Annotated in this window: 47 protein-coding genes, 1 tRNA gene and 1 pseudogene (1 of these 49 running past the window's edge); 17 read left to right on the forward strand and 32 right to left on the reverse strand. The window is 65.7% G+C overall.

Features of this window, described 5'->3' with window-relative positions:
* The 3 genes from ACNQQL_RS20135 to ACNQQL_RS20145 form a co-directional block, all read right to left on the reverse strand.
* Positions 1–135: the 5' portion of a hypothetical protein gene (locus ACNQQL_RS20135; protein WP_347065225.1), read on the reverse strand. Its footprint begins 192 nt before the window's first position; 135 of the gene's 327 nt are visible here — the first part of the coding sequence; the start codon lies at positions 133–135; its stop codon lies beyond the left edge, outside the window.
* Between the two features lie 862 nt (positions 136–997).
* Entirely contained in the window at positions 998–1,306 is a 309-nt protein-coding gene (locus tag ACNQQL_RS20140; protein ID WP_347065226.1) for an autotransporter outer membrane beta-barrel domain-containing protein, read from the reverse strand.
* 12 nt (positions 1,307–1,318) lie between these two features.
* On the reverse strand, positions 1,319–3,094 hold the full coding sequence (locus tag ACNQQL_RS20145; RefSeq protein ID WP_347065227.1) for an alpha/beta hydrolase family protein: 1,776 nt from the start codon (positions 3,092–3,094) through the stop codon (positions 1,319–1,321).
* 432 nt (positions 3,095–3,526) lie between these two features.
* Between ACNQQL_RS20145 and ACNQQL_RS20150 the strand changes: the two genes are divergently transcribed.
* Genes ACNQQL_RS20150 through ACNQQL_RS20190 form a run of 9 tightly spaced genes read left to right on the forward strand, consistent with a single transcriptional unit; the run spans position 3,527 to position 10,953 of the window.
* Positions 3,527–3,934: a hypothetical protein gene (locus ACNQQL_RS20150; RefSeq protein WP_347065228.1), complete on the forward strand. Its 408-nt coding sequence runs from the start codon at positions 3,527–3,529 to the stop codon at positions 3,932–3,934.
* Between the two features lie 48 nt (positions 3,935–3,982).
* Positions 3,983–4,573 carry a 2OG-Fe(II) oxygenase gene (locus tag ACNQQL_RS20155; protein WP_347065229.1) on the forward strand — a complete coding sequence of 197 codons (591 nt, stop codon included), beginning with the start codon at positions 3,983–3,985 and terminating at the stop codon, positions 4,571–4,573.
* On the forward strand, positions 4,570–5,079 hold the full coding sequence (locus ACNQQL_RS20160; protein ID WP_347065230.1) for a DUF6817 domain-containing protein: 510 nt from the start codon (positions 4,570–4,572) through the stop codon (positions 5,077–5,079). Before ACNQQL_RS20155 ends, ACNQQL_RS20160 begins: the two co-directional genes overlap by 4 nt.
* A 9-nt stretch (positions 5,080–5,088) precedes the next feature.
* Positions 5,089–5,589 carry a hypothetical protein gene (locus ACNQQL_RS20165; protein WP_347065231.1) on the forward strand — a complete coding sequence of 167 codons (501 nt, stop codon included), beginning with the start codon at positions 5,089–5,091 and terminating at the stop codon, positions 5,587–5,589.
* Between the two features lie 22 nt (positions 5,590–5,611).
* A complete protein-coding gene (locus ACNQQL_RS20170; protein WP_347065232.1) occupies positions 5,612–5,956 on the forward strand; it encodes an SdpI family protein in 345 nt (114 codons plus the stop codon).
* A 50-nt stretch (positions 5,957–6,006) separates the two neighbouring features.
* Positions 6,007–6,702 carry a hypothetical protein gene (locus ACNQQL_RS20175; protein WP_347065233.1) on the forward strand — a complete coding sequence of 232 codons (696 nt, stop codon included), beginning with the start codon at positions 6,007–6,009 and terminating at the stop codon, positions 6,700–6,702.
* Positions 6,703–6,721: 19 nt separating this feature from the next.
* Positions 6,722–7,741: a radical SAM protein gene (locus ACNQQL_RS20180; protein WP_347065234.1), complete on the forward strand. Its 1,020-nt coding sequence runs from the start codon at positions 6,722–6,724 to the stop codon at positions 7,739–7,741.
* 4 nt (positions 7,742–7,745) lie between these two features.
* A complete protein-coding gene (locus tag ACNQQL_RS20185) occupies positions 7,746–8,852 on the forward strand; it encodes a methyltransferase (protein WP_347065235.1) in 1,107 nt (368 codons plus the stop codon).
* A gap of 22 nt (positions 8,853–8,874) precedes the next feature.
* The gene (locus tag ACNQQL_RS20190; RefSeq protein ID WP_347065236.1) at positions 8,875–10,953 is read left to right on the forward strand and encodes a peptidase domain-containing ABC transporter; all 2,079 of its coding nucleotides are present in this window, start codon (positions 8,875–8,877) and stop codon (positions 10,951–10,953) included.
* On the opposite strand, the gene ACNQQL_RS20195 is transcribed toward ACNQQL_RS20190, so the two are convergent.
* The 10 genes and pseudogenes from ACNQQL_RS20195 to fdnG form a co-directional block, all read right to left on the reverse strand.
* Positions 10,950–11,564, reverse strand: a complete 615-nt coding sequence (locus tag ACNQQL_RS20195) for a GNAT family N-acetyltransferase (RefSeq protein ID WP_347065237.1) — start codon at positions 11,562–11,564, stop codon at positions 10,950–10,952. The two genes, ACNQQL_RS20190 and ACNQQL_RS20195, sit on opposite strands and share 4 nt — an antisense overlap.
* 382 nt (positions 11,565–11,946) lie before the next feature.
* Positions 11,947–12,126: pseudogene (locus ACNQQL_RS20200) on the reverse strand (type IV secretion system protein VirB9); the annotation flags it as partial.
* On the reverse strand, positions 12,105–12,467 hold the full coding sequence (locus ACNQQL_RS20205; RefSeq protein WP_347065238.1) for an Arm DNA-binding domain-containing protein: 363 nt from the start codon (positions 12,465–12,467) through the stop codon (positions 12,105–12,107). The gene ACNQQL_RS20205 and the pseudogene ACNQQL_RS20200, both read right to left, overlap by 22 nt.
* A gap of 170 nt (positions 12,468–12,637) precedes the next feature.
* Positions 12,638–12,733, reverse strand: a tRNA-Sec gene (locus ACNQQL_RS20210).
* A 32-nt stretch (positions 12,734–12,765) separates the two neighbouring features.
* The gene (selB, locus tag ACNQQL_RS20215; RefSeq protein ID WP_347065239.1) at positions 12,766–14,691 is read right to left on the reverse strand and encodes a selenocysteine-specific translation elongation factor; all 1,926 of its coding nucleotides are present in this window, start codon (positions 14,689–14,691) and stop codon (positions 12,766–12,768) included.
* On the reverse strand, positions 14,688–16,127 hold the full coding sequence (selA, locus tag ACNQQL_RS20220; protein ID WP_347065240.1) for an L-seryl-tRNA(Sec) selenium transferase: 1,440 nt from the start codon (positions 16,125–16,127) through the stop codon (positions 14,688–14,690). Before selA ends, selB begins: the two co-directional genes overlap by 4 nt.
* 74 nt (positions 16,128–16,201) lie before the next feature.
* Positions 16,202–17,137, reverse strand: a complete 936-nt coding sequence (gene fdhE / locus ACNQQL_RS20225) for a formate dehydrogenase accessory protein FdhE (protein WP_175958748.1) — start codon at positions 17,135–17,137, stop codon at positions 16,202–16,204.
* 106 nt (positions 17,138–17,243) lie between these two features.
* Positions 17,244–17,870 (reverse strand): formate dehydrogenase subunit gamma, encoded by a 627-nt coding sequence (locus ACNQQL_RS20230; protein ID WP_059599523.1) that lies wholly within the window; start codon positions 17,868–17,870, stop codon positions 17,244–17,246.
* Complete coding sequence (gene fdxH, locus ACNQQL_RS20235; protein ID WP_034179967.1) at positions 17,867–18,781, reverse strand: formate dehydrogenase subunit beta; 915 nt, start codon at positions 18,779–18,781, stop codon at positions 17,867–17,869. The genes ACNQQL_RS20230 and fdxH overlap by 4 nt, the downstream gene beginning before the upstream one ends.
* A gap of 10 nt (positions 18,782–18,791) precedes the next feature.
* Positions 18,792–21,863 carry a formate dehydrogenase-N subunit alpha gene (gene fdnG / locus ACNQQL_RS20240; protein WP_347065241.1) on the reverse strand — a complete coding sequence of 1,024 codons (3,072 nt, stop codon included), beginning with the start codon at positions 21,861–21,863 and terminating at the stop codon, positions 18,792–18,794.
* A 141-nt stretch (positions 21,864–22,004) separates the two neighbouring features.
* On the opposite strand from fdnG, the gene ACNQQL_RS20245 reads away from it, so the two are divergent.
* From ACNQQL_RS20245 to ACNQQL_RS20255, 3 genes are all read left to right on the forward strand, one after another.
* A complete protein-coding gene (locus ACNQQL_RS20245) occupies positions 22,005–22,928 on the forward strand; it encodes a YihY/virulence factor BrkB family protein (protein ID WP_072444072.1) in 924 nt (307 codons plus the stop codon).
* A 435-nt stretch (positions 22,929–23,363) separates the two neighbouring features.
* Positions 23,364–24,521 carry a porin gene (locus ACNQQL_RS20250; RefSeq protein WP_072444074.1) on the forward strand — a complete coding sequence of 386 codons (1,158 nt, stop codon included), beginning with the start codon at positions 23,364–23,366 and terminating at the stop codon, positions 24,519–24,521.
* 383 nt (positions 24,522–24,904) lie between these two features.
* Positions 24,905–25,378 carry a VOC family protein gene (locus ACNQQL_RS20255; RefSeq protein WP_347065242.1) on the forward strand — a complete coding sequence of 158 codons (474 nt, stop codon included), beginning with the start codon at positions 24,905–24,907 and terminating at the stop codon, positions 25,376–25,378.
* 180 nt (positions 25,379–25,558) lie between these two features.
* Here the strand turns inward: ACNQQL_RS20255 and ACNQQL_RS20260 are convergent, their stop codons facing one another.
* Together ACNQQL_RS20260 and ACNQQL_RS20265 are read right to left on the reverse strand one after the other, a co-directional pair.
* Complete coding sequence (locus ACNQQL_RS20260; RefSeq protein ID WP_347065243.1) at positions 25,559–26,350, reverse strand: AadA family aminoglycoside 3''-O-nucleotidyltransferase; 792 nt, start codon at positions 26,348–26,350, stop codon at positions 25,559–25,561.
* A 326-nt stretch (positions 26,351–26,676) separates the two neighbouring features.
* The gene (locus ACNQQL_RS20265) at positions 26,677–27,126 is read right to left on the reverse strand and encodes an HU family DNA-binding protein (RefSeq protein ID WP_069747789.1); all 450 of its coding nucleotides are present in this window, start codon (positions 27,124–27,126) and stop codon (positions 26,677–26,679) included.
* A 257-nt stretch (positions 27,127–27,383) separates the two neighbouring features.
* Between ACNQQL_RS20265 and ACNQQL_RS20270 the strand changes: the two genes are divergently transcribed.
* Positions 27,384–28,502 (forward strand): acyltransferase, encoded by a 1,119-nt coding sequence (locus tag ACNQQL_RS20270; RefSeq protein WP_347065244.1) that lies wholly within the window; start codon positions 27,384–27,386, stop codon positions 28,500–28,502.
* A gap of 394 nt (positions 28,503–28,896) precedes the next feature.
* Here ACNQQL_RS20270 and galU read toward each other — a convergent pair whose 3' ends face one another.
* A complete protein-coding gene (gene galU, locus ACNQQL_RS20275; protein ID WP_034179975.1) occupies positions 28,897–29,784 on the reverse strand; it encodes a UTP--glucose-1-phosphate uridylyltransferase GalU in 888 nt (295 codons plus the stop codon).
* A 230-nt stretch (positions 29,785–30,014) separates the two neighbouring features.
* Positions 30,015–30,158 carry a hypothetical protein gene (locus tag ACNQQL_RS20280; protein WP_006479318.1) on the reverse strand — a complete coding sequence of 48 codons (144 nt, stop codon included), beginning with the start codon at positions 30,156–30,158 and terminating at the stop codon, positions 30,015–30,017.
* Positions 30,159–30,386: 228 nt separating this feature from the next.
* On the opposite strand from ACNQQL_RS20280, the gene ACNQQL_RS20285 reads away from it, so the two are divergent.
* Positions 30,387–31,562: an acyltransferase gene (locus ACNQQL_RS20285; protein ID WP_347065245.1), complete on the forward strand. Its 1,176-nt coding sequence runs from the start codon at positions 30,387–30,389 to the stop codon at positions 31,560–31,562.
* A 365-nt stretch (positions 31,563–31,927) separates the two neighbouring features.
* On the opposite strand, the gene ACNQQL_RS20290 is transcribed toward ACNQQL_RS20285, so the two are convergent.
* From ACNQQL_RS20290 to ACNQQL_RS20300, 3 genes are read right to left on the reverse strand one after another with little or no spacing between them, the layout of a single operon-like run.
* Positions 31,928–34,396, reverse strand: a complete 2,469-nt coding sequence (locus ACNQQL_RS20290; protein ID WP_347065246.1) for a glycosyltransferase family 4 protein — start codon at positions 34,394–34,396, stop codon at positions 31,928–31,930.
* A complete protein-coding gene (locus ACNQQL_RS20295; RefSeq protein WP_072444086.1) occupies positions 34,393–35,859 on the reverse strand; it encodes a flippase in 1,467 nt (488 codons plus the stop codon). Before ACNQQL_RS20295 ends, ACNQQL_RS20290 begins: the two co-directional genes overlap by 4 nt.
* Before the next feature lie 55 nt (positions 35,860–35,914).
* On the reverse strand, positions 35,915–38,107 hold the full coding sequence (locus ACNQQL_RS20300; protein WP_347065256.1) for a hypothetical protein: 2,193 nt from the start codon (positions 38,105–38,107) through the stop codon (positions 35,915–35,917).
* 492 nt (positions 38,108–38,599) lie between these two features.
* On the opposite strand from ACNQQL_RS20300, the gene ACNQQL_RS20305 reads away from it, so the two are divergent.
* Genes ACNQQL_RS20305 through ACNQQL_RS20315 form a run of 3 tightly spaced genes read left to right on the forward strand, consistent with a single transcriptional unit; the run spans position 38,600 to position 41,691 of the window.
* Positions 38,600–39,664: an acyltransferase gene (locus ACNQQL_RS20305; RefSeq protein WP_347065247.1), complete on the forward strand. Its 1,065-nt coding sequence runs from the start codon at positions 38,600–38,602 to the stop codon at positions 39,662–39,664.
* A gap of 31 nt (positions 39,665–39,695) precedes the next feature.
* Positions 39,696–40,742, forward strand: a complete 1,047-nt coding sequence (gmd, locus tag ACNQQL_RS20310) for a GDP-mannose 4,6-dehydratase (RefSeq protein ID WP_347065248.1) — start codon at positions 39,696–39,698, stop codon at positions 40,740–40,742.
* Positions 40,729–41,691, forward strand: a complete 963-nt coding sequence (locus tag ACNQQL_RS20315) for an NAD-dependent epimerase/dehydratase family protein (protein ID WP_347065249.1) — start codon at positions 40,729–40,731, stop codon at positions 41,689–41,691. The genes gmd and ACNQQL_RS20315 overlap by 14 nt, the downstream gene beginning before the upstream one ends.
* Before the next feature lie 128 nt (positions 41,692–41,819).
* On the opposite strand, the gene ACNQQL_RS20320 is transcribed toward ACNQQL_RS20315, so the two are convergent.
* From ACNQQL_RS20320 to ACNQQL_RS20375, 12 genes are all read right to left on the reverse strand, one after another.
* Entirely contained in the window at positions 41,820–43,010 is a 1,191-nt protein-coding gene (locus ACNQQL_RS20320; RefSeq protein WP_175958736.1) for an O-succinylhomoserine sulfhydrylase, read from the reverse strand.
* Positions 43,011–43,254: 244 nt separating this feature from the next.
* Positions 43,255–44,787, reverse strand: a complete 1,533-nt coding sequence (gene purF, locus ACNQQL_RS20325) for an amidophosphoribosyltransferase (protein ID WP_072444097.1) — start codon at positions 44,785–44,787, stop codon at positions 43,255–43,257.
* A 51-nt stretch (positions 44,788–44,838) separates the two neighbouring features.
* Entirely contained in the window at positions 44,839–45,333 is a 495-nt protein-coding gene (locus tag ACNQQL_RS20330; RefSeq protein WP_006491262.1) for a CvpA family protein, read from the reverse strand.
* A 6-nt stretch (positions 45,334–45,339) separates the two neighbouring features.
* The gene (locus tag ACNQQL_RS20335; RefSeq protein ID WP_347065250.1) at positions 45,340–46,176 is read right to left on the reverse strand and encodes an SPOR domain-containing protein; all 837 of its coding nucleotides are present in this window, start codon (positions 46,174–46,176) and stop codon (positions 45,340–45,342) included.
* 29 nt (positions 46,177–46,205) lie between these two features.
* A complete protein-coding gene (folC, locus tag ACNQQL_RS20340; RefSeq protein ID WP_347065251.1) occupies positions 46,206–47,516 on the reverse strand; it encodes a bifunctional tetrahydrofolate synthase/dihydrofolate synthase in 1,311 nt (436 codons plus the stop codon).
* A gap of 100 nt (positions 47,517–47,616) precedes the next feature.
* On the reverse strand, positions 47,617–48,489 hold the full coding sequence (gene accD / locus ACNQQL_RS20345) for an acetyl-CoA carboxylase, carboxyltransferase subunit beta (RefSeq protein WP_009691548.1): 873 nt from the start codon (positions 48,487–48,489) through the stop codon (positions 47,617–47,619).
* A gap of 62 nt (positions 48,490–48,551) precedes the next feature.
* Positions 48,552–49,367, reverse strand: coding sequence for a tryptophan synthase subunit alpha (gene trpA, locus ACNQQL_RS20350; protein ID WP_347065252.1), 816 nt, complete (start codon positions 49,365–49,367; stop codon positions 48,552–48,554).
* A gap of 42 nt (positions 49,368–49,409) precedes the next feature.
* A complete protein-coding gene (locus ACNQQL_RS20355; RefSeq protein WP_072444105.1) occupies positions 49,410–50,261 on the reverse strand; it encodes a DNA-methyltransferase in 852 nt (283 codons plus the stop codon).
* Between the two features lie 9 nt (positions 50,262–50,270).
* On the reverse strand, positions 50,271–51,464 hold the full coding sequence (gene trpB / locus ACNQQL_RS20360) for a tryptophan synthase subunit beta (RefSeq protein WP_347065253.1): 1,194 nt from the start codon (positions 51,462–51,464) through the stop codon (positions 50,271–50,273).
* Between the two features lie 54 nt (positions 51,465–51,518).
* The gene (locus ACNQQL_RS20365; RefSeq protein WP_347065257.1) at positions 51,519–52,220 is read right to left on the reverse strand and encodes a phosphoribosylanthranilate isomerase; all 702 of its coding nucleotides are present in this window, start codon (positions 52,218–52,220) and stop codon (positions 51,519–51,521) included.
* The gene (gene truA, locus ACNQQL_RS20370) at positions 52,217–53,029 is read right to left on the reverse strand and encodes a tRNA pseudouridine(38-40) synthase TruA (RefSeq protein WP_174420555.1); all 813 of its coding nucleotides are present in this window, start codon (positions 53,027–53,029) and stop codon (positions 52,217–52,219) included. The genes ACNQQL_RS20365 and truA overlap by 4 nt, the downstream gene beginning before the upstream one ends.
* Positions 53,029–54,324, reverse strand: a 1,296-nt coding sequence (locus tag ACNQQL_RS20375) for a FimV/HubP family polar landmark protein (protein WP_347065254.1), incomplete at its 5' end; no start/stop codon positions are given. The genes ACNQQL_RS20375 and truA, both read right to left, overlap by 1 nt.

Consider the following 54,324-nt stretch of genomic DNA (forward strand, 5'->3'; position numbering starts at 1 on the left):
AAGTCGTCCATCGCCGAACCTGGTTTTGAGCGTGCTCAGTAACCTATCGCGCTGCCACTCGCTCGCGACTGTCACTGCAAGATGAGGGATGCCCGAGGCATCGGCCACCACGGAAGGCGTCGTCGAGTCGCTCATGTCGGCTAGCCTCTGCATCGACGATGTCGGTCTTGTTTGACTTAACAAACGGTCCGACGAACTGCGCGGGAACGTTGCGAACCTCATGTCCCTGACCAATCGCTTTGCGAGCGAGCCAGTTTCCAGCCATTTCAACAGGAATACGAAGTAAATATGAAACTTCCCTGCATACGGCGTTTCGGAATCGAATGGACGGACGGCAGCGACTCGCACGAACCGTGCGTACGCGAACGGAGACCGCGACCGCACGGATACGGTCACATCTTCTTTTTCAAACGGGAGAAGCGCCGAACCGTGTCGCGTGATGACACATGGCGATTTCGAGGTGGATTCCCTGTTCCGCTATGCTGCGGATCATGATCGGCATCGCAAAATATTGCGAAGACGGCTCCAGTATAGAGAGTCTTCACAGCGGAATGCAACAAAAAAGTGCCTGAAACAGACCTTGCATTACACGAAACCGCTTCCCCAAACGTCAGCCCCTGCAACATAGACGACGTGATCGGACAGTGCGTCCAAGCCGATACAAATGCCGCGCAGCACGCCATTGCCGCGACACGCCAGGCGTTCGCCTCGTGATGTCGAGCATTCCCCATGCTGATTTTGCTGGCGCACGATAGTCTGGTTTAGATTGATGGACAGGGTCAGCTATGCCGAACGCAGCGCGCCCGCGCGCATCGATCGAGATATCTATCGCCGCCTTAACAATCCGCGCCTTGGAAAGTGCATCGGCACGCCGTGCAGTCCGGAGGGTTCGTTTAGCACGTATCTACTATGACGCACCATGGAACATGATTCCAATCGACGCGATATGGAATAATGTTCGAATCGCTCCGAGGCGCCGTTATGACCACTTCCGTTACTATCGTTGGTGCAGGTTTGGGCGGCCTGACCCTCGCCCGCGTGCTCCACGTCCACGGCTGATCGCTTCGGGGAAGCCCTTCAGCCCGTCGACCACGGCGAGCGCATGCTGCCGGCCCACCGAACCGCGCAGCGTCAGCCGCATCCTTGCCCCCAGATCCAGCTGCGTCGTCCCTCGCAACCCCAGCGTCAAGAACATCGCATCGTTGTTGCCGCCCTCGACCTGCAGCGCTGCCGCTCCTCCGCTTTCCGTCATCCTGTGGTTGTTCAGATGCACGAACGCCAGCCGCGCGAACCGCGGAATCGACACGCCGTCGGCTCATCACCCCAGGTGCGCCGCCAAGAACCGCTCGACGCGCCGGCAGAACGCGATCATGTTGCGCGGCTGCACGAACCCGTGTCCTTCGTCGTCGCAAATCATCAGCTCGACAGTGACGCCGTGGCGCTCGAGTGCGTCGACCATCCGGTTCGCCTCCGCCAGCGAGAGCCTTGGGTCGTTCGCGCCGTGGGCCATGAACACGGGCGCACGAATGGCACTGGCATGCGCAATCGGAGACGCATCGACGAGTCGCGCGCGGCCCGCAGCGTCGCCGGGATCGCCGATCCACTGATGCAGCAATTCGCGCATCGGCGCCCAACTGACTGGAAACGACTCAACGAACGAGACGAGATCGGTGGTCCCGCAGTGATTCACGGCCGCACGATACCGTTCGGGACGGCGGCTCGCCTGCATCAACGCACAGTAGCCACCGAAGCTGATGCCGAAAATGCCGATGCGCTTCGGGTCCGCCCACCCCTCATCGCATACGTGGTCGACGGCGGCGTCGATGTCGCGCTGGATGCCGTCACCCCACTGCCCGAATCCCGCTTGCCAGAATTGCTTGCCGTAACCCGTCGACCCACGGTAGTTCACTTGCAGCACCGCATACCCGAGGCTCGCGAGCCATTGGACGATACGGTTGAATCCCCACGTGTCGCGCGTCCACGGTCCGCCGTGCGGAAACACGATCAGCGGCAGCGGCGCCCCCGACGTGCGGGCCGTCCAATAGCAGTGAATCGCGAGGCCGTCCGGGGAACGGCATTGAAACGCCCGCGTATGCGCCATGTCGGCCGCTTGCAGATGGGGCAGCGCGCTGCCGAGCGGGATCAGCCGGCCGTCATCGACGCAGAACAGATAATGATGTTCGACTCGCGCATCGCTGGCGGCACCGACGATGAAATAGCGTTCGTCGTCCGACGCGCTCTTGAACACGATCTGTTCGTTCGGCAGCGCCCGTTCGAGAACCTCGAATATTTCTCGGCGGCCTTCGTCGACGAAGTGATAGAAGAGCCGCCAGGTGGTATAGCTCACGCCGACGAGCGCGTCGCGGGCGCGCGACCACAACACGCCCGCCACGTCGACATCGTCCCTTGCGTACAGACACCGCCCTTCGCATCCGCGCACGACATCGAACTCGTAGAGCGCGAGCGTGTCGCGCCCCCGGTTCGACAGCACCCAGAGTGCGTCGGATTCCGACGACAAGACGAGCGGCTGCAACGTTTCGCCGGGCCCCCCCGACGCGATCTCGCGAAACGGCTCGTCATTCTGGCCGCGATAGCGCAGCCGCGTCAGTGTATCCGCGGCCAGCGCGATCCGCACGCGACCGTCGCCGTCCGCGCCCCACTGCACCACGTCACCCGGGTTCTCGGCCACCATCGTCGCGTCGCCCGTGGCGATATCGACGCGGTATACGTCGAACATCGTCGGTTCGCGCCGGTTGTCCGTAATCAACACCGCCGACGCGTCACCGCGCAGCACGTTCAGCACGCGTGCTTGCACGCCTGCGAACGGCGTCAGGTCGCGCACGACCTGCGCGACGCCGTGAGTCACGGTGATGCAGTAGACGTGATAGCACTCGTCGCCATCCGAGTCACCGGTGACGAGGAGGTGCGCATCGTCCTTCCATTCGAACGAGAAGCACGCGCAGGTCGATGCATCGACGAGCAATCCGGCCGCATCGAACTTGCCCAGCTCGACGTCCGCGCGCCGGCCCGCATAGAGTGCCGGCTGCTCGCCCGCACCGGCAAGCCATGCGAGCCACGCCCCATCTGGCGACACCGCAAAGCTACAGGCACGCGGTGCCGCGAAAAAGTCCTCGGGTCTGACACGAGTCAATCCTGCAGACATGTTTCTCGTTCTCCTTGACGGATATGCCATTGTCGTCGAGCATGCGGCTCCGACATATTACAGAACCCAGAATATATTCTTTCCAATTTAAAACAAAAATTACGGCATCCATTAAACCAACCGCAATCATTACGACAATTACGTAATACGAAAGTTGTTGACATGCGATGCAACCATGATATTGTTCCTCCGGTGCGCCGGATCAATTTTCTATTCGAATCGCGCACGTTCTTTCCTGACTCTGCTTCGGCTTCTGATTTTGCATGGTCAATACGCCATGCTTACTCCAGACTTACGCAATAGAAACAAAAAGTCGCCCGACGAATTCCACTTTCATGCAATTCGGTCAAACAGGAGATACAGATGCGAACTGTCGCAATTTATTCAGCATTGCTTCTTATAGCCCCGCTGACGGCCACCGCACAGGACCAGACTCTCCCGGCCAATATCGTCACGCTGCGGGCCCAGATCGTGGCGGACGCGGCCAATCTGAGAACGGTTGCAAAACAGATTACCGATACGCAGAACGCTTCGTCCGAAAAAACGTATGTGGACGCGCGACTGAAATACGACGCCGATCTCAATCAGTTGCACGCCGCCGCTCAACCGCTGCTCGCGGCTCGCGAGGCCAATCTGCGGCTGTTGCTGGCCCAGACGGAGGCCGCCACGATTGCCGGTGACACGCAGCAGGCCGCGAGCTTCAAAACACAGTATCGTCAGCAAAAATCGAGCTACAAAAGTTACCGGCAATCCCTGGTCGGCAATTTCTAGTATGCGAGCCGGTGCCCGGCCTGTTTTCGCGACACGATATTTTCTTATATGACAGACAGCCCAATTGTGCGGCAGCCGCGCAACCTTGTCCCTGCACGTCTTCAGGAACGCATCATCCGATTTACCCAGGGCCCGATTTGGCAATATGGAAAACGTTCGAGCCGGGCCAACGATCGATATGCGTTCTGGTGTGCGCATTTTGCGGGCGGTGGGTCGTCCAGCGGTATCAGCTGTGAAAAGGAACTCGCGGACAACGCTTCCGCCGTCCCAATATTTGAATTATGGCAGGTTTTGAAAGCCGGGCCGCTGCAAGGGCACGAACCGCTTCGCGTTTATGCGAATGCGCATACCTACGGCGTCGAGGGCTACGTGCATACCGACAGTGACGATGCCGAAAACTACTTTTCGACCGTTTACTACGCACATCCCATTTGGCATCGAAACTGGGGAGGCGAAACCGTGTTTTATTCGAAAGGCGATCTCGGTGCGATTGTCGACGCCGTCTATCCGGAGCCGGGTACCGCCATCACGTTTTCGGGTGCGATCCCGCATTGTGCGAAAGGGCCGACGCGCGACTGCATCGATCTTCGCGTCACGATCGTCATCAAGTCGCAGAAAGTGGACGAGGCCGGGTCATGAAAGAGGTCTGGAAATCGCTGCTGCTGCAGGCCGGCGCCGGCGAGATCCGGCACAGCGGACGCACGCTGTTCGACCACCTCGTCGGCACGGCGCGCTGCCTCGCGCAATGGGGTTGCGAGGAAGACGTCTGCGCCGCAGGGCTTTTTCATAGCGTGTACGGCACATCGTCGTTCCGGCACGGCCTGCTCGCCATGTCGGACCGCCCGGCGCTGCGCCTGCGCATCGGCCAGACCGCCGAACAGCTCGTGTTCCTGTTCTGCCGCGCGGCACGGGCGCACGGGTTCCTCGAGGCGCTCGATGCCGGCATGGTCAGGGATCGAGGCGGCATGACGACGTACGAAGTCTCGCGACGAACCGCACAGCAGTTACTGCTGGTCGAACTGGCGAACCTGTACGAACAGCGCGCAGCGCTTGACGGAAGTGCGCTCGACACCGAGACGGCACACCGTTTCGCGGCCCGGCTCGACGATCCGCTGCGTTCGGTCGTGCTCGGACTCGTGCGGTGAAAACGCGCGATGGACGTTCCGCCGATCATCATCGCTCGCCCGCCGCGGCATGTGACGATCGCGCTACTCGTGACTGCCGGTACGGCGATCGTCCTGTCGATCGCGGTATTACTGTGGCGTTTTGGTCCTGTCATGACCGAATGGGGCAATGTGGTCGAACCGCACGAGTTGGTTCGATACGGAATCGATCCTGTTCCGGGACGGCAAGCCGCGATCGTCCCGCTGCCCGCCCGCCTTGCCGAGACTGCGGGGAGTCCGACGGGACGGGCCGACATCGCCGTTGAAGTGCCTACAGATGACGGTGGGGTACGCCGCGTACCCGGCACGTTAATCAAGGTGTTGACCGCCGCGCCGCGCGAGCGCGCGATCGACGCGCCTGACGGGCGGCAACGTCTCGTACTGATCGCGTTCGCCGCGCCATCCGCGCTGTCGACCGATACACGGGTGACCGTGCGCCTGCGGATCGCTACGAAGGCACCGCGCGCGCTCGGCTGGCTGTCGCTGTTGTGAATCCTGCTTTTTTGGAGTAGCGGTGAAAGCACTTCCGGACTGCTTACTGTATCTGATCGCGAGCGTCGTCCTGCTGACCCTCGCCGTGCCGCTCGCGCTGAACCAGGTCAAGCCGAACCGCCTGTACGGCGTTCGCACGAAGGCGACCTTGAGTTCTCCGGCGATCTGGTACCGGAGCAACCGCAGGTTCGGCATCGCACTCGTTGCTGCAAGCCTGACGTACATCGTTGCAATCGGGTATCCCTGCGCGAAGGGTATCGAGGTATCACGCGTGCTCCTGCTTGTGGGGTTCCTGCTGGAGGTCGGCGTACCGGCCTTCGTCGCGCTGGTATCGCTGGCTAACCATGACCGAGGACGGACAAAGTGAACGAGCAACTGGAATTCTTCAACCGACTCAACCACGTACGCGCAAAGATCGTGCTGTCGCAGGACGTCTCTCGACTCTTCCGGCTGGAACCCGTCGAGACGCTGCGCCAGTACGGGCTCGATTTCGTGATGCCGGGCGGTACCGGCGAGATGCTGTTCTCCGACTATCTCGAACGGATCTCGCCGGCCGCCCGCGCGGTGATTCTCGGCACGATTTACCGCAACCGGCGCCGCGACCTGATCCGCGTGGACGGAGGCGACGGCGGAGACGGGGGTGATGGCGGCGACGGGGATGGTGACAGTGACAGTGACGACGATGAAGACGACGATACGGTCGCATCGATGGCCGTCGCCGTCGCGAATGTGGGGGTCGTCGCAAATGCGATCGCCAACGCCAATGCCATCGCCAACGCCAACGCGAATGCGAACGCCATTGCCAATGCGAACACGGTCGCGGCCGGCGCATACGACGGCGGCGATCTGTCCGGCGGCCAGCCGATCCACGTATCGAAGTTGTCGATCGAGCCACGGCTCTTCGAACGTCTCGAAGCGCATGGCCTGAACGTCTACCGGCAGCTCGCGCTGATACGCCATGCGGCGCGACGCTCGATCAGTACGTCGGGCGCGCATGATGCGTCGGGCCACATGGCGTTTTCGTATCGCGACATCGTGATCGACATGGAAGTCGCCGTCGACGGGGACACGACGAGTGTGGTGCGGGCCGACATCGGCCGGACCATTCAGTAACCGGGCCGAAGGAGCCTTCGTGCGCCACGTAAGCCAGCTGACCGTCCTGACGGCAAACCAGTGCACCGCCGCGTGCGGCCACTGCTCGATGAATTCATCTCCGCAAAGAAGGGAGCGGCTGAGCTATCCCGCGATCCGCAAGGTGGTCGACGACCTGCTCGACGCCCGCGGACTCGGCATGGTCATCTTCGCCGGCGGCGAACCCACGCTGCTGAAGCAGCATTTGCTCGACGCGATCGCGTTTTGCAGCGCCGCCGGCGTTAAAACGCGCCTCGTGACGAACGCGTCGTGGGCCATCACACGAGGTGCGGCCGAGCGGACGATCGACTCGTTGCGCGAGGCCGGGCTCGATGAAATCAATTACAGCGCCGACGATTATCATTTGCCGTTCATTCCGTTCCGCCATGTCGTCAACGCGTGGCATGCAAGCAAGGGGAAGGGCTTTGACAGCGTCGTCATTGCGAACTGCTATGGCCCGAACTCGACCTTGACGTCCGATTCGATACAGGAACAGCTCGGAGAAACGCTGGCGGTCTATTGGGACGAAGACGGAACGCACGCGCCGCTGCCCGAGCCGGGCACGGATGGCACGCGCTATCTGATCTCGAACGCACGCCTGCAGCGACTGGGCCGCGGCCGCACGATCGATGACGCGGAACTGATTTTTCCGGCCAACCAGGCGCTGCTGAACCTGCCCTGCCCATGGGCCGTCACGAGCGCCGCGCTGTCGGCGCAAGGCCATTTACTCGCCTGCTGCGGCACCGAAGCCCACGCGAACGAATTCCTCGACTTCGGCGACGCCCTGACCGAACACGCCGGCACGCTCGTCGAGCGCACGCGCGGGAACCTTGTGGTGCAGGCCATCGGGCGGTTCGGCCCGCTGTTCCTGATGAACTTCGTCAAGCTGTTGACGGACGAGCCGCTTTTCGCCGAACGCTACAGTTCCGTGTGCGAGGTATGTGAGGCCGTCGTCCACCATCCGCGCGCGCGCGAACTGCTGAACGCGCACCTCCATGAACTCGCCCCACTTCTTGGATAAGCCCATGACCGCACTCCACTCCGCAGCCCAATCTCCGTCGCTTGTCGACGTCAGGCAGTATCTGGAGCGGGTCGGTTATGCCGAACTTTGCGCGAGCTTCAATCCGTTGAAGCCCCGTGTCGAGTCATGGTCGAAGGCCGTCGACTGCCTCGTCGATCGATCGCTTGCCGGCATCGTCAGGCTGCTGCTGCTCGGCAAGCCGGTCGACAAGGACTGCCTGGACGGCACGACGCTCGCGCACCTCGAACCGCTCGTCGAGTTGGGTATCGTCGACGATCACGGCAGCCGGCTGCAGACGCGGGGGCTCGTCCTCTATGTCGTGCTCGGCATCTGGTTGTTCTTCGACCTGCCTTGCGTCGATCCGCGTGTCTACTACGGCGACGATTCGTTCGCGCTATTGAACCGACTACGTCCCGCGCAAGGCGGCAGGACGCTCGACCTGTGTGCCGGCCCAGGCGTTCAATCGCTCTATTGCGCGCGCGTCGCGCGCCAGGTCGTCTCGGTGGAAATCAACCCGTTCGCCTCCTCGATCGCGATCATCAATCGCGAGATGAACGGCGCGACGAACTGGCAGGTCGCCACGGGTGACCTCTACGACGCACTCGAGCCCGGACAAACCTTCGACCACATCGTCTGCAACCCGCCGTTGCTGCCGTTCCCCGACGACGCGCGCTATCCGTTCGTCGGCCACGGCGGCGAGGACGGCTGGACGATCGCATGGCGCGTGCTGGACGGCCTGCCCACGTTCCTGCGTGCCGCGGGCCGCGCCCAACTGGTCGGCACGACACTCGGCGACGGTGTCGAGCCCATCATCACCGATCGGCTTCGGGCATTCGCACGTAACGCACGCATGGACTGCCATCTGTATGTGACGTCGCACGTGCCGCTTGCGCGCGGAACCGAGTATTTCGAAGGGTTGACTTGGTCGGCCGCGGCCTCGGAAAACGTGCCCATCGATCGCGTGCGGGACCGCCTCGAAGCGTTTCTTGCCGAACGCGACGCAACACATCTCGTGAGCCACTATCTGCAGGTCATGCACGGGACCGGAGAGACGAAGGTGATCGATCTCGTCACCGACGACGCGCCAACGGGCGAACTGTGGTACCGATGAGAGCGGATCGCGACACTGCCCGATGGATCTCGGTCTTCATCGTATCCGGACGTCGCTGAAAGAAGCGCTCGTCGTCGAAGCAGGTGCGTCTCCGTCTTCGGACCTGCTAGCGTGCGTCGTCGCTCTCGCGAACCACCGCGGCGCGAATCTGAGCTTCACGAAGCTGCAAAAGTTATTCCTCGGTTCCTCCGGCCTCGACGAGCGCGGCGCGGTCGGCCGCGTCTGCGAGCTTGCCGGCGTGGTGCCGCGGCAAATGCGTATCGGTCGCACTGCGTTGCGCCATGTACCGCTTCCCGTCATCGTCCGGTCGCCGGCGCACGGCTACGTCGTGTTGCAACAGGTCGGGCTGCGGTTCGCGACGGTGGCGATGCCGAACGAGGGCAACCGACGCCTGCCTCTCGATCAGTTGGGAGGCGACACGCTGGATGTGCTCGACGTGCACTTGCCCGCGAGAGAATCGACGCGAGGCAACGACGTGCCGTGGCGGTACCGCGATCTGCTGGGGAGGATTCGCGGCAAGGCGGCGAGCGGCGTGCCGATTCTCGTGCTCGGGCTGTGTCTCGAAGCGTTCTCGCTCGTGCTGCCCCAGTATGGACAACTCGCCGTCGATCGGTTCATTCCATACGACGACCGCCTGTTCCTGATGCTTTTGTCGGCGGCGTTCCTCGTCGTGGTGCTGCTGCGCGGTCTGACCGACCTTGCCCGGGGATGGGCTCTCGCCGTCGCGGGCGCATCGATCAACGTGCAGTGGATGGGGACGGTATTGCGCAAGCTGCTCGACCTGCCGCTCAGCTTCTTCGCCGGCAAGGAGGTAGGCAACCTGACGTCGCGCTTCAACGGCGTATTCGGCATTCAAGGAGCGCTTGCCGCGACGGTGTTCGAATCGCTGATGGACGCCCTTCTCGTCCTCGTCACGGCGTCGATGATGCTGTTCTATAGTCCGCTGCTGACGCTCCTGCCGTGCGTCGCGATCATCGCCTATACGGCCACGCGCGCGGCATTCCTCTATCTGTTGCGCACCGCATCGACCGTCGAGACGCAAGCCTCGTCGGAACAATCTTCATTTCTGATCGACATGCTGTCCAACGTGCAGACCGTCAAGCTCGCCAACTCGACCGGTCGATTCTGGAGCGTCTGGATGCAAAAGCTCGTCGCGCAAAAGAACGCCGGGCTCAGGACGCAGAAGTACCATTTGCTTTTCAAACTTGCCCGCGATGTAACGTTCGGCACCGAACGCATCGTCGTCACCGGCATGGCCTGCCTGTTAGTCTCCGGCGGCCACTTCTCGATGGGCATGGTGTTCGCGTTCGTCGCGTACAAGGAGCAGTTTTCGCATCGCGCCGCGCTGCTCGTCGATCGCTTCTTCGACATCCGCGCGCTGCAGTTCCAGACGAGCCGGATCGCGGAAATCATGAACACCGCGAACGAAGTCCGCGCGCATCACAATCTGCTCTCCGACGTCGCCCAGACGGTGACGTTCAAGGGCGTCTCGTTCCGCTATCGAGGCATGAAGCCGCTGTTGTTCGAGCAACTGTCCTTTTCGCTGCGCGCGGGCGAAACCGTCGCGCTTCATGGCCCGTCCGGCTGCGGCAAGACGACCGTGTTCCGGTTGCTGCTGCGCATCCAGGACGGTTATAACGGCAGCATCCGCATCGGTGATCAGGAACTCGACACGTACGGCGGCAACGAACTTCGGGCGCTGTTCGCGTCGGTGCTGCAGGACGACGGTCTTTTCGAGGGGACCGTGCTCGACAACGTGTGCCTTTATGATCCCGATGTCGAGATGGCGCGCGTGATCGATGCGCTGCGACTCGCCTGCGTCGAGGACGAAGTCAGGCGATTGCCGAAAGGGCTCCATACCGTTGTCACGGCCTCCGGCGCCCCGCTCTCGAGAGGCCAGCGCGATCGCGTGCTGATTGCCCGTGCGCTGTATCGGGCCCCGCGCTTCCTGCTGCTGGACGAGGCGACCGGCGGGCTCGACGACGAGACGGCTGTCCGCATCCTGCGCAATATCGCGACGCTCGGGTTGCCGACGCTGGTCATCACACACAGCCCCGCGGTCATCGCGGTCGCAACACGCGCGGTCAGCATCGGTGGCTAACGGTCCGTCTGTTCATCGCGCAGGTTCAACGTCTGCTCGAGCGCGAGCCGCCGCTGCGGCCACTCGTGTGCGACGATGCTCATCACGACCGTGTTTCGGGCGCGACCGTCGGGCATGACACGCTCGTTGCGCAGGATGCCTTCCTCCGACGCGCCAAGCATAGCGATGGCCCGACGCGACGCGTCGTTCGCTTCATCCGCCAGATACTGGACGCGCAGCATCCCGGCGACGTCGAATGCCTCGCGCAACAGCAAATAATTGGCTTCCGTATGGACACGCCGGCGCTGGAACGAGCGTGCCACCCAGACATGACCGATCTCGAGCTTCCGATGCTTGTGCTCGATTTTCCAGCATCGAATGGAGCCGACCGCCCGGTTGTCCGCGGCAAGTCGGATGACGTAGGGTACCGCACGCTCTCGCTGCACGTCGCGCAATGCACGCGCAACGTAATCGCCCATCGCGTCGGGGTGCGGGATGACCGTGGTCGTCGACTCCCACAGATCTCCATCCGCGACAGTCGCCGCGAGGGCTTCCACGTCCGCCTCCCTGAGCGGTGACAAGGTCAAAGTCGGCCCGACGAGCGGTTGTATGAACGCAGTGTCAATGATCACTGTAAAGGAGCCGGGGTTGATCAGCGTAAAGAGGCGTAGTCCAAAGCAAAGTCGTCACTGTTTGCGAAGGAAAGTTGTCACTTCGCCTGCCGATGTTGTCCGAAAGATGCGAAACTCTTGTAAATTCATGACGTTGCACGTCGTGCATTAAAAATGTCACTGCCCACGGCTTTGCAAAGCCCAGTATCAACTCCCACGAGGCACCGTTGAGGTGTCGGCAGCCGCTGCCGCGCGTTGTGGGACAGGGGCTGATCGAGCCGCTCGGTTTTTTCCCGCCTGCTGAGCCTGAGGCAGGCTACTACAGGCAACCCAGAAATGCCGCTGACATACCCACATTAACTTAAATCAACCGGTCTCCACGATTTCCGGCGCGGTTCAATCGTCATTCATCGCCGTGACTCCGCAGCAAACGCTTCACACCGTTGACAGTCGTGCCATCATGGGGCGGCACGCCGTCCATGTCGTAGGCGTCGTTCCAGATTCCCACGACCTCTCCTGCGAGCCGCAGCACAAAACGTTTCCCGACCTCGTGTACGACGATCACATCGCCTTCGACGTGTTTGAACGCTCAGCGGCCGTGCGAAACGTGACGTTCGCGTCCAGCGATAGCTCCAGCCGTTCTCGGCGCTCACGCTCGCGCCGCGTATGGATAGGATCAATCCGATCTCTGACCATTTCCCGATAGCTGGCTGCGAGCTTTCGCGCTTCGCCAAGCGAGACCCGCGACAGCGGCCCAAGTCCCATCTCGCGCACGCGCCCGTTCAGCGTGAACCGAAACACCCACGAGCGCGCGCCGCTGTCGGCGATCTGCATGTACAGTCCGCCGCCGTCGGCATAGTGACCCGGGGTGACTTCCTTGGCGACGCGCAACGCGCTGAGCCGATGCAAGTGTCGTCCTGCCATGCTGCCCTCCTTTCCTACCCACAAAACCCATGTCGCCACCCATGTTTCACGGAAAAATTGTGGAGGACGAGGCCGCACGTCGCAAGCACGTCATTACCCACAAATCCATGCAAAATCATGGAGTTGCGGCACATCAAGGGAAGATCGAGGAACCCCGCGGAAGCCAGGGATGGCGGAAGGCAGCAGGAGTCGAACCTACCCGGGAGTGTCTGACACCCCCAACTGGATTTGAAGTCCAGCCGTACCACCGGATACGAATGCCTTCCTCGGGGAAAACAACCAGAAGAACAACGGGCGCCTACGCCTGAATACCCACCCAACCGCTGTCAGGCCGCAGGAAGTGAAGATCGCGGTGGAAGCGAGTATACCCAACCCGATCGAAGAACTCGAGAATCTGGATCGCACGTTTGCGGCCCAGCCCCGTCGCGTCGCGAAACGTCGCGGCATCGAGCCCGCCGCCACGCGAAGGCGCGAGGTGCGCGACCAGTTCCGTCAGCTCGCGTACGACATCCGCGTGATAGAACAGGTCGCGCACGACCTGGTGCACGTCGCCGCGCCGCGCGAGCTTGCGCAGCAGCGTGCGCACCGCGTCCTCGGCCGCGCCCGTGTCGCGGGCCAGGTCGCGCACCCACGGCGGATCGAAGCGTCCCGCATGAATCAGCGGCAGCAGTTGCCGCGCCAGCGCCTCCTCGCGCGAATCGAGGCTCACCGAATGCGACGGCAGATGCAGCCACGGCCCGCTTCGCGCGACTTCGCCGCCGGACACCAGCGCATCGACGAGCGCGCGCCACAACGCATCGCCGGCAAGCGGCGCAGCCATCCGCCGCAGGCGCGCGGCGTCGAGCCCCTGTTCGTCGGGCATGCGCTCGTGATACGCGCGCAGCGTCTCGATCGCCCGCGTCTGCAGCGTGCGCCAGTGCGCATGCGAAATCACCGCGCCGTCGTTCGACGCGGCATCGCGTTGCCCGATCGCCAGCGCGTCGTCCGGCAACGCGAGCGCGTCCGGCGCGAAACCGGTGAGATGCGTGAGCATCGCGCGCGGGATGCCGAGCGGCGCCTGCGCGAGCAGCGCATCGAGGCGCTTCGCGTCGAGCCACTCGGCAAGCGCATCGAGCCATGCGCGGCGCGCGGGCGTGCGGCGCTTGCGCGCCGGCCCGAACGGATCGAGCACGCGACCGCCGCCGACGGTGCGCGTCGCCTGCGGATTGCGGACGATGAACCGGTCGCCCGGCAGCGCGAACACCGGTTCGTCGAATACCAGTTGCACGCGCATCCGCTGGCCGGCCGCTAGCGTGTCGCCGTCGAGCAGCGCGACATGCGCGACGCGATGCAGTGTGCCGAGATGCACGTGCAGCGGCGCCCAGTGCGTCAGCGTCAGCCCCGCGTCCGCGAGCAGCGTCAGCTCGACGTCCACGCGCGGCGACGTCGCGGCGAGCCGCGCATCGGCGACGGTATCGCCGCGCTCGACGTCGGCCTTGTCGACGCCGGCCAGGTTCAGTGCGCAACGCTCGCCCGCGCGGCCGGCCTGGACCGGCCGGTTCTGCGCATGGATGCTGCGCACGCGCGCCGCGCCGCCCGTGCGCACGATCGCGAGCGTGTCGCCAGTCGCGACGCGGCCCGCGAACGCGGTGCCCGTCACGACGGTCCCCTGCCCCGCGAGCGTAAACACGCGATCGACCGCGAGCCGGAACAGGCCGTCGTCGCGGCGCGCGCGCCATGCGATCGCCGCGTCGGCCAGATGACGCTTCAACGCGGCGACGCCCGGATCGTCCACGGCCGTCGCACGGGTTTCGAAGATCGGCGCGCCGGCCAGCGTCGAATCTTGCAGCCATGCGGCGATCTCGTCGCGCGCCTGGGCGACGCGCGCGGCGTCGACACGGTCGCACTTCGTCAGCGCGACCGCGCCATGCGTGACGCCCAGCAGTTGCAGGATCGCGAGATGCTCGCGCGTCTGCGGCATCACACCGTCGTCGGCGGCGATCACGAGCAGCGCGAAGTCGATCCCGCACGCGCCGGCCGCCATCGTATGGATCAGCTTCTCGTGGCCCGGCACGTCGATCAGGCCGAGCACATCGCCGTTCTCCAGCGGCGTATACGCGTAGCCGAGTTCGATCGAGATGCCGCGCGCCTTCTCTTCCTTCAGCCGGTCGGTATCGACGCCCGTCAGCGCGCGTACAAGCGTCGTCTTGCCGTGATCGATGTGCCCCGCGGTACCGACGATCATGCAGCGGGCTCCGCGGGCGGCACGCATTGCGCGACAAATGCCGCTTCGTCGGCGGCTTCGAGGCAGCGCAGGTCGAGCCGCAGCGCGTTGTCGGCGATGCGGCCGATCACCGGGCGCGGCCATTCGCGCAGCCGCTTCTCGAGCTGCGCAAGCGCGCGGCCGCCGCGCTTGCCGTCCGGCGTGCGCACGACGAGCCCGGCGCTCGGCAGCTGATCGACCGGCAGCGCACCGCTGCCGATCTGGCTGAACATCGGTTCGACCGTCACGTCGAAACCGTTGCCGAGCGCCGCCTGCAGCGCCGGGCGCACGCGCTCGGCGGCCTCGGCGATCTCGCGCTGAGAACGCGTCAGCAGGCGCAAAGTCGTGAGCCGGTCGCGCAGGAATTCGGGCGCCTGGTAGAGCCGCAGCACGGGCTCGAGCGCCGCGAGCGTCAGCTTGCCGACGCGCAGCGCGCGCTTGAGCGGATGTTTCTTGATCTTCGCGACCAGTGCGCGATCGCCGACGATCAGGCCGGCCTGCGGCCCGCCGAGCAGCTTGTCGCCGCTGAAGGTGACAACGTTTGCGCCGGCGGCGACGGTTTCCTGCACGGTCGTCTCGTGCGGCAGCCCCCATAACGACAGGTCGGCGAGCGTGCCGCTGCCGAGATCGACGGCGACCGGCAGCCCGTGCTCGCGCGCGAGTGGCGCGAGTTCGGCGAGCGTCGCCTCCTTCGTGAAGCCGCTGATCGCATAGTTGCTGCAGTGCACCTTCATCAGCAGCGCGGTGCGCGGGCCGATCGCGTCCGCGTAGTCGCGCAGATGGGTACGGTTGGTCGTGCCGACCTCGCGCAACCTGGCGCCGGCGCGACTCATGATGTCGGGAATCCGGAAGGCGCCGCCGATCTCGACCAGCTCGCCGCGAGAGACGACGACTTCGCGCTTCGTCGCGAGCGCCGACAGCGTCAGCAGCACGGCCGCCGCATTGTTGTTGACGACGGTCGCCGCTTCCGCGCCCGTCAGTTCGCACAACAGATCGTCGATCAGGTCGTCGCGATCGCCGCGACGGCCCGTGGCGAGATCGAATTCGAGGTTGACGGGCCGCGTAAGCACGTCGATCACCGCGCGCACCGCTTCGTCGGGCAACAGCGCGCGCCCGAGATTCGTATGCAGCACGGTGCCGGTCAGGTTGAACACCGCGCGCACGGCGCCGGCGCTCTGCGCGGCCAGCGTGCGCGCGACGGCTGCAGCGATGCGCGGCTCGTCGAGCGGCTCGGCCGCCATCGGATCGTGCTGGGCGGCGGTACGCCAGCGTTCGAGTTCGGCGCGCACGGCATTCAGCACGCGCGTGCGGCCATGGTCGGCAAGCAGCGGTTGCAGCGGTGCCGACGACAGCACGCGCTCGACCGACGGCACGCGCGCCAGCACCGCATTCAGTTCATTCACACCCGGTTCGGTCACGTAGTAGTGGCTCCAGTCTCAGCTTCGCAGTCGGCCGAGGCCGGCGCTCGCGCACCGCCCCCGGCCCCGTGCCGTCAATCCGCTTCCCGCGACACATCCGGCCACAGCAGCGGGTTCGGCGAACTGCGCTGGTATCCGGCCTCGTTCATCAACAGGTCGAGCGTGAGACTCGCGAGATCGTCCGCCAGCGGCTCGAACTCGTAGTCCTTCTCCTGGTAGCCGATCTTGCGATAGGTCTTGCACTCGTCGCACGATTCAGCCTTGACGGCTTCGCTGCCGCCCTCGATCCCGTGGTATGCGATGCCCTTCGTCGAATCGCAGTGCGAGCACTTGGTGCGCACCATGTGCCACTCGGTCGTGCACAGCCCGCATTGCAGGAAACGGTAGCCCTGGAACTGGCCACCCACCCGCACGACGCTCGCGACCGGATGCGAGCCGCACACCGGGCACAGCCCCGGCTGGTCGAGATACGGAACGTCGGCCGGCGTCACGCGGCTGGCGAGATCGGTCCACACGACCTGCAGCGCGGCCATCAGGAACGGCGCGGTGGCCGGGTCGACCTCGGCGAAGCGCAGCGCGAGGATCGCGTCGGCCTGCGCGTCGAGTTCGGCGGGCGCCGTCAGGCGCAGCCGGTCGAGCAGCTTCGCGAGCGACGGATTGACGAGCCCGGCGCCTTCGACGCGATCGAGCAGTTCGTACAGCACGGCGCGCCAGCGCGGATCGCGCTCGCCGTCGAGCGCCGGCACGAGCGGCATCGAATGCTGCTGCGCACGCGCGATCGCTTCCTTCGACGGCAGCGGCAGCTCCAGCGTCTGCAATGTCGCGTGCTGCGCGTCGGCGACGGTGGCCATCAGCCGCAGGTAGCCGCTGATCGGGTTCAAGTCGGCAAGCTTGCGCAGCCGCGCGGCGCGCGCCGAAAACGCGGTGGCGCGCTCCGGCAGGCGAAAGCGCGGAATGGCCGAATGATCGAGTGCCGAGATCTCGGTCGGTTCGAGAATGCGTTGTGTCACAGAAATGTATTCCAAATAAACAAGCGCCGACGGATCGGCGCTTCGGGCGGTTCCGACGGCTGACGGAGCGGCCCGCCGCGATCGGCGAGCCGCCCGCTCCGGTGCGTTATTTCACGCTTTCACGGAACCACTTCGGGTGATGCTTGCGGGCCCAGCCCAGCGTGACGGTGCCACGCACCATCGCGCCGATCGAGCCCTTCACCCACAACGCCGCGTAAATGTGCACGATGATGCTCGCGATCAGCACGAAGGCCGCCACGGCATGCACGACAGCGGCCGCGCGGATCACCCCGATCGGGAAGTAGAACGAGAAGTAGCGCCGCCAGATCACGATCCCCGACAGCAGGAGCAACAGCAGGCATGCCACCAACGTAAAGAATAGCAGCTTCTGCCCGGCGTTATAGCGCCCGACGGGCGGCAGCTTGTCCTCCTGGTTGGTCAGCACGTCGCCGATCTGCTTCAGCCACTGCCGGTCGTCCGCGTCGAGCGCGTTGTGGTGCCAGAAGCGCACCACCAGGATCGCGAACGACACGAACATCACGAGGCCGACGAACGGATGCAGGATCCGCGTCCACTGGCCGCCGCCGAACAGCGCGGTCAGCCAGAACATCGACGGATGGAACAGCGCGAGCCCGGACAACGCGAGCAGCACGAACGTGATCGCGGTGATCCAGTGATTCGTACGCTCGTTCGCCGAGTAGCGGACGATCAGGTTGGGGTCGTCGTGCTTCATTTCGCGTCCTCCTTGATGCGTCGCGCCTCGTCGCGCGCGGCCGATTCCTCGTCGTCGCTCACCTCGTTCGGACCGACCCGGACATAGTGGAAGAACCCGGCAAGCGCCGTCAGCGCGATGCCGGCGACCGCGAGCGGCTTCGCGATGCCCTTCCACAGCTTCACCATCGGGCTGATCGACGGGTTGTCGGGCAGCCCGTGGTACAGCGACGGTTTGTCGGCGTGGTGCAGCACGTACATCACGTGCGTGCCGCCGACGCCCTGCGGATCGTACAGCCCCGCATGCTCGAAGCCGCGCTCCTTCAGGTCCTCGATGCGCTCGGCCGCGTGCTGCTTCATGTCCTCCTTGGTGCCGAACACGATCGCGCCCGTCGGGCAGGTCTTCACGCAGGCCGGTTCCTGGCCGACCGCGACGCGGTCGGAACAGAGCGTGCACTTGTACGCGCGATGATCCTTCTTCGAGATCCGCGGAACGTTGAACGGGCAGCCGGTCACGCAATAGCCGCAACCGATGCAGTTCTCCTCGTGGAAATCGACGATCCCGTTGTTGTACTGCACGATCGCGCCCGGCGACGGACACGCCTTCAGGCAGCCCGGATCCTCGCAGTGCATGCAGCCGTCCTTGCGGATCAGCCATTCGAGGTCGCCTGCCGGGTTCTCGTATTCGGAGAACCGCATGACCGTCCACGAGTGCTCGGTCAGGTCGGCCGGGTTGTCGTACACGCCGACGTTGGTGCCGACTTCGTCGCGCAGGTCGTTCCACTCCATGCACGCCGTCTGGCATGCCTTGCAGCCGATGCACTTCGATACGTCGATCAGCTTCGCGACGCTCCCGGTCACCGGTTCGCGCACCGTGGGCGGTGGCGTCGTGGTGGCCGAGACGCGCTTGATATCCAGCGATTGCAATGCCATCTCTTTCCCCTTACGCCTTTTCGACCTTCACCAGGAACGACTTGAATTCCGGTGTGTACGAGTTGCCGTCACCCACGGACGGAGTCAGGGTATTGGCGAGATAGCCGGGCTTCGTCAGACCTTTGAAGCCCCAGTGCAACGGGACGCCGACCGTCTGGACCTTCTTGCCGTCGACCGTCAGCGGCTTGATCCGCTTCGTGACGAGTGCGACCGCGATGATGTAGCCGCGCTTGGACGACACCTTCACCCGTTCGCCATGCGCGACGCCGACCTCCTTCGCGAGGTCTTCGCCGATCTCGACGAATTGCTCGGGCTGGATGATCGAGTTCAGCCGCGCATGCTTGGTCCAGTAGTGGAAATGCTCGGTCAGCCGGTAAGTCGTCGCGACGTGCGGGAACTCCGACACCTTGCCGAACGACGCGCGGTCGTCCGGGAACACGCGGGCGGCCGGGTTGTTCAGCGCCTGCGGGTTGTTCGGGTGCAGCGGGTTCGCGGCGAGCGGCGTCTCGAACGGCTCGTAGTGCTCGGGGAACGGACCTTCGTTCATCCCCGCGCGCGCGAAGAAGCGCGCGACGCCCTCCGGATTCATGATGAACGGCCCCATCCCGTTCTCGGGCGGTTCGTCCGCCTTGAAGTCCGGTACGTCGGGGCCCGCCCACGCCTTGCCGTTCCAGCCGATCAGCTTGCGGGTCGGGTCGAACGGCTTGCCGTTCACGTCGCACGATGCGCGGTTGTACAGGATCCGCCGGTTCGCCGGCCAGGCCCACGCCCAGTTCAGCGTCTGGCCGATGCCGGTCGGATCCGAGTTGTCGCGCCGCCCCATCTGGTTGCCGGCCTGCGTCCATGCGCCGCAGAAGATCCAGCAGCCGCTCGCGGTCGTGCCGTCGTCCTTCAGTTGCGCGAACGCGGCGAGCTGCTCGCCCTTCTTCACGAGCGTCTTGGCCGGATCCTTCGGGTCGGGCAGATCGGCGAGCGCCTTTCCGTTGAACTCCATCGCAAGTTCTTCGGGCGTCGGGCTTGCCGGGTTCGCGTACGGCCAGGTCAGGTTCACGATCGGGTCCGGATACTTGCCGCCGTCCGTCTGGTACATCTTGCGCATGCGCAGGAACAGCCCCGACATGATCTCGAGATCGCTCTTCGCGTCGCCCGGCGGCTCCGCGCCCTTCCAGTGCCATTGCAGCACGCGGCTCGAACTCACGAGCGAGCCGTTTTCCTCCGCAAAGCACGTGGTCGGCAGACGGAACACCTCGGTCTGGATCTTCGACGCATCGACGTCGTTGTAGTCGCCGTGATGCTTCCAGAACTCGGACGTCTCGGTCGCGAGCGGATCCATGATGACGAGCCATTTCAGCTTCGCGAGCCCCGCGGCCGTCTTCACCTTCGACGGCGCCGCCGCAAGCGGATTGAAGCCCTGGCAGATGTAGCCGTTCATCTTGCCGGCATTCATCAGCTCGATCACCTGCAGCAGGTCGTACTGCTTGTCCAGCTTCGGCAGGTAGTCGTAGCCCCAGTTGTTCTCTGCGGTCGCCGCATCGCCCCACCACGACTTCATGAAGCTGACGTGGAACGCCTTGTAGTTCTTCCAGTAGCTCAACTGGTTCGGCCGCAGCGGCTGCTGCACGCGCTTGTTGATGTAGCCGTCGAAATCCTGCTCGGCCTGCATCGGCAGCGTCATGTAGCCCGGCAGCAGGTTCGACATCAGCCCGAGGTCGGTCAACCCCTGGATGTTCGAGTGGCCGCGCAGCGCGTTCATCCCGCCGCCGGCGATGCCGATGTTGCCGAGCAGCAGTTGCACCATCGCGCCGGTGCGGATCATCTGCGCGCCGATCGAATGGTGGGTCCAGCCGAGCGCGTACAGGATCGTGCCGGCGCGGCCGGGCACGGCCGTCGTCGCGAGCATCTCGCAGACCTTCAGGAACTTCTCCTTCGGCGTGCCGCAGGTCTGCTGGACCATGTCCGGCGTATAGCGCGCGTAATGCTGCTTCAGCATGTTGTACACGCAGCGCGGATGCTGCAGCGTCGGGTCGACCTTCACGAAACCGTCGTCGCCGCGCTCGTAGTCCCAGCTCGATTTGTCCGGGTACGCGTGCTTCTCCGCGTCATAGCCGGAATAGATGCCGTCGTTGAACGCGAAATCCTCGCGCACGATGAACGTGAAGTCCGTGTAGTTCTTCACATACTCATGCTGGATCTTGTCGTTCGTCAGCAGATAGTTGATGACGCCGCCCAGGAAGACGATGTCGGTGCCGGTGCGAATCGGCGCGTAGTAGTCGGCCACCGAGGCCGTACGCGTAAAGCGCGGGTCGACGACGATCAGCCGCGCCTTGCGATGCGCCTTCGCCTCCGTTACCCACTTGAAACCGCACGGATGGGCCTCGGCTGCATTGCCGCCCATCACGAGAATCACGTCCGCGTTCTTGATGTCGACCCAATGGTTCGTCATCGCTCCACGGCCAAACGTCGGGGCAAGACCTGCCACCGTCGGGCCATGTCAGACACGCGCCTGATTGTCGAATGCGAGCATTCCCAGACTACGGATAGTCTTGTGCGTCAGGTAGCCGACCTCGTTGCTGCCCGCCGATGCGGCCAGCATGCCGGTCGTGAGCCAGCGGTTGACCTTCGCGCCGTCTTCCGTCGTCTCGACGAAGTTCGCGTCGCGGTCGGCCTTCATCAGCTTCGCGATCCGGTCGAGCGCGTCGTTCCACGAGATGGGTTCCCACTTGTCCGAGCCGGGCGCCCGGTATTCGGGGTGCGTCAGGCGGTTCGGGCTGTGGATGAAGTCGATCAGGCTCGCGCCCTTCGGGCACAGCGTGCCGCGATTGACGGGATGGTCGGGATCTCCCTCGATATGGATGATGCTCGGCTGCGCATTCTTCGCGCCGTCTCCGAGGCTGTACATGAGGATGCCGCAACCCACTGAGCAGTAAGGACAGGTGTTGCGCGTTTCGACGGTGCGCGCCAGCTTGTACTGTCGGACTTCGGCAAGCGCTTCGGATGGAGAAAAGCCCATCAGGGCAAGACTCGATCCGGCAAGCGACGTGGCCGTCACCTTCAGGAACTGGCGCCGGGACATTTGTAGCATGGTGGTCTCGGCGTTATTGTGGGGTGGAGGAAACTGAAAGGAATTATAGACAGTTCGAGCAACTATGATCGAATCCTCGGATCAATACTGAATTGTCTGATTACCAACGATGATCCGCGTTCCGCGCGCAACCGAACCGTCATGAAACGACAGATCACTTCCGAAGCAACCCGTCTTGCCCAGCAACAGGCCAACTGGGCCCTCACCGCGTTCAAACGCTTCTCGTCCGACCGCTGCTCCGCGATGGCCGCGGGCATCGCGTTTTTCTCCGCGTTCTCGCTCGCCCCGATGCTCGTGATGGTGATCGCGGTAGCCGGCTGGTTCTACGGCGACGACGCCGCACGCGGCCAGGTATTCGAGCAGGCGCACCAGTTGATCGGAGACGACGCGGCGGCCAGCATCCAGACGATCGTGCAGAACGCGCACCGCGCGGGCCAACGCGGCGGCTTCGCGACGCTGATCTCGTTCGCCGCGCTCGCGATCGGCGCGTCGGCCACCTTCGCATCGCTCAACACCGCGCTCAGCGTGATCTGGCCGGCGACCGAAAACCGCTGGTCGAGCATGCTCGGGCTCGTGCGCGTCCGGCTGATCTCGTTCGGGCTCGTGCTCGGCGTCGCGTTCCTGCTGATCGTGTCGCTCGTGCTCGACACCGCGATCACGTTCGTCGGCACCTGGCTGCTGGGCGATTCGCCGTATGTCGTCGTCACGAACCTCGTGCAGTTTTTCGTCGGCATCGCGGTGCTCGCGGCGGCGTTCGCCGCGTTGATGAAGTTCCTGCCCGACGCGCGCGTCGCGTGGCGCGACGCCGCGGTCGGCGGAGTGGTGTCCGCGATCCTGTTCTCCGGCGGCAAGAAGCTGTTCGCGCTGTACCTCGCGCATGCGGGCACCGCGAGTGCGTTCGGCGCGGCCGGATCGTTCGCGGTCCTGCTGATGTGGCTGTACTTCTCTGCGATCGTGCTGCTGCTCGGCGCGGAATTCGCGGCGGCCCGCGGCAACGCGCATCGGCCCGCCGCGAATTCCGCAGCGGCCACGCCCACCCAAACGGATCGCATGCGCGGCGACTGATTCATCAACCTCCCTCGCAAAGCGGCCGCGCACAGCCATCGCGCGCGCCGCGAAATTGCCTTTCCCACACCCGTCAGACTCCCGTCAACCACGCTGTCCGCCGCGCGTTCGCACGGCGTTGACGCGTTCCTTGCACGTCGACGCGTTCGTCGCTGCAACGGCAAACGTTTGCAAGCACTCATTTCGCTGCTCCAACCGGCCGAAACGGGACGTCTGCCGCAATGCGCATCACACACCGAAACAATCGCACCGCAGCAACTGTCAACTATTTCAAAAACAGGAACGGTCGTTGATGTGCTTGATATATATAGACTTTTTGATGCTGTTACCTTTTCGAGACACTTTATTTTTTAAGCTTTCTTGCGTGGATGGCACTGAGCTATTCTCCAATCCGCAACAAATAACGATGAATCACTTGCGTGGAGAAACTCAACGATGAAGAAACTCGCTCTCTCGACCCTCTCGCTCGCCCTGCTGGGCGCCGCCGGCGCCGCTCACGCTCAGTCGAGCGTGACGCTGTACGGCGTGATCGATACGTCGATCGCATGGGTACACGGCAATGACGGTCAAGCCAACAACTCGTGGCAAATGCTGTCGGGCAACCTGCAAGGCAGCCGCTTCGGGCTGAAGGGCGCAGAAGACCTCGGCGGTGGCCTGAAGGCGATCTTCCAGTTGGAAAACGGCTTTGATCCGGGCACCGGCAAGCTGAACCAGGGCGGTCGCATGTTCGGTCGTCAGGCATTCGTCGGTCTGGAAAGCAGCCAGTACGGTACGCTGACGCTCGGCCGCCAGTACGACCCGCTGGTCGACCTGGTCCAGGCAGTCACGGCCGACAACTACTTCGGCAGCGTGATGGCCACGCCGGGCGACGTCGACAACAACGACAACAGCCTGCGCGTCAGCAACGCGATCAAGTACACGTCGCCGGTCTTCGCAGGCTTCCAGGTCGAAGGCATGTATGGCCTCGGCGGTGTGGCGGGCAAGACGGGCGCGGGCCAGACCTGGTCGGTCGCAGCCGCCTACAACAACGGCCCGGTCGGCGTTGCCGCAGGCTACTTCTACGCGAACAACCCGTCGCCGACGGCCACGGCCCTGCGCAGCGGCTGGGGCTCGACGACGTCCGACGCGATCTTCGACGGCCCGATCAACTCGGGTTACGCCACGGCGAAGTCGATCGCCATCGCGCAAGTTGCAGGTCAGTACGCGATCGGCCCGGTGACGTTCGGCGTCGGCTACAGCAACGCACAGTACAAGCCGGACGCGTTCTCGGGCTTCGGCTCGACCGAGAAGTACAACACGATCCGCGGCTTCGCGACGTACCAGGTCACGCCGCCGCTGCTGCTGGGCCTCGGCTACTCGTACACGAAGGCAAGCGGCGACACGTCCGCGAAGTACCATCAGGTCGGCGTCGGCGCGGACTACTCGCTGTCGAAGCGCACGGACATCTACCTGGTTGGCGCATACCAGCACGCGAGCGGCACGCAGCTCGTCGACGGCGTGCAGCAAAGCGCGCAAGCGTCGATCGCTTCGTACGGCTTCGCCGGCAAGAGCTCGGCCGAAATGGTCGCACTCGGCATTCGCCACAAGTTCTAAAAACGATGTATCCGGCGTGCATGGCGTCTCCGACGCCTTGCCGCCGAACTGGAAAGCCAGCCCCGGTTTCGGCCGCGGCTGGCTTTTTTTCGTCCGTCTCACGCGTGCCCGCAGCGCCTGTGCGGGCCGGCGAACGAAGCCGATGCCGACACACGTCGGCGGGCCGGCAACGGCGCCTGGCGGCTGCAAAGTGCTGCAATCACTACTTCCGGATGTCCAGGCAGATCGCGGTCTTTCCTCCAGGCGACTACCATCCGCACTGTCGGCGCCGCTCGTCCGGCGCGACGGATTCGCCCCCGCGTGTCGAATTCGGCGGCCGTCGCCCGTCGTGTCGATGGCGGCACGCGGTTTGCGGCCCGGCCACTACAGACAGGAGATTCCCCATGACGATTCAGAAGATCACGCCTTTTCTCTGGTACTCGACGGAAGCCGAGGAAGCAGCGGCCTTCTATGCAGGCATCTTTCCGGATTCGCGCGTCGTGCGCGTCACGTCGGTGTCCGGCACCGACGGTACGCGGATGGTCGAGTTCGAGCTGTTCGGGCAGCCGTTCATCGCGATGAGCCACAAGCGCACCGAGACGTTCAATCACTCGATCTCGCTGCTGGTCAGTTGCGCCGATCAGGCGGAACTCGACCGCTACTGGAGCGCCTTGCTCGACAACGGTGGCACGGCCGACGGCTGCGGCTGGATCAGGGACCGCTACGGCGTGTCGTGGCAGATCGTTCCGGAAGCGCTCATCCCGATGATGGCCGATCGCGACGCGGTCAAGGCGGCACGCGTGGCCGCAGCAATGATGCAGATGACCAAGTTCGACGACGCCGCGCTGAAGGCTGCCTATGCGGGCACGGCGGGTTGACGAAGCGCGTCGTGCCGCGGATGCGTGACGGCGTGCCGGTCAAGCGCGCGCGAGTCGCAAGTCGCCGGCGGGCGCCCGGATCGGCGGCTTTCGCGTACGGCGGCGGCGAAAGCGCTGATGATCCGCGAGGTGCCGGCCCGCAAGCCGATCGCTCGCACCGTGGCATCCGCCGCTACGCCGCTACGCCGACAGCATCGATTCGACGGTCCGCCGCGCGTAGCCGATGAACGCGGCGAGCGGTTCACCCGACAAGGTCGCCGCGCCCGCTTCGCCACCGAGATAGGCGGCACGCGCAGCCGCTACAACCGGCCGGTAAGCGGCAGGCAGGCGCGCCAGCACCCATGCCGCGGCGACGTCCTTGGGCGCGATCCTGCCGGTTTCCGCGCTGTACCAGATGCGCGCGAGCGCGAGCACCACGTTGCACTCGTCGCCGCGCCAGCCCGGTTCGGCATTCCACTGCTCAACGGTAGCGAGAAGCGCGGCGGCGAAGTCGCGCGCGGGCACCGGCTCGAACAGCGCGGCCGCCGGCGGACCGGCCAGCGCGACACTGTGCTGCCGCGCCTTCGTCAACAGGATCGCCAGATCGTGATCGGCGAGCGCCGGTTCGACGATGCCTGCTTCGAGATCGCGACGCAGCCACTCGCCGAACTGCAGTTCGCGTCGCGCCGGATGACGCCACGGCACCACGTCGCCGTGCGCGACGACGGTGACCTCGAGCGGGCGCATGCCACCTGCGTGACCGGGCGACGCCGACGCAGCGAGCAGGTCGAACATCAGCGCACGCCGCGCCGTTTCGTCGGGCCGCACGGCCACCGTCACCAGCAGATCGATGTCGCTGCGCGGTTTCAAGCCGCCGTCGAGCGCCGAGCCGAACAGGTGGATCGCATCCAGCGTCGCACCGAGATGTCGCTCGATCGCGGCGCGCGCGGTAGCGACCTGCCCGGCGATTTCAGACGGGACGCATTCAGTCACGATGCGCGGGCCTTACGATACGCACGCATCAGGCGCAGCGGGAGCGACGAGGTAACGAGGTACGAGGCGACGAGAGCGACGGGCTGCGGCGGTACAACGGCACGCGCGGATGACGATTGCCGTCGGGCGTTGCGCAAGCGCGGCACGCCATTCGCCACACGGCACGCACCGCGTGGCACGCATCGAACCGCACATCGCCGGCGCTTCGCGTTTTCGCTGCCGCGCGATTTGCGCGGCGCAATAAAAATCCCCGCACGCTTTCGCGTACGGGGACCGCAGGACATCGCAACGGCTGCCGACATGCATTCGGCAGCCGTCGCGCGGCATTACGCTGCCGCGTCCTTCAGCTTCTTCAGCGCACGAGCCTTCACGCGCACGCTGGCCGGCTTCGCCGGGAACCAGCGCTCTTCGCCCGTGAACGGATCCTTGCCGAAGCGCTTCTTCTTCGCCGGCACGACTTGTGCCGTGATCTTCAGCAGACCCGGCAGCGTGAACTCGCCTGCGCCCTTCTTGTGGACCGAGCCCAGCACGACGTTCTCGAGTGCGGCGAGCACTGCCTTGACCGCCTTCACTTCCACGGCTGCGCGCTCGGCGATGTGCGTTGCGAGCGATGCCTTCGTGAACTTGTCCTTCAGCGGCGTCGGAGCAGCGGGCGCCTTCGCGACGGCGGCCTTCTTGGCCACTACTTTCTTCGCGGGCGCTACTTTCTTAGCAGCCACTTTCTTGGCCGGTGCGGCGGCAGCCTTCTTGGCCACCTTTTTTGCGGAAGTCGCCATGTTTCTCCTACCAGGTGTGGTCGTTGGATACATGAAGCGTGCACTGCGCACGCTTCAACGCCGGATTCTACAAGCGCCTTGACGCTTCGTGCAGTACTTTTATGCGTTTTCGCGGGGTTTCCCGCAGGTTTTGTTGCGCGCGACCGACTTCAACGACGCTCGAGCGTCGAAAAACGCCTTCACGTATGCGCCCGAACGTGAATTACGTTCGATATTTGCGCACCTATACTGGCCTCGCTCAATGCCCGGATGCCTCCATGCGCGAAGTCAGATACGTCAAAGGACTCGACGGCCTGCGAGCCATCGCCGTCATTCTCGTTTTCCTGTCCCACAAGGGCCACGTCCTTGCCGTCGACGTCGGCAAGCTTGGCGTGTGGACGTTTTTCCTCATCAGCGGATTCCTGATCGTCGGCGAACTGCATCGCAACCGCCGGGCGGTCGAGCGCGGCACCATGACGCGCCGCCACGCGCTCGCGCTGTTCCTCGCGAAGCGCGCGCTGCGGATCTTCCCCGTGTACTACCTGCTGCTCGCCGCGCTCGCGATCGCGCACGCGCTCTTCTACCAGCGCGGCGTCAACCTCGGGCTCACGTGGCACGCGGCGTTCCTGTCGAATTACTGGATCGGCGTCGTCAAGGACGGCTGGCCGGGCTCCACGTCGCACTTCTGGAGCCTCGCGGTTGAACAGCAGTTCTATCTGATCGCACCGCTCGCGCTGCTCGCGGTGCCCGCCGCGCGACACGTCGCACTCGGCGTCGCGGCCGTCGCACTGTGCGCGGCCGCGCATCTCGCGCTCTACCTGTCCGACGCGTCGCCGGTGCTGATCTACGCGTTTTCCCCGTGGAATTTCGCGCTGATCGCGCTCGGCGGCGTCGGCGCGATCGCGCTCGCCGATCACGGTTCGGCCGCCGTGCGCCGCGTCCCGCCCGGCTGGCTCGGCGCGGCGGGCGTCGTGTTTTTCCTCGCACTGCCTGCGTGCACGGCGCTGCCCGACGCGGTCGCGGGGCTCGCGGATCTCGGCCTGTCCGCGTCGCTCGGCGCGCTGATGCTGTGGATCGTCAGCGAACCCGAGCATCCCGTCGTGGCGCTGCTCGACTGGGCGCCGCTCGTCTATCTCGGCACGATCAGCTACGGCTTCTACCTGTTCCACAACCTGATTCCGACGCGCTTCGGCGTGATGCCCGCGCTCTTCTCGCACGTGCCGATGCCGGAAATCGTCCGCGAAGCGCTGCCCGAGATGCTGCAATTCGCGCTCGCCGTGCTGCTCGCGCACCTGTCCTGGCGCTATCTCGAAAAAAGACTGCTCGACTTCAAGAAGCCGATCGCCGCGATGCTCGCCCGGCATTTCGTCGCGCGGCCGAGCACGTCGGCGCGTTGAGCGCCACGCGGAAACGGAAAACACCGGGCGCGAAATGCGCGGGAAGATCGCGAGGCAGGTAGCGCCGGGAAGCTGACGCGCTGCGCCGCTACGTCATGAACCGGCGCGGACGGAACCGGCGCCGGCGCGAACGTCGACAATGCATCGCGCAACGACAACAACAACGCGCCGCTCGCCCCGGCAAGCGCTTCGGCACCGGTTTCAGGCGCGACGCCGGACCGCGCCGGAGCGCCCCGCTCCACACACGGCACCACGCTCCACGCGAACCCGACCACACGACAAGCCGGCCGCTCGCACCACGATCGCGCACCGGCAAATGCAAAAAAGCCCCGGCGCCTGAGCGGCCGGGGCCAACGGAACAACCACCACCTGAAACAACGGAGCGCGCGGCTGCCTACGCGACGGCAGCCAGCGCGGGCAAGCAGGTACGCAGGTACGCCTCGAATTCGCGGCTCACTTCCGGATGCTGGAGCGCGAGCTCGACGGTTGCCTTGAGATAACCGATCTTGCTGCCGCAGTCGAAACGCGTGCCGTAGTAGCGGTACGCGAGCACCTGCTCGTTCGCGAGCAGCGTCTGGACCGCGTCGGTCAGCTGCAGTTCGCCGCCCGCGCCCGGCTTGAGCTTGCGCAGGTGATCGAAGATCGTCGGCATGAATACGTAACGACCGACCACGCCGAGATTCGACGGCGCATCCTCGGGCGCGGGCTTCTCGATGATGCCCGACAGCTTGATGATGTCCTCTTCCCATTCGCGGCCTTCGACGACGCCGTACGAGCGGCTGTCCTCGCGCGGGATCGTCTCGACCCCGATCACCGAGCTGTGATAATGGTCGAACACGTCGACGAGTTGCTTGAGCACCGGCTGCTCGCCATGCAGCAGGTCGTCGGCGAGAATCACCGCGAACGGCTCGCCATGCACGAGCTTCTCCGCGCACAGCACCGCATGGCCGAGGCCGAGTGCTTCCGGCTGGCGCACGTAGAAGCAGTTGACGTGGCTCGGCTTGATGCCGCGCACGAGTTCGAGCAGCTTTTCCTTGCCGCGCGCCTCGAGTTCGGCCTCGATCTCGTACGACTTGTCGAAGTGATCCTCGATCGCGCGCTTGCTGCGCCCGGTGACGAAGATCATCTCGGTGATACCGGCGTTGATCGCTTCCTCGACCGCGTACTGAATCAGCGGCTTGTCGACGACGGGCAACATTTCCTTCGGGCTCGCCTTCGTTGCCGGGAGGAACCGCGTGCCGAGACCGGCAACGGGGAACACGGCCTTGGTGACTTTCAACATGTTCGCATCCTGATTGCGTTGACTGCGCCGCGTCGACCTGCGACCCGGCGCGATTGTGTTCCGAACGGCATATCGAGAATCGACGGCACTGCCAATTCCACTCCGCTCATTTTCGATATGGACTGATCGCCCAATGTTTCCGAAAAAAATATAATCCTTTCAATCCGGTCGATATTGCCGGGCCGAGTGCCGAAGCAGAAACAAATTACCGATTTTCCAGATACAAATTCTTACGATTCGAATTCCTCGATATAGGGCACACCGCCCCGTTCGAGGCCCGGGCGAATCGGCTCGTTCTTCAACGCTTCGCGGTACGCCGACAGCACGGCCATGACCAGCAGTACTGCAGCGCTCGCGATCCAATGCATGTCCATCTTGCCGCTCCTTGCATCAATCAACTGGAGCTTCAAACTATCAGAAAAAAATCGGTAAATAATTGACGCGCCCGCGGAACCGCTTTCAGAACCCCGATAAAACCATCATGCGGAATTCCGTTATTTCCGGGCGAGATTTTTTTATTCATTGATCGAATTCTTGCGCATTACGATGAGACTTCCCGTTCGTCCGTCTTCCACACCATCCGTCGCAAGGAATCGAATCGCATGCAAGCTTTCAGCGGATCGTCTCTGACCGCGCCGCCCGTCGCCGATCACAAGGAACACGTCATCGACGCGATGCGCGGCTTCGCGGCGCTGCTCGTCGCCTATTTCCACTGCCGCCAGGTCGTCTGGGTCGGGATGCAGACCTTCCATCATGCTTACGGTCGCGCGCTCGACCCGAGCGTGATCGTCGGCTACCTGACCTTCCCGTTCGCGTGGGGCTCCGCCGGCGTGCCGATCTTCTTCGTGATCAGCGGCTACTGCATCCACCGCAACGCGGCGCTCAAGCTCGCGGCCGATCCCGCGTACCGGCTCGACGCGCCCAACTTCTGGGCACGCCGGTTCGCGCGCATCTACCCGGTGCTGCTCGCCGCGCTGCTGTTCACGCTCGCACTCGACCTGATCAGCCTGCAGATCGAGCCCGTCAGCCACAAGATCCGCGATATCGGCATCACCGCATTCCTCGTGAACCTGTTCTCGCTGCAGGGTGTCGCCGGCTACACGTACGGATCGAACGGCGCGCTGTGGACGCTGTCGCTCGAAGTGCAGTTCTACGCGATCTACCCGCTGCTGTTCGCGCTGCGCCGACGCATCGGCATGCCGGCCGTCGTGGCCGCGGTCGCGCTCGTCAACGTCGCATCGGCGTGGCTGCTCGAACGGCACGACCTGCAGTTCTTCACGTCGTACTGGCTGTCCTGGACGATCGGCGCGTGGATCGCCGACGTGCGGGCTCGGCAGGCACGCGGCGCGGCCGCCGTGCCGTCGCGCGCGTGGTACGTCGCGGCCGCCGTGCTGCTGGCCGCCGGCTGCGGCGCGTTCCATTTCGGCCAGTACGGCGCGTTCCAGCTGTGGTCGGCCGGCTTCGCGTGCTTCCTGTACCGCGCGCTCGCGCGCCCGCCGCGCCCGACACCGCCGCTGCGCGTGCTCGGCTGGTTCGGCGACTTCAGCTATTCGCTGTACCTGATCCACCTGCCGCTGTTCGTCTGCCTCGGCTCGGTGCTGTTCCACTCCGAACTGCAACTGTCGATCTGGCCGTCGATCGCGTTCATGGCCACCGCGATTCCGGTCGCGTACCTGTTCTACCGGATGTTCGAACGGCCGGCGATGATGTGGTCGGCCAGTTTCAAGCCGACACGCGCTGCCCGCGTCGTCGCGCAGGCGCCCGAGCGGGCCGTCTGATTCGGCCGGACCGGTTCCGGAGCCCCCGTGCGGCATCTCGCTGCACGGTTTTTTTTTCATGGCCGAAGCGAGGCTGCATGGCGGGTCGGGCGGGTATGCAACCAACCCTGTAGCCGGTGCCTGACGGCCGCCTGTCCGGCTGCAATGCCACCGCCCTGGGCGCCCCCTATCGAGTTTTTCCCGGCGCTGCCTTGCCGCCCCGTCTCCCGCACGATCCCGATCGAACCGGCAACCGGTCGATCCCGCGCCCGGCACGCAACAACCCACCCCTCACCAGCCCTACCCAACACGCCCCCTGAAAAACGAAGCCCCCACGCAGCACAACACCGCATGAGGGCTCGTTTCCCGCCGACTGGCGCCGTCTGCTACGTCCGCTTCTTCGCCTTCGCGGCCTTCGCCGTATCCGCGAGGATCTTCTCGACCCGCTCCACGTAGGTCTCGGTGCCGAACCGGCGCACCGCCGTCGCACGCCCGCTCGCGACGAGCCGCTCGCGCAGCGCGCCGTCGCGCTTCAGCGTGTCCAGCGCGTTGGCCAGTGCGGTCGCATCGCCCGGCTCGCAGAGCAGCCCGTTGTCGCCGTCCTCGATGATCTCGACGACGCCACCCGCGCGGGCCGCGACGACCGGCCGGCGCGCGAGCATCCCTTCGACGATCACGCGCCCGAACGGCTCGGGCGTGATCGACGTGTGCGCGACGACGTCGACCGCCGTCATGCACGCGGCCACGTCGCGCTGGAACCCGAGGAAATGCACGCGCGCGTCCATCCCGTGCCGCGCGACGTATTCGTGCAGTTGCGCCGCGTATTCGTCCTCGCCGAACAGCGGTGCGCCGACCAGCACCACGTGCATGTCGGGATGCTGCGCGGCAGCCTCCAGCAGCAGGTGCTGCCCCTTCCAGCGCGCGAGGCGGCTGAACGAGCCGACGAGCCACGCATCCTGCGGCAACCCGAGGCGCGCGCGCAGCGCGGCCTGGCTGACGCCTTCCAGCGCATCGAACGGCTCGGCCGAAATGCCGTTGAACACGACGTCGACGTGCTGCGGCGTGAAACCCGTCAGCGTGCGAAACGCCTGCGCGGATGCGTCGGAGTTCGCGATCACGCGCGTGACGCCGAGCCGCGCGCAGTACTTGATCGCCAGCAACTGCTTGCTGCCGAAATGGTCGGTGCTGACGATGTCGCGCAGATGCCATACCACCGGCTTGCGCGCGAGCCGCCCGGCGAGCGCGGCGACCACCATCGCGCGCTGCGTGTTCGCGTAGATCACCTCGGCGCGGCGCGCGCGCCGTGCGACGTCGCGCACGAGCCGCACGAGCTGCTTCAATGCGCCGACCGACACGCCGCCCTGCTTGCGCACGGCCGCCAGCGCACCCTGGTCGACCACGTCGACGCGCGCGCCGATCTCGTCGAGCGCCGCGCGGAACGGCCCGTCGTCGAACAGCAGCACGTCGGCGTTCGCGCGCATGTGCTTCATGATCTCGAGCAGCGACAGCTCGGCGCCGCCGAGCACGCCGCTCTGGTCGAGCACGAGCGTCGCCGGGCCGCGCGCGGCCGGCATCGGCGCGACGGCCGTGCCGCGCTGCGCGGTCGAGCCGGGCAGCGCGGTTTCCACATAGTCGAGAAAGCGCCGCCGGAACGTATCGGCGGAAAACCGCTCCGCGTTCGCGCGGCATGCGTTCGGCGTGAAGCGATGCGGCGCGCGCTCGAAATCGTCGACGGCCGCGACGATCGCGTGCGGCGTCTGCTCGTCGAAGAACAGCCCGGTCGGATTAGCGCCCGATTGCGGGTCGAGAACGGTTTCGAGCGCTCCGCCCTTGCCGTATGCGATCACCGGCGTGCCGCAGGCCTGCGCCTCGACGACCGAGATCCCGAAATCCTCCTCGGCCGCGAACACGAACGCCTTCGCGCGCCGCATCCGGTCGTGCAGCACCGCGAACGGCTGGTAGCCCATGATCTCGACGTTCGGGCCGGCCTTTGCGCGGATCTTCTGCATCTCGGGGCCGTCGCCGATCACGACCAGCTTGCGCTCGGGCGTCTTCGAGAACGCCTCGACGATCAGGTCGATCTTCTTGTACGGCACCATCCGCGACGCGGTCAGGTAGAAATCGTCCTTGACCGCATTCAGCGAGAAACCGTCGACGTCGACCGGCGGGAAGATCACCGCCGCGTCGCGGTGGTAGACCTTCTTGATGCGCCGCGCGATGAACGCGGAGTTCGCGACGAAGCCGTCCACCGCGTTGGCGGTGCGCGTGTCCCAGTTGCGGATGTAGTGAAGAATCATCCGCGCGAGCAGCGATTTCGGCCCATGCGTGAGGTTCGACTGCTCCAGGTACTGGTGCTGCAGGTCCCACGCATAGCGGATCGGCGAATGCACGTAGCTGATGTGCACCTGGTCCGGCCCCGTCAGCACGCCCTTCGCGACCGCATGGCTGCTCGAGATCACGAGGTCGTACTCGGACACGTCGAGCTGCTCGATCGCGAGCGGCATCAGCGGCAGGTAGCTGCGGTACTTGGTGCGCGCGAACGGCAGTTTCTGGATGAACGACGTCGTCACCGGCTTGCCGCGCACGAACGCGCGGTCGTCGAGAAAATCGACGAGGCTGAACAGGTCCGCGTCGGGAAAGCACGCGACGATCTGTTCGAGCACGCGCTCGGCGCCCGCATAGGTGACGAGCCAGTCGTGGACGATCGCCACGCGCAGCGCGCGCGCCGGCTGGCGCGCGCTGGCCCGCTCGGCCGGCATGGACCGGCGCAGCGCGGCGGCGTCGCCCGCTTCGGCCACGGCCGCATCGGCGGTGGCGAGATTCAAAACGGCGTGTTCCGCCAGATCGCGATTCATACGGTTTTCCTCGCATTGAGACGGACAAACAGGTCGCGCACGAGCGCGCGCAGCCCCGGCGTCATCGTGAGCGACCACGCGACGTTCAGCACCAGCACGATCGCGCACATGCCGATCGATTCGCCGAGCCCCGGCCACGCCTGCGCGAGAAACAGGCTCGCGAGCAGGAAGGCCAGGTGCGCCAGCATGTCGAGCACGATCGCGCGCATCCGGATCGCAGACAGGTACAGCAGCACGCCGTAGTCGACGAACGCGCGCGCCGCGACGACCACCGCCGCGCCGATCAGCCCGAAGTGATGAATGCCGAACCACAGGCCGCCGACGAAGAACGGCATCTCGACGAGCCCGGCGAACGCCGCGCGGGCCGGGTTGACCTGCGACTGGATCAGGATCCGCGTCACGCTCGCCTGACCGACGAGCCACACGCTGATCACCAGCACGCGGCCGACCGGCGCCGAATGCGCGGCGAGATCGGCGCCGACCCACAGCGTGAGGAACGGCGCGAGCGCGAAGATCGCGACGATGCCGACCGGCGTGAACACGCCGTTCAGGAATTCGAGCGACTGGCGCGCGAGCGTGTCCGCGTGATCGCGGCCGACCGCCGACAGGCGCGGGAACAGCGTGCGCACGAGCGCGTTCGGCAGCATGTTCAGGCGCGTGACGAGGTTCTGCGGCACCGTGTAGTAGGTGACGAACTTCGCGCCCATGCCGGCGCCGAGCATCACGCGATCGAGCGTGTCCGCGATCATGCTCGTCGTGCTCGCGATCAGCATCCAGCCGCCGAAGTTGAACAGCCCCTTCGCGGTGCCCCACTGCGGCGGATCGATGCGGCGAATGCCGAGCACCTTGATGCTGGCGTGGCCGAGCATCACCGCCGCGATCAGGCGCGCGACGACTGCCGCGGCAAGCACGGTCTGCAGGTTCGGCGCGATCCACCATGCGGCGCCGAGCGGCAGCAACTGGAACAGGAACGTGCCGATCGTCTGGTTCGTGTTGAACACGCCGAAGCGTTCGGCGCCGTTGATCGCGCCGGCGAACACCCACGACACGTTCGCCAGCGGAATCGCGAGCGCGAGCCACGGCAGCGCGAGATACACCTCGTGCTGCATCGCGGCCGACACCTTCGTGAAATACGCGGTGTAGACGAACGCGCCGAAATAGATCAGCAGCCCGCCCACGACGCCGGTGCCGAGATTCAGCCAGAACGCGCTCCAGAACACGCGCGCGCTTTCGTCGTCGTTGCCGCTCGCGAGCGCCTTCGAGATGTGGTTCTGCGCGGCCATGCTCATCCCGAGATCGAGGATCCCGAAATAGCCGATCAGCGTCCACACGAGGCTGACGACGCCATAGCGTTCGACGCCGAGCGCGTGGATATACGCGGGCACCGTCACCAGCGACACGAAGGTCGGCAGGATCAGCCCGATGAAATTGATCGAAACGTTCTTGAGTATGCCTTTGTCCATGCTTGTGCCTTGTGTGATGGCGACGGCGACGTCGATGACGACGGCGCGCCGCCCGTCACGGTTTCCAGCGATACATCAGCACCTTGCCGCGCGCGTCTTCCTCGACGAACACGAGGTATTCGCCGTTCTCGCGCCGGAACGCACTGATGCCGAACGGCACGTCGACCCAGCCGGATGCCTTGCCGACCTCGGTGCCCGGGCTCATCACGCCCACTTCCTTGCCGGTGTCCTTGTCGTACACGTGGATCTTGCCGACCGGCTCCACGGTGAAGATGTAGCGGCCCTCGACCGTGATCCCGATCAGGTCCAGGATCGGCTTCGCGCCGAGCTGCCACGGCAGCGCGACCGTATAGCGCACGACGGGCGAGCCGGTCGACCACTTGTCGAAACGCACCAGCACGCGGCCGACTTCCTTGTTGATGCCCGGCTGCGGCGGCGCGTCGGCCGTGTAGCCGGTCACGTACAGCGTGTCGGCTTGCGCGTCGTAGATCGAGCGGCGCAACTGCGTGAACGGCTGCGGCATCGGGTAGGTCGTGACCTTGTCGTACGAGTAGACCGGGTTGCCGGCCTTGTCGACACCGCCGTACCGGAACCGATGGATGCCGCGCACGTCGCTCGTGCGCCAGATGTCGCCCTTCGTGTCGACCCACCAGCCCCAGCCGCCCGCCTTCGCCTTGCCGGTCGTGTTGATCTCGAACTCGTCGGCGTCGAGCCGGCCGTTGCCGTTCGCATCGCGCCACAGCCAGTCGCCGCCGGGCGGCTTGTTCGGCACCTTGTCGACCGGCCGCGCGCGGCCCGCGATCAGGCCCGACGGAATCGCCACCTCGCCGTCGCGCTTCGCATCGAAGCGGTAGATCTTCAGGTGATCGGCGTACATGTCGGTCAGGTACAGGAACGTGCGGCCGTCGACGCGACGCGCGATCGGCATGCCCGGCCACTGGTCCGTGTGGAACACGGGGTCGTCCGGATACTTGAAGCGGTTCGACAGGAAGCCGACGTATTTCCAGTCCTGGCCCGGCGGCTTCGACAGGTCGAGCTCGAAGCGCTTGTTGCCCGTGTACACGCTGTTCGGCCGCGCGGGGTCGAGCCACGCGCCGTCGACGAACAGCAGCCCCTGCACCTGCCAGCGCGGCTTGCCGTCCGGCGTGTAGCTTTCGAGCACCGCGCCGAGCCCGGCGCCGATCGTGTCGTGGCGCGGCCCGATGCCGTTCATCGACACATACACGTTGCCGGCGCGGTCGACGCCGACGCCCGTCAGCCCGTTGAAGCGCTGCGGCCCCGGCCGCCCCGGCACCGGGCCGGCGAAGATGCCGCCGCGCTCGCCGAGCGTGCCGGACTGCGCATAACCCTTGCCGCCTTTCGAGAAGATCAGGATCTGCTGGCGCGGCCCGTTGTCCGCGACGAGCACGCGCCCTTTCGCGTCGACCGCCACGTCCACCGCGTCGGTGCCTTCCGGCAGCGCGGGCGCGTCGTCGAGCTTGCGGCCGTCCGCGCGCACGTGCACGAGGCGCGCGGGGCCGCTGAGCGTGTCCGTGAGCAGCCACAGCGTGCCGTCGCCCGCGAGCGCGATACGGCCCGGTTCGTGCGCGCTCCACGTGCCCTTCTGCTGCATCGTCTCCGCGTCGTACACGTCCACCACGTCGTGCGACGGATTCGTCGCGAACAGCGTCTTGTCGTCGGCCGCGAGGCCGCCCACTTCCGCCTTCACCTCGCCCACTTCCGAGCGCGCGGGGGCCGGCACCTCGTTCATCATCATGAAGCTCGCGGCCATGCGCGCGCGGCCGGCATCGGCGCGTCCGCCCGGCGCGACCTGCGGTGCCGCGCGAAACGGCGCGGGCTGTTTCATGTCGCCGATCGTGCGCCGCGAGATGCCGAACCACTGCTTGCCCTTGTCCGGCCAGATGCCGGGCGACTGCAGGTGGCCGCGTTCGTTGCCGACGCCGATCGCGACATACGCGTACTTGCTGTTCACGGCGATCGCATTGCCGCCGAGATTGCCCCAGCCGTGCGTGCCGCCGGCGAAGCCGAGCATCTTCCCGTCCTGGTAGACGCTCGCCTCGGCCCCGCTTTCGTCCCACGGCGCATTCGTATACACCTTGCCTTCAGGCGTCACCGCGATCGCACGGATGTCGATCTGCGTCCAGCTGCCGTCGCCATAGCCGAACGTGTTGCCGATCCACGACGTCGTCGCGGGCAACACCGTTTCGGCCGGTGCGGCGCTCGTCAGCAGCGTCGTGCATACCGTCATGCCTACCAGAATCAGACGTCGCAATGCGCTTCTCCAGACTCGATGCAACAGCGACCGGCGCCGCCCCACACTGCCGCCGGCGCACCCTGTCGCTAAATGGGTTTCAAACGTCGCGATGCAGGTTACAAGCAAAAATAATCACAAGAAATTTGGAAATATTTGGGGATGTTTCCGCCTGAAATATCGAACCGGAACAGGCGGAAAATGGCGTCCGGAAACGGCAATAACGACCGCCTTTCACGCGTCGTGCCGTAGAAAATGCCGCTCCGCACCACCCGTCGCGGCTGCCTGGGCATCAACCTTTCATCTCACGACCGGAATAATCGGCATTTGGATGTTTGTCGTCAGATAAATGGCGTGCGTTTTTTTGCCGATTTCTTTTCCCTAGAATCGTTTTCGATTCGACATTTCATTTAAAGGCATGCATTACGTTCACGCATCGGATGTGCGACACGCCGCGGCCCCCGCCGCGCGTCGCGAAGGAGCGGCGCGATGACGGGCATCTCGCGATCCGCCGACCTGGCCCCGCCGCAACACGGCCGCATCGTGCAGCTCGACGGGTTGCGCGCGATCGCGGTCGGTGCCGTGTTCCTGCAGCACGCGCTGAAGGCGCCGCTGTGGATGGGTGTCGACCTGTTCTTCGTATTGAGCGGCCTGCTGATCACCGGCATCCTGCTCGAGCGCAAGGCGCGCGGGCAGTCGTACTTCAGCCACTTCTACGCGCGCCGCGTGCGCCGTATCCTGCCGCCGTACGTGCTGCTGCTGGTGGTGTCGACGATCCTGTTCGGTGCGAGCTGGCTGCCGCACTGGCCGTGGTTCGCGTTCTTCTCGACCAATATCGGTCTGTCGCTCGGCAGCATCGGGCACGACAGCCTGAACGTGCTGTGGTCGCTCGCGGTCGAGGAGCAGTTCTATATCTTCTGGCCGTTCGTCGTGCTGTGGTGCTCGGAGCGCGCGCTGCTGTGGGTCGCCGCCGCGCTGATCGTCGCTGCTCCGGTGCTGCGCGCGATCGCGACGCCATGGTTCGACTCGTTCTGGCCGATCTACTACCTGACGCCGTTCCGGATGGACCTGCTCGCCGCGGGTGCGCTGCTCGCGATCGTGCTGCGCCGCGACCGGCGCGCGCTGGAGCCGTTCTACCCGCTCGCGATCGTCGGCGCGCTCGTGTCGCTCGCGATCCTCGGCTGGCTGCACCTGTCGTTCCCGCGCTTTCGCGCCGCGAACACGCCGCTGTCCAATGCGGCGCTCTACAGCATCTCGCTGCTGCTGTGCACGTCGATCGTCGTGATTGCGCTGCGCGGCCGCGGCATCGTGCAACGCGTGCTGACGAACCCGATGCTCGTCTACGTGGGCACCGTCAGCTACACCGTGTACCTGATCCACCTGAGCGTGCTGTACGCGCTCTGGCCGCTGCACCTGAACCGCTTCGTCACGGCCGCGCTCGCGCTCGCGATCACGCTCGCCTACGCGACCCTGAGCTGGTACGGCTTCGAACGGCGCCTGACGCGCGGCCCCGCACGCCGCACGATGCCGGCTGCCGCAAGCACGACCGCCTGATTTTCTCTTTCGCTTCTACCAGGACAACGCCATGAGCCAAACTCGTAAAAAGGCCATCATTACCGGAATCTCGGGGCAAGACGGCGCCTACCTGACCAAACTGCTGCTCGACAAGGGCTACGAGGTCACGGGCACCTATCGCCGCACCAGTTCGGTGAATTTCTGGCGCATCGCCGAGCTCGGCGTCGACACGCACCCGAACCTCACGCTCGTAGAACACGACCTGACCGATGCCGGCTCGAGCCTGCGCCTGCTCGAACGCACGCAGCCCGACGAGCTGTACAACCTGGCCGCGCAGAGCTTCGTCGGCGTGTCGTTCGACCAGCCGACGACGACCGCGGAGGTGACGGGCCTCGGCCCGTTGAACCTGCTCGAGGCGATCCGCGTCGTGAGCCCGAAGACGCGCTTCTACCAGGCGTCGACGTCCGAGATGTTCGGCAAGGTGCAGGCGATTCCGCAGACCGAAACGACCGCGTTCTATCCGCGCAGCCCGTATGGCGTCGCGAAGCTGTACGCGCACTGGATGACCGTGAACTACCGCGAGTCGTACGGCCTGTTCGGCAGCAGCGGCATCCTGTTCAACCACGAATCACCGCTGCGCGGCCGCGAGTTCGTCACGCGCAAGATCACCGACACCGTCGCGAAGATCAAGCTCGGCAAGGCGACCCGCCTCGAGCTCGGCAACCTCGACGCGAAGCGCGACTGGGGCTTCGCGCTCGAATACGTCGAAGGGATGTGGCGCATGCTGCAGGCCGACGAGCCCGACACCTACGTGCTCGCGACCAATCGCACCGAGACCGTGCGCGACTTCGTGCAGATGGCATTCGCGGCTGCCGGCTACCAGATCGAATGGACCGGCAAGGGCGAGCAGGAACGCGGTCTCGACGCGTCGAACGGCAACGTGCTGGTCGAAGTGAACCCGAAGTTCTACCGCCCCGCCGAGGTCGACCTGCTGATCGGCTGCGCGGACAAGGCTAAATCCAAGCTCGGCTGGGTGCCGAAGACGACGCTCGAACAACTTTGCCAGATGATGGTCGAAGCGGATTTGACGCGGAACCAGCACCATGACACGTTCTGAAGCCGGACGCCCGTCGCGCCGTGCGTTCGTCACGGGCCTGACGGGCTTCACGGGCCGCTACATGCTCGAACGCCTGCAGGCGGCCGGCTATGACGTCTGGGGCACGGTCGCGCCTAGCGCGCCGCGGCCCGACGATCCGGCCTTCGCGCACTGCACGCTGCTGCCCGTCGACCTGCTCGACGCGGACGCGATGCGTGCGGCGGCCGCCGATGCACGGCCCGATGCGGTCGTGCATCTCGCCGCGCGCGCGCACGTCGCGCAGGACGAGCCGTCGCAGACCTACGCGGTCAATATCGTCGGCACACGCAACCTGCTGGCCGCGCTCGCGGGTCTCGACCAACGTCCGTCGGCCGTGCTGCTCGCGAGCAGCGCGAACATCTATGGCAATTCGACGGCCGGCGTGCTCGACGAAACCGTCTCGCCTGCCCCCGCGAACGACTATGCGGTCAGCAAGCTCGCGATGGAATACGCGGCGAAGCTGTGGGCCGACCGGCTGCCGATCGTGATCGCGCGGCCGTTCAACTATACGGGCGTCGGCCAGGGCGAAGCGTATCTGCTGCCGAAGCTCGCCGCGCACTACGCGCGCAACGAACCGCGCATCTCGCTCGGCAATCTCGACGTGAGCCGCGATTTCTCCGACGTGCGCGACGTGACGGCCGCCTATCTGAAGCTGCTCGAAGCGGCGCCGGCCGGCGAGACGTTCAACGTCTGCTCGGAACGCGCGTATTCGCTGAAGGAAGTGCTGGCAATGCTGGCGCGCATCGCCGGTTACGTGATCGACGTGACGGTCGATCCGCGTTTCGTGCGGCACAACGAAGTGAAAAGCCTGAGCGGGTCGCGCGACAAGCTGCGGCGCGCGGTGGGCGAGCTGCCCGTCACGCCGCTCGACGAAACGCTGCGGTGGATGGTGGATGCGATGCGTGCCGCGCCGCACGGGCACGCCGGCTGAATCACGCGGCGCAGGCGCGAGCGCGGTGCGCCGGACGCAAGCCTTCATGCGGAAAAAACAACGGGCCGCCTGTTTTGCAGGCGGCCCGTCGTCGTTGATGCGTCGATGCGGCGAAAGCACCGCGTCGCTCAGCCCTCCAGGCCGCGCGCGAGATCGTTACGCAGGTCGCCCGCGTTCTCGAGGCCGACCGACAAGCGGATCAAACCTTCGGTGATCCCCGCCGCCGCGCGCGCTTCCGGCGTGATGCGGCCGTGCGTCGTGGTCGCCGGATGCGTGATCGTCGTGCGCGTATCGCCAAGGTTGCCGGTGATCGAGATCAGCTTCGTGTTGTCGATCACGCGCCATGCGTTCGCGCGCTGCTGCTCGGGCGTGTCGCCCTTCAGCTCGAACGACAGGATCGCGCCGCCCGCCTTCTGCTGACGCTTCGCGAGTTCGTACTGCGGGTGCGACTCGAGGCCCGGATGAAACACGCGTGCCACCGCCGGATGCGAATCGAGCCAGCGCGCGATTTCCAGCGCGTTCGCCGATTGCTTCTCGACACGCAGCGACAGCGTCTCCATCCCCTTCAGCAACACCCACGCGTTGAAGGCCGACAGCGTCGGGCCCGCGCTGCGCACGAACGGGAACACCTTGCCCATGATGAATTCCTTCGAGCCGACCAGCGCGCCGCCGAGCACGCGGCCCTGCCCGTCGAGGAATTTCGTCGCCGAGTGCATCACGACGTCCGCGCCAAGCTTCAGCGGCTGCTGCAGCACCGGGCTGCAGAAACAGTTGTCGACGACGAACAGCGCGTTGGCCTGCTTCGCGATCTTGCCGATCGCCTCGATGTCGGCGAGCTCGGTCAGCGGGTTCGACGGCGTCTCGAGGAAGAACATCTTCGTTTCGGGCCGCACGGCTTCCTGCCATGCGTTCAGGTCGGTCGGATCGACGAAGGTCGTCGTGATCCCGAACTTGCTGAAGATCTGCGAGAACATCCCGAGCGTCGAGCCGAACAGGCTGCGCGAGCTGACGAGGTGGTCGCCCGCCTGCAGCGCGGACATCACGACCGACATGATCGCGGCCATCCCCGACGCGGTGGCGATGCACGCCTCGCCGCCCTCGAGCGCCGCGAGACGCTCCTGGAACATGGTGACGGTCGGGTTCGTGAAGCGCGAATAGGTGAAGTAGTCTTCCGAATTCGCGAAGCGCTCGGCCGCGTCGGCCGCGCTCTGGAAGCAGAAGCTCGACGTGAGGAACAGCGCTTCCGAGTGCTCGTTGAAGTCGCTGCGCAGCGTGCCCGCGCGCACGGCAAGCGTGTCGAAGTTGAGGGAGTCGTCCATGTTCCGTTTTCCGTATTCGATGGCCGCGCGTGTCGCGCAGGCCAAGTCAAAACCAGGCCAAAACAAAAAGCCCGCTATGCGTCGGCATCAACGGGCTTCGGGCGGTACGACAGCGATCGACTCGGGCCGACTGCCGCCGGCCTTCGCTTTAGCTGTTTTGGGAAGTCGCCCCGCGTCCGCAAGCTGATATCAAATCGACGCAAGGCCACATCCTATCACGCTTCGGCAAAAGCGTACGCCGGTGTCACTCGACCGACAGCTGCAGGTTCATCTGCGAGCGCCCGGTGTCGCCGGCCGTGTCGCGATCGGCCTGCGACGCCGGCGTGAGGCGCGCGCGCTCGATCGCGTCGAGATACTCGGGCGTCACGTCGCCGGTGATGTAGTTGCCGTCGAAGCACGACGCCTCGAAGCCTTCTAGCTTCGGGTTGATGTCGCGCACCGCGCGGCGCAGGTCGTCGACGTCCTGGTAGATCAGGTGGTCGGCGCCGATGATCTTCGCGACTTCGTCGTCGGTACGGCCGTGCGCGACGAGCTCGCCGCGCGTCGGCATGTCGATGCCGTACACGTTCGGGAACTTCACGGGCGGCGCCGCCGACGCGAAGATCACCGACTTCGCGCCCGCATCGCGCGCCATCTGCACGATCTCATGCGAGGTCGTGCCGCGCACGATCGAATCGTCGACGATCAGCACGTGCTTGTCCTTGAACTCGATGCTCATCGCGTTGAGCTTCTGGCGCACCGACTTCTTGCGCACGGCCTGCCCCGGCATGATGAACGTACGGCCGACGTAGCGGTTCTTGAAGAAGCCTTCGCGATACTCGACGCCGAGCTTCGCTGCGACCTGCATCGCGGCCGGGCGCGACGAATCGGGAATCGGCATCACGACGTCGATCGGCACGTTCGGCAGCTCGCGCTTGATCTTCTCCGCGAGATAGTCGCCCATGCGCAGGCGCACGTTGTAGACGGGCACGCCGTCGAGGCACGAATCCGGACGCGCGAGGTACACGTATTCGAACATGCACGGATTCAGCGTCGGCTGCTCCGCGCATTGCTGGCTGTGGAAGTTGCCGGCCGGGTCGATGAAGATCGCCTCGCCCGGCTGCACGTCGCGCACGAATTCGAAACCGATGCCTTCGACCGCGACCGACTCCGACGCGACCATCCACTCGGTGCCGTGCTCGGTTTCGAGCTTGCCGATGCAGAGCGGGCGGATGCCGAACGGATCGCGGAACGCGAGCAGGCCGTAGCCGGCGATCAGCGACACGATCGCATACGAGCCCTGCAGGCGGCGATGGACGCCCGAGACCGCCTTGAACACCGAGGCCGGATCGAGCTCGAGGCCCGTGGTCGACAGTTGCAGCTCGTGCGCGAACACGTTGAGCAGCACCTCGCTGTCGGAATTGGTGTTGATGTGCCGGCGGTCGATCCGGAACATCTCGTCCTTCAGTTGCTGCCAGTTCGTCAGGTTGCCGTTGTGCGCGAGGATGATCCCGAACGGCGCGTTCACGTAGAACGGCTGCGCCTCGGCCTCGCTCGACGCCGAACCGGCCGTCGGGTAGCGCACCTGGCCGATGCCGTAGGTGCCGGGCAGGCTGCGCATGTTGCGCGTGCGGAACACGTCGCGCACCATGCCGTTCGCCTTGTACATGTGGAAATTGCTGCCGTCCGCCGTCGCGATGCCCGCTGCGTCCTGACCGCGATGCTGCAGCAGCAGCAAGCTGTCATAGATCAGCTGGTTGACCGGAGATTGGGAGATAACGCCTACGATGCCGCACATGGCATGTCCTTCAGAATGACAAAATCGGTTACGTCCTGCCCGGCCGCGTCGTCACACGCGTACGTACTGGGCCATGCCGTCGGGCAGGAGCTGCTTCAGCTCGTGCACGCCCTGTTCGGCGAAAGGACGCAATAGCGCATTGCGCCAGAAATCCTGTTTGGGCAGTTCGGTCAGCCCGGCCGCCGCGACCAGCAGCACCACCAGCACACAGCCGCGGACGAGCCCGAACATCATGCCCAGCGAGCGGTCGACGCCGCCCAGGCCGCTCGCCTGCGCGATCCGCGACAGCAGCGCGTTCGCGACGCCGGCGACCAGTACCACGCCGATCACGACCAACGCGAAGGCGATCACCCACTGCGTCAGCGCGCCGCCCGGCCAGTTCGCCGGAATGTACGGCACGACCAGCCCGACGTAGCGACCGGCGATCACGATCGCCGCGATCCAGCCGATCAGCCCGAAAATCTCCGACACGAAGCCGCGCCACGCACCGCGCAGCGCCGACAACACGATCACCGCCAATACAGCGTAGTCGAAAGCGGTCAGCATCGTGCGTTACTGCGTCAGGCCGGCTTCGCGCACCTTCGCGATCGCGGCGGACGCCGCCGCTCGATCCGCGAACGGGCCGGCACGCAACAGTGTAGCCGTGCCACCGTCTGCCTGCTTGCGATGCTCGACATATGCGGGCACACCCGCCGATTTCAACTTGGTCGCCCACGAACGGGCCGTCGCGTCATCCTTGAACGAACCGAGCTGCACCGCGAAGCGCGCACCGGCCGGCGACGACGGCGACGATGCATCGCCGCTGTCCGGGCTCGCGGCGTCGGCATTCGCGACGGTCGCGGGCGCCGGCTTCGGCGCGGCCGGTTTCGCCGCGGGAGCAGCCGGCTTCGGCGCGGGCTTCGGCGGCATCACGCTCGCCGTGGTCGTCGTATCGGGTTTCGCGGCCGGCTTGGCGGCATCCTTCGGCGCAGGCGCCGGGACCGCCGCGACGGCGGTGTCGGATGCCGGCGGCTCGTCGTGCGCGACGCCTGCCTGCACGTCGGACGCGTCGTCGTCATGGGGCGCGACCGCCTGGTGCGCGGGCCGGTTCGGGATGTCGATCGCGATGTCGTCCGTCACCGGCTTCGGGTGCGAATCGAGCACCATCGGCAGCACGATCACGGCAGCCACGACGAGCGCGATCGCGCCGACGAGGCGACGGCGCGCGCGTTGCTTTTCTGGAAGGGTCGGATCGAGGAGCAGTGCGTCCGATTCCGGACGCTCGGTGCGGCGCGGGCGCCGCTCGACGCGTTCAGTGCGCTCCGTGCGCACGTTCCGGGAGGTCCCGGTGCGACCGCCGCGCCGTGTGGGCGCGTCGTCGTCTTTTTTGCCGAACGAGAAAATTCCCATGAATGGCTGAGTCCGAAACTGCCCGTCAGTCAGTGTTGCTGCGATTTACGGTAGGCCAGCACGCCGGCAACCGTATGGAAACTGCCGAAAACCACGATTCTATCATTCTCGGATGCTCTTTTTAGCGCATCGCGAAACGCTTCGGCGGGCGACGCGTAACGCGTCACGCTCGAATCGGGCCCCTCCTCCACGCCAGCCTTGCGCAGCGCGGCTTCGAGCTGCTCCGAGGATGCCGCGCGCGGCAGCGGCAGGTCGGTCACGCACCAGTGGTCGATCTCGCCCTTCAGGTGCTTCAGCACGCCGTCGATGTCCTTGTCGTGCATCGCGCCGAACACCGCGTACGTGTACGGGAAAAAGCCCATGTTGCCGAGATTCTGCTCGAGCACGGCCGCCGCGTGCGGGTTGTGCGCGACGTCGAGCACGATCGCCGGCTTGCCGGGCAGCACCTGGAAGCGCCCCGGCAGTTCGACGTTCGCGAGCCCGAGCCGGATGTCCTGCGCGGATACCGGCAGCACCGGGCGCAGCGCCTCGAGCGCGGCGAGCGCGGCCGATGCATTGATCAGTTGATTCGCGCCGCGCAGCGCCGGATACGCGAGCGCCGGATAGCGCTTCTCGCGGCCGAGGTAGCTCCACTGCTGGCGCTCCGCGCCCGCCTGCGCCTCGTAGCGGAAATCGCGGCCGACGAGCCACAGGTCGGCGCCGATCGCTTCGGCGTGGTCGATCAACGTTTGCGGCGCGGCCGGATCGCCGCAGATCGCCGGCTTGCCCGCGCGGAAGATCCCGGCCTTCTCGAACGCGATCTTCTCGCGCGTGTCGCCGAGGTATTCGGTGTGGTCGATGTCGATGCTCGTGACGATCGCGCAATCGGCATCGATGATGTTGACCGCATCGAGCCGGCCGCCGAGGCCGACTTCGAGGATTACCGCGTCGAGCCCACGCGATGCGAACAGATGCAGGATCGCGAGCGTCGTGAATTCGAAGTACGTGAGCGACACCGGTTCCGGCAGCGACGTGCGTGCGGCTTCGACGGCCTCGAAGTGCGGCAGCAGTTCGTCGTCGGTGACGTTCTGCCCGTTCACGCGCGCTCGCTCGTTGAATTCGAGCAGGTGCGGCGACGTATGGCAGCCGATCTTGTAGCCCGCGCGCAGCAGGATCGTCTCGAGGAACGCGCAGGTCGAGCCCTTGCCGTTCGTGCCGCCGACGGTGATGACGGGGCACGCGAATTCGAGCTGCAGCGCCGCCTTGACCTGCCCGATACGGGTCAGGCCCATGTCGATGCCGACCGGGTGCGCGCGTTCGAGGTGCGAAAGCCACGCGTCGAGAGTGGGAAAAGTGCTCATCGGATCAAATCTGGATCGGTACCGCCACTACGCCAAAAAACGAAGCGCGCCGCCTGACGCTGAAGCCAGGCGACGCGCAGAGTTCACAACCTCGCGCCGGTCAGGCCAACGCGTCGGCCGGCTGTCGCTGCAGCAGCGCGAGCAGCTGCGCGATCTCGTCGCGCATCTTGCGGCGGTCGACGATCATGTCGATCGCGCCCGTCTTCAGCAGGAATTCGGCGCGCTGGAAACCTTCCGGCAGCTTCTCGCGGACCGTCTGCTCGATCACGCGCGGGCCGGCAAAGCCGATCAGCGCCTTCGGCTCGGCAATCACGACGTCGCCGAGGAACGCGAAGCTCGCCGACACGCCGCCCATCGTCGGATCGGTCAGCACCGAGATGAACGGCAGCTTCGCTTCGGCCAGCTTGGTCAGCATCGCGGTGGTTTTCGCCATCTGCATCAGCGACAGCAGGCTTTCCTGCATCCGTGCGCCACCCGACGCCGTGAAGCAGATGAACGGCACGTGCTGTTCCAGCGCGTTCTGCGCGCCGCGCGCGAAGCGCTCGCCGACGACCGAGCCCATCGAGCCGCCCATGAACGAGAACTCGAAGCAGGCCGCGACGACGGGCAGCGTGTGGATCGCACCGCCCATCACGACCATTGCGTCGGTCTCGCCCGTCTCGTCCATCGCTTCCTTCAGACGATCGGGGTACTTGCGGCTGTCCTTGAACTTCAGCGAGTCGACCGGCACGATTTCCTGGCCGATTTCATAACGACCTTCCGGATCGAGCAGCCCGTCGAGGCGCTCGCGCGCACCGATGCGCATGTGGTGATCGCACTTCGGGCACACGTGCAGGTTCGCGTCCACGTCGTTGCGGTACAGCACGGCCTCGCAGGACGGGCACTTGACCCACAGGCCTTCCGGAATGCCCTTGCGGCTTTTCGGGTCGGTCTGCTTGATCTTCGGCGGCAACAGTTTGTCGAGCCAGCTCATCGTATGGTTTCCTGTTCCGTGGCAGGCCGGGCCGCATGGCCCGCCCGCTCCCTGTGTTGTGTTTATCGCGCCGTCTTGCCCGCGCCGTCCAGCGCGGCACGCAGCTCGGCGATGAACGCCTTCAGCGCGGCGGCGGCGCCTTCCGGCGCGGCGCTTTCGAGCAGCTGCACGAGGCGGCTGCCGATCACGACGGCGTCCGACACCTCGGCCACCGCGCGTGCCGTTTCGGCGTCGCGGATGCCGAAGCCGACGCCAACCGGAACCGGCACGCGCGACTTGATGGCCGGGATTTTACCCGCAATGCTCGAAACATCCAGATTTCCCGCGCCGGTCACGCCCTTGAGCGACACGTAATACACGTAGCCGCTCGCGATCTTGCCGACGTCGGCGATGCGTTCGTCGGTCGACGTAGGCGCGAGCAGGAAGATCGGATCGATCTGCGCGGCGCGCATCTTTTCGGCGAATACGCCCGCCTCTTCCGGCGGATAGTCGACGACGAGCACGCCGTCGACGCCGGCCGCCTGCGCTTCGGCCGCGAACGCGTCGACGCCCATCCGCTCGATCGGGTTCGCATAGCCCATCAGCACGACCGGGGTTTTCGCATCGATTTCGCGGAAGCGCTTCACGTCGGCGAGCACGCTCTTCAGCGTGACGCCGCGCGCGAGCGCGCGTTCCGACGAGCGCTGGATCACGGGGCCGTCGGCCATCGGGTCCGAGAACGGCACGCCGAGTTCGATCACGTCCGCGCCGCCTTCGGCGAGCGCGTGCATGAATTCGACGGTCTTCGCGGGATCGGGGTCGCCGGCCGTGATGAACGGGATCAGGCCCTTTCGGCCTTGTTCGGCGAGCGCGGCAAAGGTCTGCTGAATACGGGACATGGCAATTTTCCTAGGATTCGTTCGGCGATGCGGCGGCGCGATTCACGCGCATGCCGGTGCGGCGAGCGCGCTCACGCGCTCGTGCGCGATCGCACAATAACTTTCGTTGATCTCGTAGCCGACGAAGTCGCGCCCCTGCCGTGCGCAGGCCACCGCGGTCGTGCCGCTGCCCATGAACGGATCGAGCACGCGGCCGCCCGGCGGGCAGCTCGCGAGCACCATCCGCTCGACGATTTCCAGCGGCTTCTGGGTCGGATGATCGACGCGCTCCGCGTGCTGCCGGTGCAGGCGCGAAACCGACCAGACGTCCTTCGGGTTGTAGCCCATCTCCAGCCACTTGCTGCCTTCGAACAGCTTGCGCGAGCGGGCCTTCTTCGTGTCGGCGTCGTACGGGATGCGGACCGGATCGAGATCGAAGTAATACGCCTTGGAAACCGCGAAAAAACCGATGTTGTCATGCACCGACGTGAAACGGCGCGTCGTGCCGCCCATGCTCGGCACGCGCCGGTCCCAGATGATCTCGTTGACCATCGTGAGCTTCGTCTTCAGGAAACTGAAGATTTCCGGCGCGTACTGCCATGTGCAGAAGATGTACATCGACCCGCTCGGCTTGAGCTTCGGAATCGCGAGCTCGAGCCACTCGCGCGTCCACGCGAGAAACACGTCGCCCGAACGCTTGTCCGAGTCGTTGCCGTAGTCCTTGCCGAGCCCGTACGGCGGATCGGCGACGATCAGGTCGATCGACGCATCCGGCAGGTTCGCGGCATCGGTCAGGAAATCGCGGTTATGCAGTTCGATACCGGACGGCAGCGCGCGCGGCACGACGACGGCCGGCTGAACCGCCTCCGCCTCGCTCGCGGCACCGCCGCCCGGCTCTTCGATCAGGTCGCGCATCGGTCGGGGTCAGAGCTCGATGCCCGATCGCTCGGCGACCGTGTGCATGTCCTTGTCGCCGCGGCCCGACAGGTTGACGAGCAGGATCTTGTCCTGCGGCAACGTCGGCGCGAGCTTCACGCCATACGCGATCGCGTGGCTCGACTCGAGCGCGGGAATGATCCCCTCGATCCGGCAGCAGTCGTGGAACGCCTTCAGCGCTTCCTCGTCGGTGATCCCGACGTACTGCGCGCGGCCGCTGTCCTTCAACCATGCGTGCTCGGGGCCGACACCCGGATAATCGAGGCCCGCCGACACCGAGTGCGTCTCGATGATCTGGCCGTTGTCGTCCTGCAGCAGGTACGTGCGGTTGCCGTGCAGCACGCCCGGGCTGCCGGCGATCAGCGATGCCGCGTGATGGCCGGTGTCGAGCCCGTCGCCGGCCGCTTCGACGCCGATCAGCTGCACCGACGCATCGTCGATATACGGATAGAAGATGCCCATCGCGTTCGAGCCGCCGCCGACGCAGGCGATCACCGCGTCCGGCTGCCGGCCCGCGAGCTCGGGCATCTGCACCTTGCACTCGTCGCCGATCACGCGCTGGAAGTCGCGCACCATCATCGGATACGGGTGCGGGCCCGCAACCGTGCCGATGATGTAGAACGTGCTCTCGATGTTCGTGACCCAGTCGCGCATCGCTTCGTTCAGCGCGTCCTTCAGCGTGCGCGAACCCGACTCGACCGGCACGACCGTCGCACCGAGCAGCTTCATCCGATAGACGTTCGCGGCCTGCCGGCGCACATCCTCGGAACCCATGTAGACGACGCACTCCATCCCGAAGCGCGCGCAGATCGTCGCGGTCGCGACGCCGTGCTGGCCGGCGCCCGTCTCGGCGATCACGCGCTTCTTGCCCATGCGCTTCGCGAGCAGCGCCTGGCCGATCACGTTGTTGATCTTGTGCGCGCCCGTGTGGTTCAGGTCCTCGCGCTTCAGGTAGATCTGCGCGCCGCCGAGCGTCTCGCTCCAGCGCTGCGCGTGGTAGATCGGCGACGGACGGCCGACGAAATGCTTCAGCTCGCGCTCGAATTCGGCGACGAAGTCGGGATCGTGCTGGAATTTTTCATACGCCGCGCGCAGTTCGTCCAGTGCGTGAATCAGCGTCTCGGCGACGAACGTGCCGCCATACGGGCCGAAGTGGCCGCGAGCATCAGGAAGGTTGTACATGGTGTCTCTCTCGATCGGTCGATGCGCCCGCTTTCGGGGCCGCACCGGCTTGCATCACCCGGCGTCCGCTGCGCGCACCGCGCGTACGAACGCCGCCATCCGGGCGTGATCCTTCACGCCCTTCGCGCCCTCCACTTCGATGCCACTCGAGACATCGACAGCAAACGGGCGCAACTGGCGGATCGCATCACCGACGTTTTGCGCGCTCAAGCCACCACTCAAAACGGCCCGATGCGCGAGCTCTGCGGGAATAAGAGACCAATCGAAGACCTTGCCGCTACCGCCGTAGTCCGGCACCAGGGTGTCGAACAGGAGGCCGCGCGCTTTCGAATAATGAAGAGCCGATTCTACCAAATCGGACGGCTGCGTCGAGGGGCCGACGCGCACCGCGCGCAACCACGGCAGGTGTGCCGCGCGGCCGAGCGCGTCGCATTGCTCCGGCGTCTCGTCGCCATGGAACTGCAGCAGCGTGAGCGGCACGTCGCGCACGACAGCTTCGATCTCGGCTGCGGTCGCATTCACGAACAGCCCGACCACCGACACGAACGGCGGCGCGAGGCGCGCGAGCTCGGCCGCCTGCGCGATCGTCACCGCGCGCGGGCTCTTCGGGTAGAACACCAGGCCGATCGCATCGGCGCCGAGCGCCGCTGCGTGCAGCACGTCCTCGGGGCGCGACAGCCCGCACAGCTTGATGCGCGTGCGCGGCGGCAGGCCGGCGGCGGCGGAAGTCGAAGTAGACACGGTGTGATCCGTCATGATTGCGGGTCCAGATCGGCCCAGACGCTGCTCCACGGCACGCTGCCGAGCTGCGCGGGCGGGACGGCGAATTCCGCCGGGTAGCCGACGTGGGCGAGATACAGCCCGTCGGCCATGAACGTGGGCGCCGCGAGGTTGCGGTCGCGCCCTGCCAGCACGTCGGCGACCCAGTCGGCCGGATAGCGGCCGCGCCCGACCGCGACGAGGCAGCCCATCAGGTTGCGCACCATGTGGTGCAGGAACGCGTTGGCGCGGAAGCGGAAATGGATGAACTGGCCCGTTCGCCGCACGTCGATCTGGTACAGGTGTTTGACCGGCGTCTTCGACTGGCATTCCGACGACCGGAACGACGAGAAATCGTGCTCGCCGATCAGGTGCGCGGCGGCGGCGCGCATCGCGTCGTCGTCGAGCGACGTATGGATCCAGCCCGCGCGCCCGGCCAGCATCGGCGAGCGCACGGGGTGCACGTACAGCACGTAGTAATAGGTGCGCTCGAACGCCGAGAAACGCGCGTGGAACGTCTCCGGCATCGGCTTCGCCCATTGCACCGACACGGTCGACGGCAGGAACGCGTTGGTGCCGCGCACCCACGAGAATGCCTCGCGGTCGAGATCCGTGTCGAAGTGCACGACCTGCCCGAGCCCGTGCACGCCGGTGTCGGTCCGCCCGGCTACCGTCGTATGCAGCGGCACCCGCGCGAACTCGGCCAGTGCATGCTCGAGTCCGTTCTGCACGGTCTTGCCGTGCGGCTGCGCCTGCCAGCCGCAGAATGCCGCGCCGTCGTACTGAATGCCCAGCGCGATCCGCATCACGCCTCGTCCGCGAGTTTCACGAGCAGCGCGCGCGCATCGTCGCGCGTCGCCGCGTCGTTCGCGTCGACCACTTCCTGCAGCAGCGTCCGCGCGCCGGTCAGGTCGCCCAGTTCGACGTACTCGGCCGCCAGGTCGAGCTTGTTGCGCGCGATGCGTGCAAGTTCGTCCGGGGTCAGCGCGGGCAGCGTGGCGCCCGGCGCGGACGGCAAGTCGAGGTCGAAATCGAGCTTCAGCGCGCCGAACTGCGCGCCGCCGAGCGGTGGCAGCAACGACGTCGAGGACGGGCTGCCCACGTGGGCAGCCGGTGTCGTCGCGTCCGGATCCCATTCGAACTCGTCGTCCTGGTCGGCCGGATGCTCCGGGGCCGGATCGTTTGAGCCATTTGGCGGGCGCAACGCGGATTGACCGTTAGTTGCGATTTTGTCGGCGTCGGACTGCCCTGCTCGTGCAACCGGCTCGTCCGCGGCCAGCGACGGATCGTCCTGCATGCGCGGCGGCAGCGGCATGTCGAGGCTGCCGAGCGCGCTGATCGCGTTCTGCATCAGCGCCGCGTGCTGCGTTTCGGTCGCCGAAGGCTCGGCGGGCGTTTCGGCGGGCTTGTCGGCGGCCGCCCGTTCTACCGGTTCTGCGTCGTGCAGGGCCATGGCCGGAGCCATGTCGTTCTCCGGCGGTACTGCGGCATGGGCAGGCGCAGGCGGCAATTCAGGCTGGTCGTCATGCGGCTTCATTACTTCGGGCGTCGGCGATGCATCCGCCTCAGGCGGCTCGACCGTCTCCGCCGCTGCGGCAGTCGCCGCGGCGAGGTTCATGTCGGCGGCCGCGTCGCGGGCGACCGGCATCTCTGGCCGGATCGGCAGTTCGCGTTCGATGGACGGCGCTGCTTCTGCTTCGGCAGCAGTTGCAGCCGTCGTGCCCGCATCGTCCGTGTGCCGGCCCTTCCGGCGCTTGCGCCACGCGAACCCCGCCGCGAGGACGATCACGGCCGCGCCGGCCGCTGCGGCCGGACGCCAGTCCATCTGATCCGAAGCGCGCGCAGGCGCCGTCACGGGTGCGACCGGCTGCGCGGGCGCCGATACCGGCTGCGCAGCGCTGGCGGCCACGCCGGACGCCGCTTCAGTTGCCGGCGATGCGGCAGACGGTGCGCCCGCATCGTTCGCAGCCGGACGCGGTGCAGCAGGTGCCGGTGCCGGCGCGACGTTGTTCGTCGCGGCCGGCTTGCCGATGCCGTGCTTCTGCAACTCCATCAGCACGCGATTCTTCAATGCCAGCAGTTGCTGCAGGCTCGACGGCCG

This window comes from Burkholderia sp. LFS061 (assembly GCF_047978125.1).
GTDB lineage: Bacteria > Pseudomonadota > Gammaproteobacteria > Burkholderiales > Burkholderiaceae > Burkholderia > Burkholderia pyrrocinia_C.

What these genes read in the sequence shown, in the direction of transcription:
- ACNQQL_RS20185 (WP_347065235.1), top strand. Translation starts at nt 7,746, where the DNA reads ATGACCGCACTCCACTCCGCAGCCCAATCTCCGTCGCTTGTCGACGTC.
- ACNQQL_RS20300 (WP_347065256.1), bottom strand. Translation starts at nt 38,107, where the DNA reads ATGACGGTATGCACGACGCTGCTGACGAGCGCCGCACCGGCCGAAACG.
- gmd (WP_347065248.1), top strand. Translation starts at nt 39,696, where the DNA reads ATGAGCCAAACTCGTAAAAAGGCCATCATTACCGGAATCTCGGGGCAA.
- ACNQQL_RS20150 (WP_347065228.1), top strand. Translation starts at nt 3,527, where the DNA reads ATGCGAACTGTCGCAATTTATTCAGCATTGCTTCTTATAGCCCCGCTG.
- ACNQQL_RS20355 (WP_072444105.1), bottom strand. Translation starts at nt 50,261, where the DNA reads ATGCGCGACCTGATCGAAGAGCCGGGCGGCGGTGCCGCGAGCGAGGCG.
- ACNQQL_RS20255 (WP_347065242.1), top strand. Translation starts at nt 24,905, where the DNA reads ATGACGATTCAGAAGATCACGCCTTTTCTCTGGTACTCGACGGAAGCC.
- truA (WP_174420555.1), bottom strand. Translation starts at nt 53,029, where the DNA reads ATGCGGATCGCGCTGGGCATTCAGTACGACGGCGCGGCATTCTGCGGC.
- ACNQQL_RS20250 (WP_072444074.1), top strand. Translation starts at nt 23,364, where the DNA reads ATGAAGAAACTCGCTCTCTCGACCCTCTCGCTCGCCCTGCTGGGCGCC.
- purF (WP_072444097.1), bottom strand. Translation starts at nt 44,787, where the DNA reads ATGTGCGGCATCGTAGGCGTTATCTCCCAATCTCCGGTCAACCAGCTG.
- ACNQQL_RS20320 (WP_175958736.1), bottom strand. Translation starts at nt 43,010, where the DNA reads ATGGACGACTCCCTCAACTTCGACACGCTTGCCGTGCGCGCGGGCACG.
- ACNQQL_RS20205 (WP_347065238.1), bottom strand. Translation starts at nt 12,467, where the DNA reads ATGGCAGGACGACACTTGCATCGGCTCAGCGCGTTGCGCGTCGCCAAG.
- ACNQQL_RS20305 (WP_347065247.1), top strand. Translation starts at nt 38,600, where the DNA reads ATGACGGGCATCTCGCGATCCGCCGACCTGGCCCCGCCGCAACACGGC.
- ACNQQL_RS20335 (WP_347065250.1), bottom strand. Translation starts at nt 46,176, where the DNA reads ATGGGAATTTTCTCGTTCGGCAAAAAAGACGACGACGCGCCCACACGG.
- trpA (WP_347065252.1), bottom strand. Translation starts at nt 49,367, where the DNA reads ATGTCCCGTATTCAGCAGACCTTTGCCGCGCTCGCCGAACAAGGCCGA.
- ACNQQL_RS20155 (WP_347065229.1), top strand. Translation starts at nt 3,983, where the DNA reads ATGACAGACAGCCCAATTGTGCGGCAGCCGCGCAACCTTGTCCCTGCA.
- accD (WP_009691548.1), bottom strand. Translation starts at nt 48,489, where the DNA reads ATGAGCTGGCTCGACAAACTGTTGCCGCCGAAGATCAAGCAGACCGAC.
- ACNQQL_RS20315 (WP_347065249.1), top strand. Translation starts at nt 40,729, where the DNA reads ATGACACGTTCTGAAGCCGGACGCCCGTCGCGCCGTGCGTTCGTCACG.
- ACNQQL_RS20365 (WP_347065257.1), bottom strand. Translation starts at nt 52,220, where the DNA reads ATGACGGATCACACCGTGTCTACTTCGACTTCCGCCGCCGCCGGCCTG.
- galU (WP_034179975.1), bottom strand. Translation starts at nt 29,784, where the DNA reads ATGTTGAAAGTCACCAAGGCCGTGTTCCCCGTTGCCGGTCTCGGCACG.
- ACNQQL_RS20330 (WP_006491262.1), bottom strand. Translation starts at nt 45,333, where the DNA reads ATGCTGACCGCTTTCGACTACGCTGTATTGGCGGTGATCGTGTTGTCG.
- ACNQQL_RS20290 (WP_347065246.1), bottom strand. Translation starts at nt 34,396, where the DNA reads ATGAATCGCGATCTGGCGGAACACGCCGTTTTGAATCTCGCCACCGCC.
- ACNQQL_RS20190 (WP_347065236.1), top strand. Translation starts at nt 8,875, where the DNA reads ATGGATCTCGGTCTTCATCGTATCCGGACGTCGCTGAAAGAAGCGCTC.
- ACNQQL_RS20295 (WP_072444086.1), bottom strand. Translation starts at nt 35,859, where the DNA reads ATGGACAAAGGCATACTCAAGAACGTTTCGATCAATTTCATCGGGCTG.
- folC (WP_347065251.1), bottom strand. Translation starts at nt 47,516, where the DNA reads ATGAGCACTTTTCCCACTCTCGACGCGTGGCTTTCGCACCTCGAACGC.
- fdxH (WP_034179967.1), bottom strand. Translation starts at nt 18,781, where the DNA reads ATGGCATTGCAATCGCTGGATATCAAGCGCGTCTCGGCCACCACGACG.
- selB (WP_347065239.1), bottom strand. Translation starts at nt 14,691, where the DNA reads ATGATCGTCGGTACCGCGGGGCACATCGATCACGGCAAGACGACGCTT.
- ACNQQL_RS20160 (WP_347065230.1), top strand. Translation starts at nt 4,570, where the DNA reads ATGAAAGAGGTCTGGAAATCGCTGCTGCTGCAGGCCGGCGCCGGCGAG.
- ACNQQL_RS20280 (WP_006479318.1), bottom strand. Translation starts at nt 30,158, where the DNA reads ATGGACATGCATTGGATCGCGAGCGCTGCAGTACTGCTGGTCATGGCC.
- ACNQQL_RS20230 (WP_059599523.1), bottom strand. Translation starts at nt 17,870, where the DNA reads ATGAAGCACGACGACCCCAACCTGATCGTCCGCTACTCGGCGAACGAG.
- ACNQQL_RS20165 (WP_347065231.1), top strand. Translation starts at nt 5,089, where the DNA reads ATGGACGTTCCGCCGATCATCATCGCTCGCCCGCCGCGGCATGTGACG.
- trpB (WP_347065253.1), bottom strand. Translation starts at nt 51,464, where the DNA reads ATGTACAACCTTCCTGATGCTCGCGGCCACTTCGGCCCGTATGGCGGC.
- ACNQQL_RS20245 (WP_072444072.1), top strand. Translation starts at nt 22,005, where the DNA reads ATGAAACGACAGATCACTTCCGAAGCAACCCGTCTTGCCCAGCAACAG.
- ACNQQL_RS20265 (WP_069747789.1), bottom strand. Translation starts at nt 27,126, where the DNA reads ATGGCGACTTCCGCAAAAAAGGTGGCCAAGAAGGCTGCCGCCGCACCG.
- ACNQQL_RS20285 (WP_347065245.1), top strand. Translation starts at nt 30,387, where the DNA reads ATGCAAGCTTTCAGCGGATCGTCTCTGACCGCGCCGCCCGTCGCCGAT.
- ACNQQL_RS20270 (WP_347065244.1), top strand. Translation starts at nt 27,384, where the DNA reads ATGCGCGAAGTCAGATACGTCAAAGGACTCGACGGCCTGCGAGCCATC.